The following is a 57671-nucleotide window of genomic DNA, read 5'->3' as shown; positions in this document are numbered from 1 at the left end:
CGGTATTCTCGACGACGGCGCGAGGCAGGATATGCGTGCGGCACATGCGCTCGATGCATTCCTGCATGTGCGGGTTGTCGCTGGCGAGCAGGCGCTGACCGGTCTCGACGAGGAAGTCGATGATCTCGGCCAGCGGCACATTGAGGAGCGGCGGCACTTCGGTGCGCGGCGGCACCGCGCGATCGAACGGAATGCGCGGCGTGGCGAACGTGACGCCGAGGTCGCGCGACGTCTGGATCACGTCGGTCCCGTGCAGCACTTCGCCGCGCAGGAAGAACGGGGCGGAGACGAGGTCTTCGCTGACCTCAGGCTGTGCGATCTCGTTCATGCCACACCTCGCACATAAGCGTCGACCGTGCCTGCGCAGCCGATCTTGTCGTCGCCTTCCAGATCCGCATAACGGGCGATGTCGTCGCGGATCGACGGGCCGTGGTTCCCGCAGGCGCAAGGGGAATGGTCCAGCGAAATCCTGTCGCCGGTGATGACGCCGCCCCAGCGTCCGTCGAGCGAGAGGTCGAAGAACGCCGCGCGCCCTTCCTGTTCGCCGCCCGCATGGGGAAGCGCCTCGTCACCCGACTTGTCGAGCAGCACCGGCACGATCCACGGCGGCACGTGATAGCGCCCGCCCTCTCGGCACTTCGGCATGCCGGAGTTCAGTTCCTGCATCGAATAGTTCTGGAAATGCCGGTCGGCCGGGATGTTGAACGTCTCGAACACATAGTCCTGATAGTCCGCCGGAAGCTGCGCGCGCTTGAGCCCCCCGCCGACGTAGATCGAGTTGTCCGGATTGAAGTCCTCACGCCCGTAGCCCGCGTCGCGCACGGCCTTGGCGACCTGCCACAGCCCGTTCCACAGCCCCGAAAGCTGGAGCTTGCGGTGGCGGTTCTCGATGATGAACTGCGCCGTCGCGGGCACCGCATCGGCGACCAGCCGCGCGCGCTCGGCCGATGTTTCCTCGAAGGCGGCGATCTCGTCCGGACGGGCGGTGCCCTCGGCAATCTTCTTGCGCATGACCACCATCGCCGTCAGCGAACCGACCGTGATCGGCGGCACCGGATAGGCCCAGCGCGGCCACTCGGGATTGGCGAAAGCCTCGTACTGCGCCTGCGCGATCGCCGCGTTCTTGGGCACCGTCGCCACGGGCGCGCAGCCGACGATCAGCCGGTCCTGCGCCGGCACGACGCCCGAACCCCAGGCGAAGACGTTGACCGTGTCGATCCGTGACCAGTCCATGTCCTTCTGCGAGGCGATCAGCATCGCCGACTTGCCGGTGGTGCCGCTGGAGCAGGAGATGAAGTGCCCCTGCTCCGCCAGCCGCGCGATCCAGTCGTCGATCCCGGCGATCCCGTCCGTCGCGATGCCCTCGAGCGGATGGGCCGAGACCGTGCCGAGCCACTTGGTCAGCCGATCCCAGCGCTCGTCCATCAGGTAGCTTTCCGGATAGGACTTGTAGGCGGTGTGCGGAAACAGCACCGGCACCACGTCCTCGATCCGCGCGATGCTGTCGATCCCGGCGTCGCGGGCGCGCAGGCCGAGCAGCCTGATCCGATCGCGGCGCTCCTGAAACCGCTCGTCCAGCGCGGCGACCTGGGTTTCGCGCAAGTCGCCCGCGGAGAACGCGAAGCGCTCCGGGTCAGCGACCAGCGCAGTGAGTTTGTCCGCAGCAATGCCCATGCTTCCCTTACTCCTCTCCCTTGCCGCCGCGACGGACTGGACAGTCCATCGCGACTCGATTAATAACACCTTATGCGTTTCATTATTCACGAGCCTCTTGGCGACGCAAGCCAAATCGGGTCCATGGGGATCATGCTCGAAGACACGCACCCTGCGCTCCCCAAGGCGGGCCGGCCCACGCGCGAACAGGCGCAGGCCCGGCAGGTCGCCCTGCTCGACACCGCGCTCGAACACTTTCTCGACAAAGGATACGAAAGCGCCACGATCGAGGGGATCGCCGCCGACGTGAACATGACCAAGCGGACGGTCTATGCGAAGTACCCGGACAAGGCCGCGCTGTTCCGCGCCGCCGTCCGCCACGGCACCGAGGCCCGCGCGGTCGGTGCCGAGGTCATCGCCGCCACGCGCAGGGACACGCTGGAGGATACGCTCATTGCCATCGCGATGCTGCGGATCGGACTGGTGGGAGAACCTGCGGGTGCGAAGCTGCAACGGCTCATCAATACCGAGAGCTACCGCTTCCCGGACATCTTCCAGACCTATTACGACATCGCCGCGCTGCCGACCGTGCGGTTCCTCGCGCAGATCCTCGAGGAAGAGACCGAGGCAGGCCGCCTCGCCATCGGCGACGCGATGCTTGCGGCCAACGTGTTCATGAGCATGGTCGTCAGCGGCCCGGTGCGCTTCATTCTCTCGGGCAATATGCTGACCGCACAGGACATCGACCGGCGCGTGCGCTTCGCGGTCGATCTGTTCCTCAAGGGGGCGGAGCCGCGCTAGACAGGAAACACCGCGACCCGCGAACATCGGGCGCGGCAGGGGAGAATGCCGAAATGTCCGATAATTCCGCGAAGCCGCAGCCCGTCGTAGTGATCACCGGCGCCAGTTCCGGCATCGGCAAGGCCAGTGCGGCCGAGTTCGCCCGCATGGGCTGGCACGTCATCGCGACCGGGCGCGATCCGGCGCGCTGCGACGCGGCCGAGGCGCAGCTGCGCGCCTTCGGCAAGGTCGATTTCCTGCGCGGAGACTTCGCCGAAATGGCCGACGTGCGGCGCGTCGCACGTGAGATCGCGGCCCTGACCGACAAGGTCCACGTCCTCGTCAACAATGCAGGCGGCATCCGCGACGGGCTCTACGTGTCCTCCGAGGGACTGGAGGCGACTTTCGCCGCCAACCACCTCGCGCCGTTCCTGCTGACGCGCGAACTGCTGCCCCTGCTGGAGCGCGCGGGGCAGGACAGCCCTCCCGGCACGGTGCGCGTGATCGCCGTCTCATCGCTCGCGCATGAGCAGGCGAAAGCGATGCGCTGGGACGACCTGATGATGCTGGACGACTTCGCCACCGGTCCCGCCTATTGCCAGGCCAAGCTTGCCAATCTGCTGTTCACCCGCGAACTGGCCAACCGCCTCGCCGACAAGGGCATCACCGCGCAGGCCATGCATCCGGGCAAGGTCGGCTCGAATTTCTGGAGCCACGGCGAAGCCTCGCTGCAGGCCTATGGCAAGGGACAGGATCTCGTCTCGCCCGAGCAGTCGGCGCGCACGATCGTCTGGCTCGCCACCGCGCCCGAGGCGGGCGTGAACGGCGGGCGCTATTTCCACGACCTTGCCGAGATCGCCGCCGCCCCGCAGGCGCTCGACGACGCGGCGGCCGCGCGGTTGTGGCAGGAGAGCGAGCGCATTCTCGCCGATCTCTGAGGAAGTGCCCCGTGCCCGATCCTTGATGGAGCAGGTCACGGGGCGACGTCTGCGACCCGCATGGGCTACCGCTCAGGGCGCGGAGGAAGGGAGAGGACTCCGCGCCCCTGGCCGCGATGCGCGGGCGACCATTTGCGGCTGATAAAGGGTATATAGCAGGCAAACGATTGCAAATTGTTCTTTAGGCCTAGAGGAATTTGCGTAGCGGTTGGTCGATACCCTAAAAACCACGGCGCCCGCGCTTGACCCCGTGGCGCCGCGCGCCGCAAGGAGGCGGCGACATACTCGACACGGGAACCCGCCCTGATGACTCCGATCGACCGCCCCCGCCGCAGCGCGCTCTACCTGCCCGCCTCGAATGCCAAGGCTCTCGCCAAGGCGCGCACCCTGCCCTGCGACGTGGTGATCCTCGACCTCGAGGACGCGGTCGCGCCCGAGGCCAAGGAAGAGGCCCGCGCCGCCGCCGTCGCCGCGATCGCGCAAGGCGGCTTCGGCCACCGCGAAGTCGCGATCCGCGTCAACGGGCTCGATACCGAATGGGGCGCGGCGGACCTTGCGGCCGTCGCCGGGTCGAAGGCCGACGCGGTGCTGGTGCCCAAGGTCAACGGCCCGCAGGACATCGACCGGCTGCAGGATGCGCTGAGCGGCGCTCCCGAGGCCATGCAACTCTGGGCGATGATAGAGACTTGCGCGAGCGTCTTCGCACTGGAGCCGATCGCGGCGAAGGCCCGTTCGACGCGGCTGTCGCTTTGGATCATGGGCCTCAACGATCTCGCCAAGGAGATGCGCGCGCAGTCCGTGCCCGAGCGCACGCCGTTCCTGCCGTTCCTGTCGATGGCGGTCGCGGCCGCGCGGGCGCACGGCGTCACCGTGCTCGACGGCGTCTGCAACGAATTCCGCGATTTAGGTGTGTTCGAGGCGGAGGCGCGGCAGGGGCTGCTGTTCGGCTTCGACGGCAAGAGCCTGATCCATCCCGCGCAGATCGAGCCCTGCAATACGGTGTTCTCACCGAGCGAGGCGGACCTCGGCTGGGCAGCGTCGGTGATCGCGGCGTTCGCGCTGCCGGAGAACAAAGGCAAGGGCGCGATCAAGGTCGATGGCAAGATGACCGAACTGCTGCATCTGGAGCAGGCCCGGCGGCTGGTCGCGGTGGCGGAGCAGATCGCAGCCTCGGTTTGAGGCCACGATCATTCTCATTGGGTCGTCATTCCCGCGCAGGCGGGAACCCATCTCCTGACGGCGCCTGTTGCAGCTCCATCAGATGGGTCCCCGCTTTCGCGGGGATGACGAAGAATGTTTAAGGCTGGCACGTCGAAAGAACCGGAGTGGAGACCGACTGCTACTCGCTCTTGGCCCCGGCTTTCCCGATCACCCCAGGCTCATTCGCGATCACCCTCAAAACCGCCGCCCAGGCATCGACGTTCTGCTGAAGCGCCGCAGGATCGACCTTGTCGAGCGTATCGTCCGGCGTGTGGTGCAAATCAAAGTAGTGCATCCCGTCCTGCCCGAGATCGATCACCGCCAAATCCTGTGCCTTGATGATCGCGGCGACGTCGGCCCCGCCCTCGGTCTCGCCCTCATGCGGGACCACGCCCATCGGCCAGAGCGCCGCCTTCACCTTGTCCACCAGCGGCTTGTTTTCAGGTGCAGTGTTGAACTTCGCCGCCCAGACCTTGTCCGCGCCGAAGTCGCTCTCCATCGCGACGGCGTGAGGCTCCGACCCGTGCATGCGCGCATAGGCCGCGCCGCCGCCGCCTCCGACGCCCATTTCCTCGTTGCCGGACCACAGCACGCGGATGGTGCGCAAAGCCTGCCCGCCCTGCTGCGCGGCAAGCGCCGCCGCCGTCACGATTGCACAGCCCGAAGCATCATCGATCGCGCCGGTGCCAAGGTCCCAGCTGTCGAGGTGACAGGCGATGACGATGATCGGCAGCGAGGGATCGCGCCCCGGCAGGTCGGCGATGACGTTGCCCGATGGCGCGTCAGGGAATGGCTTGCCCTCCAGCGTCAGGTCGATGGCCATCGGCTTGCCCCCCGCCGCAGCCCTTGCGGCAGTGCGGGCGATCAAGTCGGCGTCGGGGTTCGACACCGCCCCTGCCGGGATCGGCTGCACATCCTTGGCGAAGATGGTGACGCCGGTATGCGGGTTGCGGTGGCTGTCGGTGCCCGCCGAGCGGATCACCACGCCCGCCGCGCCCTTGCGCGAGGCAATCGTCGGCCCCTGACGGCGCACATTGCCGTAAGGGCCATAGCCCGAACCATCCTGCGCCGCGCGCATCGCGTGGTCGATGAAGGCCACCTTGCCCTTGAGCGATCCCTCGGGCGCCGCTTCCAGCGCGTCGAGCGTCGGGAAGTAGACCAGCGGCGCCTTCAGCCCGCCCTTGGGCGTCGGAACCGAGAAACCGAGCGCGGTGATCGCCAGCGGCTGCGCGTAAGGCGCAGTCAGCTTCGCGCTCTCGGGACCGCGCTTCCAGGCGAGGGTCTTGAACTCCTCCACCCGCACGTTCTGGAAGCCGAGCGCCTTGAGCTTGGCCGAACCCCAGTCGCGTGCGCGCGCCTCGGCCTCGGAGCCGGCCATGCGCGGGCCGATCTCGGTGGTCAGGCCCTCGACGATGTCCCAGGCGACGCCTGAGCCCTGCTGGGGAGTTGCGAAAGCCGGGACGGCAGCGGACAGCGCGGCGGCAAGAAGCCCCGCGCGAAGGACTGGGAGGGTGCTCATGTGCGCAAGTGCTAACCGAGCGATCCGTCGCTGCCAAGCGTCGTCCCGGCCTTGAGCCGGGACCGGTGGCTGCCTTTAGACATGCCCTATCGTCGGGGCTCGGCGCGAAATGGGCTATTCTCGGCCAACGGTCCCGGAGCAAGTCCGGGACGACGAAGAGTTGCCATGTGGATAAGCAGTGCCGCGTCTTGTCGCCGCCGGTATGAGCGAACACAACCGCGCCATGCTCGCCGCCCTCACCCGTCTTCAGGCCCTCGCCGTGATCGCCCTCTTCGTGGTGCTCGCACTGGCGACGCTGACGATCGGCGCCTCGCAGTCCGGTGAGGCGATCAGCGGCGACGGGCGCTATTCCGACGTGCAGCTTTATCACGACATCGGCAACGCAGTGGCCGGGGGCGAGGGCTACTACCATGCCGCCACCCGCCTCCAGCGCGCGCACGGCTTTCCGACCAGCCCCTTCGTGACGGTGCGCCTGCCGACGCTGGCGTGGATCGAGGCAGCGCTGGGCTGGCGCACGGTGCATGTCCTCCTCTGCGTGCTGCTTGCCGTCACCGCCGCCGCATGGTTTACGATGCTGCGGCCGCTGGTGAGTGGACGCGAGCGGATGCTGGCCATGCTGCTCGTTCTGGTCGGCGGCGCGATGGTCGCGAGCCCCGGGCTTTCGGTGTCGCATGAATTGTGGGCGGGCGTGCTCGTGGCGCTGGCCATGGCACTGCGGGTCAAGGGCCTGACGGCTCCCGCCTTCCCGACCGCCGCCTTCCTTGCCGCCGCATCGGCGCTGGCGATCCGCGAACTGGCGCTGCCCTTCGTGCTGCTCGCGGCATTCTGGGCTTGGCGGAGCGGCCGATACCGGGAACTGGCCGCGTGGGCTGCGCTGATTGCAGGCTATGCCGTGGTATTGCTTCTGCACCGGCAGGCGGTCGTGCCGCTCTCGCTTCCCGGCGATGCGCTGTCACAAGGCTGGGACGGCCTTCGCGGCCCCGGAGCGGTGCTGCAGGACATCGCCGACGTGACGCTGCTGCACCTGATCCCGGCTCCGTTCAGCTATCTCGCCGTGCTGCTCTGCTTGCTCGGGTTTTTGGGAGCGCCGCCGCCGCTGGCCCGCTTCGCGCTGCCGTGGCTCGCGACGATCGCGCTGCTGCTGGCGGTCTTCGCAAGGCCGGTGAACTTCTACTGGGCGATCCTGAGCGTGCCGACCGTCATGGCCGGACTGGCCTTCCTGCCGCGGACGCTGCGTGACTTGATCAGAGCGGCATCGTCATCCCGGACGTGATCCAGGACCGCTGGCCCTGACCAGCCCACGTTGCTTCGCGCGCCTTGAACGATGGTTCATGCCTGAAGACCGCCACCGGTCCCGGAGCAAGTCCGGGACGACGCGTGTACTTTGCCTCACCCTTGGCAATGTGCCCTCACCCCTGTAGTAGCGGCCCCAACTGTTTTCCAGACTTCGAATTCCATCCAGAGGAACCGCATGGCCGCCCAATACGCCTATGTCATGAAGGGCATGACCAAGACCTTCCCCGGTGCCCAGAAGCCGGTGCTCAGCGACATCTCGCTGCAGTTCTACCAGGGCGCCAAGATCGGCATCGTCGGCCCGAACGGCGCCGGTAAGTCCACCCTGATCAAGATCATGGCCGGCATCGACACCGACTTCACCGGCGAAGCCTGGCCTGGTGAGAACATCACCGTCGGCTATCTCGAGCAGGAGCCGGAACTCGATCCGACCAAGACCGTCCTCGAAAACGTCAAGGACGGCGCGCGCGAGACCGCCGATCTGGTCGACCGCTTTAACGAGATTTCCAACATCATGGGCGATCCGCCGGAGGACGTCGATTTCGACGCGCTCATGGAGGAAATGGGCGACCTGCAGGGCAAGATCGACGCGGTCGACGGCTGGACGCTCGACAACCAGCTCGAAATCGCGATGGAGGCCCTCCGCTGCCCGCCGAGCGACTGGCCGGTGAACAGCCTGTCGGGCGGTGAAAAGCGCCGCGTCGCGCTGACCCGCCTGCTGATCCAGAAGCCCTCGATCCTGCTGCTCGACGAACCGACCAACCACCTCGACGCCGAATCCGTCGAATGGCTGGAAAACCACCTGAAGGAATACGCGGGCGCGGTCCTGATGATCACCCACGATCGCTACTTCCTCGACAACGTTGTGAACTGGATCCTCGAACTCGATCGCGGCAAGTACTTCCCCTATGAGGGCAACTACTCGACCTACCTCGAGAAGAAGTCCAAGCGCATGGAGCAGGAGGACCGCGAGGAATCCGGCCGCGCCAAGGCGCTCAAGGAAGAACTCGAGTGGATCCGGCAGACCCCGGCCGCGCGCCAGACCAAGTCCAAAGCGCGTATCCGCAAGTTCGAGCAGTTGCAGGAAGCGCAGTCGGGCCGCCGTCCCGGCAAGGCCCAGATCGTCATCCAGGTGCCCGAGCGCCTCGGCGGCAAGGTCATCGAGGTCAACAACATCTCGAAGGCCTACGGCGACAAGCTATTGTTCGAGAACCTGTCGTTCATCCTGCCGCCGGGCGGCATCGTCGGCGTCATCGGCCCGAACGGCGCGGGCAAGTCCACGCTGTTCAAGCTGATCACCGGCAAGGAAACGCCGGACGAAGGCACCATCGAGATGGGCTCGACCGTCCACCTCGGCTTCGTCGACCAGAGCCGCGACCACCTCGACCCCAAGAAGAACGTCTGGGAGGAAATCTCCGACGGGCTCGACTACATGAAGGTCAACGGTCACGACACCTCGACCCGCGCCTACGTGGGTGCGTTCAACTTCAAGGGCGCCGACCAGCAGAAGAACGTCGGCAAGCTGTCGGGTGGTGAGCGCAACCGCGTCCACATGGCCAAGATGCTCAAGGAGGGTGGCAACGTCCTCTTGCTCGACGAACCGACCAACGACCTCGACGTGGAAACGCTGGGCGCGCTGGAAGAGGCGATCGAGAACTTCGCGGGCTGCGCCGTGGTCATCAGCCACGACCGCTTCTTCCTCGACCGTCTCGCAACCCACATCCTCGCATTCGAGGGCAACAGCCACGTCGAATGGTTCGAGGGCAACTTCGCCGCTTACGAAGAGGACAAGCGCCGCCGTCTGGGTGATGCCGCCGACCGTCCGACCGCGCTGGCGTATAAAAAGCTGACGCGCTGATTTGCGCTGTTTCGAAAGCCGCCATCCGGCGGCTTTCGGTACGGCACCGGCCCAGACAAAGCCGTTGCTCGGGAAACCGGGCGGCGGCTTTTTTTGTCGCTGCAACATTACGAAACTTAACGGTGAGCAACGCCGCCATTCACCATTGCGACAGCGCTGATCCGGTACACCCCGTTCAACGATGAGCCGCGCTTCGCCGTCCGGCACTTCGGTTTGGAGACCGGAACAATGGCAACGATAAACAGAAAAGCAGGTGTACTGATCGCCGCCGCCACCATGGCGCTCGCGATCACAGGCATGTCGAGCCCGAGCTTTGCCCAGGACCAGGGCCGTGATCGCGGCAACAACGCCCGTGCAGAGCGTCCCCAGTCCCGGCCGCAGCCCCAGCAGCAGCAGCGCCTGAACGGCCGCAGCGAGATCGGGCCGCAGCTTCGCCAGATGCGCGAGCAGCAGCGCCAGCCTCAGGCTCAGCCTCAGACACGCCCCGCCCCGCAGCAGCAAGTGCGCGGCGACGACCGCCCCAACTGGCAAGGCTCGCGCCCTGCGCAGGGTCAGCAGCAGGGCCAGCAACAGGGACGTCCGGGCTGGCAGGGCAACGACCAGCGCCCTGGCGGCGATCGCGGCGCCGGACAGGCGATCCGCCGCGACGATAATCAGAACCGGGATCGCGGCAACGGGTGGCAGGCCGGCAACGACCGCCGAGGCGACGACAACCGCGACCGCAACAATGCATGGCGCGCGGACAACAACCGCCGAGACGACAACAACGGTTGGCGAGGCAACGACCGTCGCGGAGACAACAATAACGGCTGGCGCGGTAATGATCGCCGCGGAGACAACAATAACGGCTGGCGAGGCAACGACCGGGGCGATCGCTATCAGGCGTGGAACCGCAACGACTGGCGCCGTGACAACCGCTACGACTGGCAGCGCTATCGCGATCGCAATCGCAACACATACCGCATGGGCCGGTATTATGCGCCCTACGACGGCTATTCCTATCGCCGCGTGAGCATCGGCTTCTCGCTCGGCTCGATGTTCTACGGCAACCGGTACTGGATCAACGATCCTTACGCCTATCGCCTGCCGCCGGTCTATGGCCCCTATCGCTGGGTCCGCTACTACGACGACGTTATGCTGGTGGACATCTATAGCGGCGAAGTGGTGGACGTGATCTACGACTTCTTCTGGTAAGCCGCAAAAACGTGAAGCAAGACAAGCTCCCGGATGTAAAACTCCGGGAGTTTTCTTATGTCCTACGACGATCCGGCAGACTGATACTTCACACGGGCGATTGAACTCCCGGCGAATGCGGATAGTCTGCCTGTCATGACAACGCCCGCCCATCCCGACTGCAAGGCTCTTGCCCGTATCGGCGCGGCAGTGCGGGAACGGCTGGCAGCCGAGCCCGGCATCCGTCGTTTCCCGGAAGAACGCGCGGAAATCTACGCCATCGACGGCTTTCTCGCGGCGCCGACTTGCGCGCGCCTGATGACGCTGATCGACGGTGTCGCCTGCCCGTCCAGCTTGGTCGATGGAACGTCCTGGCCGGATTACCGCACCAGCTATTCGGGCGACATCGACGAAGCCGACGAATGCGTCCGCATTCTCGAAGCGCGCCTCTCGGCGGTAACCGGCATATCGCCCATGTGCGGAGAAGCGGCGCAGGGCCAGCGCTACCTTTGCGGGCAATACTTCAACGAACATTGCGACTGGTTCGATACGGCCGCCGGTTACTGGCGCGACGAACGGCGCTGCGGCGGACAGCGCAGCTGGACCGCCATGGTCTATCTCAACACGGTAGACGAAGGCGGCATGACCGATTTCACCCGCGTCGCGCTCAGCATTCCGCCTTGCGCCGGTACGCTGCTCTTGTGGAACAATGCCCTGCCCGACGGTTCGCCAAATCCATGGACCATGCATGCGGCACGGCCGGTGGTGCGCGGCGTCAAATACGTCGTCACCAAATGGTTCCGCACACGGGCATGGCAATGATGTCTTGACATTTATAACCAAATAGGTTATATGGCCCAGCATCCGATCCGGCGATGATCACGCTGGAGAGGTGTATCGGGTCGGCGTCGTGGGCCGGGATGCGGTTTCAGCCGTAGCTACGCAACCCACGCGTCCGTTCGAAGACCCGGACTGTCTCTGCGCTACCGGAAACGCCGTCCATACGTTCCTGCGACATACGGCAGGGCATGGGAGGGCCATCCCGGATAGCCTTCGGCCGATAACGATGCGAACCCTAACGACGGCCACATGGGACTTTCCGATGGAATACAGGTCGAGCCGGGCTGCACCGTGAGTTACCCGGCCGCTCGCCAGAGCTTCACGGAAAACAAAACCCCGCGTCCCTGCTTGGACGCTCCCGACGCCGACCCGATGTTCACTTCGGTTGCGTTGATTTCCCCGGCGTAATGGCCCGCACTCGCCAGCGGGTGTTTTTGCGTGCGCTGACTGCACGCACACCCCCGTCATCCCAGCGAAAGCTGGGACCGCTGGCCTGTTACGGCCAACTAGCGTCCGGACGCCCTGCCGAGGGTTGGGCTTTGCGCGGCCAGCGGTCCCAGCTTTCGCTGGGATGACGACGTTGGGTATGCCGACGTTGGGGATGGTGACACGCGCGCATCCTTCCCACGGGGGCAGGATTCAGGTGTCTTCGCCGCTCCGCGCACAATCCCGATTGTCGAGGTACGCGAACAGATGATCCATCCGCTTGTGCAACCGGATGATCTCCAACTGCGTGCGCAAGTTGACTTCGTAGTCATGCCGCGCCGCGATGCGATCCTTGTCGGAGGCGCGGTTCTGGCTCATCATGATGACCGGCGCCTGAATCGCCGCCAGCATCGAGAGCATCAGGTTGAGGAAGATATACGGGTAGGCATCGAAGGGGTGCAGCCCGAATGCCTCCAGAATGCGGCTGTTCACCAGCATCCATCCAAACAGGATCACACCGAACGCGATGATGAAGCCCCAGGACCCTCCGACGGCCGCAACGCGATCCGCCAGCCGGTCGCCGAAGCTGGCGTGGAGCGCCGCTTCCTCCTGCGCATCCAGCCCCATCACCTGACCAGAGGCGATGCGCTGCAGCACCCGTCGTTCCTCGGCATCGACATCGTTCAGAGTGCGTCCGAGCAGTTCCTCGCAGAGCTGTTCGGGCGTCAGGTCGGTCCGGTGCATCGCGTCTCCGTCAGGTCAGGCAGCAAGCGCCTCGGCAATCAGCAGCCTCGTTTCGGGAACGCCGTAAAGGGCGATAAAGCTCCCCATCCGCGGCCCCTGCGGCGATCCGAGCAGCGTTTCATACAGCGCCTTGAACCAGTCGCGCAGGTTTTCGAAGCCGTAAGCCTCGTTCTTGCCGATCTCGTACACGATGTTCTGCAGGTCTTCGGCCGAGGCCCCGTCCAGCGAAGCCAACTGCGTATCGAGGTCCTTCAGTGCCGCCGCCTCGTTCTCCGTCGGCGCACGGCGATGAAGGGTCGGCGCGATGAAGTCGCGATTGGTGGCGAGCGCGGCGCGGACCATCTCTGCAAGGTCCGGATGCGCTTCGGGGCTGGCCTCGGCCACATAGTTGCCGAGGTAGGACCACACCTGCTCCGCCGTCGCGTCCGCGCCGAGCACGCCGACGAGGTTGAGCAGCAGCGAGAACGTCACCGGCACGGTGTCGCCCGCACCTTCACCACCGCCATTGGCGCGCAGCAGGTGCCAGGTCGGATTGCCCAACTGCTTGTCGAGCGCCTGCCCGGCGAGGTTGCCACGGAACTGCCAGTATTCGTCGACCGCCTTGGGGATCACGCCGGCGTGGAGCTGCTTGGCGCTCTTGGGCTCGCGGAACAGGTAGAAGCCGAGCGACTCCTCGGTGCCGTAGGTCAGCCACTGGTCGATGGTCAGGCCATTGCCCTTGGACTTCGAGATCTTCTCGCCGTTCTCGTCGAGGAACAGTTCGTAGATCAGCCCCTCGGGCTTACGCCCGCCGAGAACCTGCACGATCTTGCCCGACTGGGTGACCGAGTCGGTCAGGTCCTTGCCGCACATCTCGTAGTCGACACCCAGCGCAAACCAGCGCATCGCCCAGTCGACCTTCCACTGCAGCTTGGCCTTGCCGCCGAACGCCGACTGCTCGACGACGGTGCCGTCCTCGTCGGTGAAGCGGATCAGGCCGGTCTTAGCGTCGACGACCTCGACCGGCACCTGCAACACCACGCCCGTGGTGGGCGAGACCGGCAGCACGGGCGAATAGGTCCGGCGGCGCTCCTCGCGCAGCGTCGGCAGCATGACATCGAGGATCGCCTGGTTGCATTCGAGCACCCGCGCCAGCGCGGCGTCGAACGCGCCCGAATTGTAGCGGTCACTGGCCGAGACGAACTCGTAGTCGAAGCCGAAGCGGTCGAGGAATTCGCGCAGCATCGCATTGTTGTGATGCGCGAAGCTCTCGTGCGTGCCGAACGGATCGGAGATGCGGCTGAGCGGCTTGCCGAGGTTGGCGGCGAGTACGTCAGCATTCGGAATGTTGTCCGGAACCTTGCGCAGCCCGTCCATATCGTCGGAGAACGCGACAAGCCGCGTCGGCGCGCCGCCGGTCAGCGCCTCGTAAGCGCGGCGGACGAGCGTGGTGCGCAGGACTTCCTGGAAGGTGCCGATATGCGGCAGGCCCGAGGGACCATAGCCGGTCTCGAACAGCACCGGCGCGCCGTCCGGTTTGCCCTGCGGGAACCGCTTGAGCAGCTTCTGGGCCTCCTGGAAGGGCCAGGCCTTGGACACACGTGCGGCTTCGATCAGGGCATTTTCAGTCATGGCCCGCGCTCTAAGGCGAAATGCGCGATTATCGCAAGGGTTCAGTCGATGGCTCACGTACTCCAGCACCAAAACACGCCGTCATCCCAGCGAAGGCTGGGACCGCTAGCCGCGTAAAGCCCAACCCCTCGGCCGGGCGCCCTGACGATAGTTGGCAATAACAGGCTAACGGTCCCAGCCTTCGCTGGGATGACGGCGTATGAGGAGGAGCGTTCAGCCCCTCCTTGCACGCTCAGTCCCGCCACGCCCAATCATAGACCAACGCGTCCTCGCGGAACGCGAACCGGTCGATGTGACGGGCGACCACGTCGGTCAGGCCCTGCACCGCGTCGCGGTCCTCGCCGGTGATGGTGATGGCGATGCCTTCCGCATCGGCGTCCATCACGGTGACGGCATTGGGGAACGTCACCGTTCCCTTATCGCCGTCCACTGCGGTTTCCAGCTTGTGGCTCCAGTGCTTGCAGAGCTGGCGAACGTACTTGCCGCCATTCGGTGTCTTCACGGTCGCGGCGATGGTGCTCACTTCTCGATCCTTTCGATCTTGCGGGTGGCCTCGTCGATGACATCCGCGATCTGCAGGATGAAATCACGATCAGCCCCTTCGGTCGAGAGCCGGTCGAACACCGCCGTCTTGAGCGCGTGGAACGCCCGGCGCACCGGCGCCGGATCGACCCGGTCGCGTTGTGCGGCAAGCGCCCCGAGGCGGCCCTTGAGTTCGGCGAACTTCTCCGCATCGGCCTCGGCCTTGGCGCGACCTTCGGCGGTGGCCTCGAAAGCCTTGCGGGCGCTGTCGCCGGAGACCGGGGCGATCAGGCCGGTCTCTTCCATGTAGATCAGCGCGGGGTAGACCACGCCCGGGCTCGGCGCATAGTCGCCGCCCGAAAGCGCCTCGATCTCGCGGATCAGTTCATAGCCGTGGCGCGGCGCCTCGACGATCAGGGCGAGCAGCAGGGTCTGCAGTTCGGCCTGGTCGAACAGCCGCTTGCGACGACCGCCGCCGCGCGGACCGTCAGGACCACCGCGTCCGCCGCGACCTTCAAAGCCGCCACCGAAGCCGCCGGGAAAGCCCTTCCCGAACCCGCCACCAAGCGGTCCACGGGCCAGCCCGTACAGGCCGTGCCTGCCGCCGTGGCGGCCAAGCATCGCGCGCAAGTCTTCGGCGCCTTCGGCCATCGCTGCCATCATGTCCTCGCGCCCGAAGCGGCGCTCTCCACCGTGACGGCCGCGTCCGCGACCGTGGTTGCAATCTGAGTTTCTCATCATTCGTTCCATATGTTTCATGATGGTCTTAAGATATATCTTGAGTGAAATCAAACAAGAGGGAAATTTGTATCGAGCCGTAATTTTTTCCGTGGAGCGCGAGAGCCCGGCGTTTCCAATTCCGCCCCCCGTGCCTAATGAGAGGCCATGGCCGCCCTGCCCCTCCCTGCCCTCCACGCCAGTCATGGCGGCTGCTGGCTGCGCGAGAAGGATCTGACGGGCCTCGGCACCCGCCCTCTTTCCAAGGGCGAGGCGGTGATGGCCGCCGCCGACACGCCGCTGCTGATCCTCAACGCGCCCCTGCTGGCGACACGGCTGGGCTATCCGGACCTCTCGGGGCTGGACCTGCTGGAGCTTTACGCCTTCGTCCATCCGGCGCGCTTCGTGGTGCCGACGCCCAAGGGCCTTGCCCATGCCCTCGGCCTCGCCGAGCCGGAGGGTGATTCCGATGTGCCGCGCCTGCTGCAGGAAGCGGCCGGCGCCCTGCTCGACATGTGCGAGAACGGCGCATGGTCGGAACGCGAGGGCGCGTGGACCTCGCTGCAGTCGCTGGTGCGCATGCGCTGGCCCTGGGCCACGCTGCTGACCGGCCGCATCCGCAAGCCCGAACGCGCCGAACGCTGGCTGTTCACCCGCCTGCCCGAATGGGAGGAAACCCCCGAAGTCCCCCAGCCTCGACAAGTCGTGCTGGAGGACGAGGAAGTCCTGCAGCGCCTCGCCAGCCTCACCGGCAGCGCCGCCGAGCAGCGCCCCGGCCAGCGTGCCTATGCGGTGGAGACCGCCCACGCCTTCGCCCCGCGCGAACGGTCCGGCCGCCCGCACGTCCTGCTGGCGCAGGCGGGCACCGGCATCGGCAAGACGCTGGGCTATCTCGCCCCCACTTCGCTGTGGACCGAGAAGGCGGGCGGCACCGTCTGGGTCTCCACCTATACCAAGGCGCTGCAGCGCCAGCTGCGCGCGGAAAGCCGCCGCGCCTGGCCCGAGCGACGCGCCGACGGCACCCGTCCGGTCGTAGTGCGCAAGGGCCGCGAGAACTACCTCTGCCTGCTGAACCTCGAAGATGCGCTGCAGGGTGGCTTCAACGGGCGCGCGGCGATCCTCGCGCAACTGGTGGCGCGCTGGGCGGCGTACTCGCAGGACGGCGACATGATCGGCGGCGACCTGCCCGGCTGGCTCGGCACCCTGTTCCGCCAGCGCGGCATCGCGGCGCTGACCGACCGACGCGGCGAATGCGTCTACGCCGGGTGCCCGCATTACCGGAAGTGCTTCATCGAGCGTGCGACCCGCGCCAGTGTCGGCGCCGATCTCGTGATCGGCAATCACGCCCTCGTCATGGTCAATGCCGCGCGCGGCCGCGATCCGGCTTCCCGCCCGACCCGCGTGGTGTTCGACGAAGGCCATCACGTTTTCGACGCCGCCGACTCCACGTTCGCCGCCGCACTCACTGGCGCCGAGGCGATCGAACTGCGCCGCTGGGTGATCGGCCCGGAGAAAGCCTCCAAGGGCCGCCGCCGGGGCCTCTCCGCCCGCCTCGCCGACGTCGCCAGCTACGACGAGGCAGGCGCCAAGGCCATCGCCGCCGCGCGCGAGGCCGCAGAGGCACTTCCCGGTGACGGCTGGATGGGCCGCATCGCCGAGAACGCCGCGAGCGGGCCGCTGGAAGAACTGCTCGCGGCGGTGCGCGCCACGGTTTATGCGCGTGACGAAAGCGGCGGGCAGGAAGCGGGCTATGGCCTCGAAACCGAAGCGGCCAGCCTCGAAGGTTCGTTCGTTGAGATCGCGCAAGGCGCCCGCGCGGCGCTGGCGGAACTGCGCCAACCGCTGATCCGCCTCGGCATGCGTCTCGAAGCGCTGCTGGAGGAGCCGCCCGACTGGCTCGACGGACCGGGGCGCGCCCGCATCGAAGGCGCACGCCACTCGCTGACATGGCGCGTCGATACGCTGGGCGCGTGGGAATCGCTGCTCGACCGCATGGGCGGCCCGGCCGATCCCGAATACGTCGACTGGCTCGCCGTCGATCGATCGGAAGCGCGCGAGTTCGACATCGGCATCCACCGCCGCTGGCTCGATCCGATGAAGCCGTTCGCGCAAGTCGTGCTCGAACCGGCGCACGGCGTCGTCATGACCTCGGCCACGCTGCGCGACGGCGAGGACTGGGCCAAGGCCATCGCCCGCTCCGGCGCGACGAACATCGAGGTGATGCCGCGCCTGTCGATCCACCAGAGCCCGTTCGACTACGCGACGCAGGCCGAAGTGCTGATCGTCACCGACGTGCTAAAGGGCGACATTCCCGCCCTCTCCGCCGCGTTCGGCCGCCTGATCGAAACCTCGCGCGGGGGCGTGCTCGGCCTGTTCACCGCGATCCGGCGGCTGCGCGCGGTCTATGGCCGCATCGCCGACCGGCTCGCGCGCGGAGGCCTCCCGCTCTACGCGCAGCACGTCGATCCGATCGATACCGGCACGCTGGTCGACATCTTCCGCGACGATCCCGCCGCCTCGCTGCTGGGCACCGATGCCTTGCGCGACGGGGTGGACGTTCAGGGCGATTCCCTGCGCCTCGTCGTGATGGAGCAAGTGCCCTGGCCGCGCCCGACGATCCTGCACCGTGCCCGGCGTCTGGCGGGCGGCGGCAGCGCCTACGACGACACGCTGATCCGCGCCAAGCTGGCTCAGGCGTTCGGCCGCCTCATCCGCAGCCGCGAGGACCGGGGGCACTTCGTCGTGCTCTCGCCCGCGTTCCCCTCGCGCCTGCTCTCCGCCTTCCCGGCAGGCACACCGATCCGCCGGGTTACGCTGGAGGAGGCTTTACAGCGCGTGGCCGGTCATGCTCAAGGAGCCGCAGCGGACCGGGCGGAAGACTCGCAGTCGCTATCCTGATCCGCTGTTGTAGAGTTGGCCCCATGAAAATCCTCGGCATCTTCCGTCACGCCAAATCGGACTGGACCGATGCCCGTCTGCGCGACTTCGACCGCCCGCTCAACAAGCGCGGGCGGGTCGGGGCGGGTGTCATGGGCAAGCACATCCTCGAACACGGTGTAGGCTGGCGCTACATCCTCGCCTCGCCCGCCGTGCGCGTCACGCAGACGATCGAGCTTGCCGGTGAAGCGGCCGGAGAGACGCCGCCCGTCACCTGGGACCGGCGCATCTACCTCGCCAGTTCGGCAGCGTTGATCGATGTGCTGAAAGATCAGGAAACGGACCCGCGCTCGATCCTGCTGGTCGGGCATAATCCGGGGCTGGAGGATCTGATCTTCGACCTCGTGCCGGATGATGGCTCCAGTCCGTTGCGCGATGTGGTTGAGGACAAGTTCCCCACCGCTGCCTATGCGGTGGTGGAACTGGACATAGAGCACTGGTCTGACTTGCGCGAAGGCTGCGGTCGGCTGACGCATCTGGTGCGCCCGCGCGACCTCGATCCCTCGCTCGGGCCGAGCCTGACCGAGTAACACCGCGCCAGGGCATACAAGCACCCGTCATCCCAGCGAAAGCTGGGACCGCTGGCAGTGCTTGAGGCGAAACCTATCGTCGAAGTGCCCTGACGCTGGCTCACGCCTAAAGATTTTCCAGCGGTCCCAGCCTTCGCTGGGATGACGGGCGTTTTGCTGGGAACGGGGAGAGCATTGCCCTCCCCCCGAAATCACCCCTGCACCGTCTCCGTAATTCCCGCCAGGTGCAGCTTGTGCGCGAGATACCGCTCGGCATCGAGCGCGGCCATGCAGCCCACGCCCGCAGCGGTGATCGCCTGACGGTAGACATGGTCCGACACGTCGCCCGCCGCGAAGACGCCGGGAATGGCGGTCTTGGGGGTGCCCGGCTCGACGATCAGATAGCCGGTGTCGTCCATCGCCAGCTTGCCCTTGAACAGCTCGGTCGCGGGCGCGTGGCCGATCGCGACGAAGGCGCCGTCGGCCAGCAGCTCGCTCTGCTCGCCGGTCTCGGTGTCGATCAGCGCTAGAGCGCGCAGGGCGCCGTTCTCACCCGCGAGGAAGCGGTCGACCTTCTTGTTCCAGACCGTCGTGATCTTGGGGTGCGCGAAGAGGCGATCCTGCAGGATCTTCTCCGAACGCAGCGAATCGCGGCGGTGCACCAGCACCACCTCGGTCGCGTGGTTGGTGAGGTAGAGCGCTTCCTCAACCGCGGTGTTGCCGCCGCCGATCACGACCACCTTCTTGCCGCGATAGAAGAACCCATCGCAGGTCGCGCAGGCCGAGACGCCCTTGCCCGAAAGTTCCTGCTCGCCGGGGACGCCCAGCCACTTGGCCTGCGCGCCGGTGGCGATGACGAGGGTGTCGCCTTCGTAGATATCGCCGCCGTCACCGGTCGCGATGAAGGTGTCGCCCGAAAGATCGACGTTGGTGATCGTGTCCCACATCATGCGGGTGCCGACGTGGACCGCCTGCGCTTCCATCTCCTGCATCAGCCAGGGGCCCTGGATGACCTCGCGGAAGCCGGGGTAGTTCTCGACGTCGGTGGTGATGGTCAGCTGGCCGCCGGGCTGCAGGCCCTGCACCACGATCGGCTCCATCCCCGCGCGCGCGCCGTAGATGGCGGCGGAAAGTCCGGCCGGGCCGGAACCGATGATGAGCATGCGGGTCTTGTGCGTGGTCGCCATTTCGTAACTCTCGCGTGAAATCCTTGGCCCGCGAGATAGGGCCTTGCGCCTCGCTCGCCAAGCGCTGCGGCGGAAAAGCATTACTTTCATCCCCGCAAATTCGCCCTTGGATTGACCTGTGCGGCGCGCGTCCCCATCCAACGAGGATGAAGAACCAGCTCGGCCCCACCTCGAACCGTTTCGTCTCGCAGCGCCTGCGCCTGCACTATGTCGATTGGGGCAATTCCGATGCCCCGCCGCTGATCCTGCAGCATGGCGGGCGCGACCACTGCCGCAGCTGGGACTGGGTGGCCGAGGAACTGCGCCGCGACTGGCACGTCATCTGTCCGGACCTGCGCGGCCACGGATGCGCGCGTGTCACCATCCCAAACGCCGGCATCATGGACGCCTTCGTCTACGACTTCGCGCAGCTGGTGCATACCCTCGGGCACGAGCAGGTGACGATCGTAGCGCACTCTCTGGGCGGCAACATCGCGACGCGCTTCACCGGGCTGTTCCCCGAGAAAGTGGCGAAGTTCGTCAACATCGAGGGCCTCGGCCCGCCGCCGGCCAAGCATCGCGCGCAGGAGAGCGAGGGCGCGGGGCCGCGCCTGCGCAAGTGGGTGGAAGACAAGCGCAAGGCCTCGGCTCGCACGGTACGCAAGTACGCCTCCCTGCGCGACGCCTACCAGCGCATGAAGGAGGAAAACGGCTTCCTCACCGACGAACAGGCCCGCCATCTCACCATCCATGGCGCCACCCGCAACGAGGACGGCACCTGGAGCTGGAAGTTCGACAATTACCTGAACGTCTGGACCGCCTCGGACCTGCCCACCGATCACATCGTCGAACTGTGGCGGGCGATAACCTGTCCCACGCTGATGCTGTGGGGCAAGGACAGCTTCGCCGCCAGCCCGGCAGGCGACGGACGGATGGAGTTCTTCCCGAGCGCGCGGCTGATCGAGTACGAGAACGCCGGGCACTGGCTCCACCACGACCAGTTCGACCGGTTCATGGGCGATGTGCAGGCGTTTCTGGCATAAGTTACTCCCCCCGTGGGAAGGATGCACGCGCGTCGCCATCCCCAACGTCGGATCCCCAACGTCGTCATCCCAGCGAAGGCTGGGACCGCTGGCCGCGCAAAGCCCAACCCTCGACAGGGCGTTTGAACGATAGTTGGCCGTAACAGGCCAGCGGTCCCAGCTTTCGCTGGGATGACGAGGTTGGGCGTGCAGTTAGCGCACGCGGAAATACCCGCTGGCGAGTGCGGGCCATTACGCCGGGGAAATCAACGCATCCGAAGTGAACATCGGGTCGGCGTCGGGAGCGTCCAAGCAGGGACGCGGGGTTTTGTTTTCCGTGAAGCTCTGGCGAGCGGCCGGGTAACTCACGGTGCAGCCCGGCTCGACCTGTATTCCATCGGAAAGTCCCATGTGGCCGTCGTTAGGGTTCGCATCGTTATCGGCCGAAGGCTATCCGGGATGGCCCTCCCATGTCCTGCCGTGTGTCGCAGGAACGTATGGACGGCGTTTCCGGTAGCGCAGAGACAGTCCGGGTCTTCGATGGACGCGTGGTTTGCGCGATCGCGGCTGAAACCGCATCCCGGCCCACGACGCCGACCCGATACACCGAAGCAATGTGATCTGCACCGCTCCGGATGCTGGGGCATATAACCCATTTGGTTGCCAATGTCAAGTCTCAACAAGAGCCGCAAGCATTCGTTCCCGCTTTACGGCATCCACGCCCAGCGCCTGTTCCAGATAGGCATCGAACGTGCCGTATCGTTCCTCGACCGCTTGCCACGCGGCTTCCAGATAGTCGGGCTCGACGCCCATCAGCACCTGCAGCACGGCATCGTCGAGTTGGCCGGTGATCGCCCGGATCGCCTCCGCACCCGAGGCGATGCGCGCCTTGACGTTTCCGGCACTGTTGGTGAGCAGATAGTCCGCCATGATGTCATCGCGGTGGATACCCAGCGCAGCGTGCAGCATCGCGACCGCAATCCCGGTGCGATCCTTGCCCGCCATGCAATTGACCAGGCTGGGTCCCCGCCCCCGCGCCAGTTCGTCGAACCAGTCCCGTATCATCGCCTGCAGTTCAGGCCGGAAGCAGATGCCCCCGTAATTGCGCGTCAGGCTCTCGCGCGTGGACTGCGCGGTACGCTGCCGGGTCGTCTTCGCCGCGGCCAGATGCGGGGCGTGGCGCAAGTCCGGATCGTTGGCGAAGAACACTCGCGCGGCGAATGTCTGGGGGCGGCGGCAGGGATGCACACTCCGTTCCCTGGACGTCCGCAAGTCGAAGACGCTCGTGAGCCCAAGCGCGGCGATATGCTCGAGGTCTGTATCGCTTGCACCGTGATGCTGGCCGGATCGCCACACCACCGCGCACTTCATCTTCCCGCCCGCAGCAACCGCATAGCCGCCCGCATCGCGGAAATTGTGCACCCCTTCAAGGAGCAGGATACGATCGTTCAAGCGACCCACCGAGCCTCCAGCCATTGCCGAACAATAGCCGTGTTCAGTATCTCTTCTCACACGATCGGGACAGGCTTTTCAGGAACGCCGGGGCGACGATCACCGCTTGCCGACATGCACAAGGCGCGTGCTGCGCAGATGACCTCGGACGCGGACGTGAGCTTGCGGCGGTAGGTAAAACAGTCCGGAGCCGCGCCATCGGACGCGGCACGAACGGTCAGGCCAGAAGGAAGTACCCAAGCGCGGCCCAGCAGGCCATGCAAAGCAGGATCGCGATCGTCAGGCCGCGCCCGTCATGCTCCTCACCACGGTCCATGCGCTCTGCGGCGTAGACCATGCCCGCCGACAGGCGCGTGGAGAAATCGCGTCCGCTATCAGGGATACGTTCGAAACGGAGAATATTGTCGTCAGCGACCTTCATAACGCATCCTCAAATGGTCGAGGCGGTTGTCACGCGTGGTTCCCGCGCCATGGCCGCCCGGATCAATCCCGAAAGGGTGCGCCTGTTGACGTCACTCCGATTTCTTTGCTGGGACAAGTTCTACCAGAATCCGTCGCTTTGTTCCAGAATATCCCGAATGCCTCACATCATTTTAATCCCCAATGCGGCAGCGATATTATACTCATAACGAAGGTAATTTTCGTACCGATTGGTGAAATATCCGCACTAAGAAGGTGGAGGGCGTTATTGCGGTGCAAAACGATCGCAAGCCCCGGAAATGCGGTCCAACTGCAATCGTTGCGCAAGTCCGGGATACCGGTTTCGCCGCAGGGCAGCAGCAACAGAACGCGGCTGCGGCGAATCTCGCGGACCGCACGGAGAACGACGACGCGACCGTCGCCCCTGCGCCGGTTTTCCGTCCGGCTGTTCCGCCGCCGCGCCGAGGTGATTCGGGCGGCGCGACGGATCATCGGCGGTTAAGCTCTCCGCCATCTTGCTGCCGACGCAAGCGCGGCCTAGGAACGGGGCCATGACCGCTCACCCGCGCCTGAAGATCAAGATCCAGATCCATTCCGGCGACGAGATCGCGATGGGACCGGGAAAGGCCGACCTTCTCGATGCAATCCGCGAACACGGATCGATCTCCGCCGCAGGGCGCGCGATGGCGATGAGCTACCGCCGGGCGTGGCTTCTGGTCGATGTCATGAACCGCTGCTGGGATGCCCCGCTGGTCCAGACCGCCCCCGGCCGCGCGGCGACGAGCGGCGCGCGGCTGACCGAACTCGGAGAGGCGGTGCTCGCCCACTACCGCGCCTTGCAGGATGGCATCGCGCACGCCGCGCGCGGTCCCGACTACGACGCGCTCGCCGCACGCCTGCTGCCCGAGCCGCGCGCCTCGCAGAAGGATTGAACGGCGCCTTACCGCGCCCGGCTTGCAATCGACCACACGCGATATACTGTCGAATACAATACGCCTTCCCGGAGATTTGTGATGCGCAAGTTCGTGGCCCTGCTGCTGGCGGTCCTGGCCGTCCTGTACGGAGCCGCCGCTCCCGTTAGCGCGGCTTCGGGCGGACAACCGCCGCTGGTGCTGGCCGCGGCGAGCCTGCAGGAATCGATGAACGCCGCCGCCGACGCCTGGGCGCGCAAGGGGCATCCGCGCCCGCGCATCTCGTTCGCCGCGTCCTCCGCGCTTGCCCGCCAGATCGCCTCGGGCGCTCCGGCGGACCTGTTCGTCTCCGCCGACGAGCCGTGGATGGACGACGTGCAGGGCAAGGGACTGGTGCGCAAGGGCACGCGCGTCTCATTCCTGCGCAACGACCTCGTGCTGATCGCCCCGCGCGCCAGCACTATCCGCCTGCGGATCGGGCGCGGCATGCCGCTGGCCAGGGCGCTCGGCAACGGGCGGCTGGCGATCGCCGACCCTGCGGGCGTTCCGGCGGGCATCTACGGCAAGCAGGCGCTGACCCGGCTGGGCGTGTGGCCCTCGGTTCAGGACCGGCTCGCCCCGGGGGACAGTGTGCGCGGCGCGCTCGCTCTGGTGAGCCGGGGCGCCGCGCCGCTCGGCATCGTCTACGCGACGGACGCCCGCGCCGATCCCGGCGTGCGCGTGGTCGGCACCTTCCCGCCCGCGAGCCACGACCCGATCAGCTACCCGGTCGCCACCCTTTCCTCCTCCCGCAACCCGGAAGGCGAGGGATTCCGCCGCTACCTGATCTCGGCCGAGGGCAAGGCGCTGTTCCGCCGCTTCGGCTTCGGGACGAAGTAAGCCACAGGTGAACCCGCTTTCACCGGCCGAATGGGAGATACTGGTTCTCTCGCTCAAGGTCGGCGGTGTCGCCATAGCGGCGGCGCTGCCGGTGTCCTTCGCGCTCGCCTGGGTGCTGGCGCGCTGGCGCTTTCCGGGCAAGGTGCTGGTCGATGCGATGGTCCATCTGCCGCTGGTGCTGCCGCCGGTCGTGACCGGCTGGCTGCTGCTGCTGGCCTTCAGCCCGAACGCCCTGCTCGGCGGCTTCCTAGAGCGCACGCTCGGCCTGACCTTCCTGTTCCGCTGGACCGGCGCGGCGCTGGCCGCCGCCGTGATGGCGCTGCCGCTGATGGTGCGCGCGATGCGCCTCTCGCTGGAAGCGGTCGACCGCCGACTGGAGAGCGCCGCGCGCACGCTCGGCGCGGGGCCGTGGCGCACCTTCGTCACCGTCACCCTGCCTCTCAGCGCCAATGGGGTGCTGGCGGCGCTGGTGCTCGGCTTCGCGCGCTCGGTCGGGGAGTTCGGCGCGACCATCACCTTCGCCTCCAACATCCCGGGCGAGACGCAGACCCTGCCGCTGGCGATCTACAGCGCGCTGCAGGTGCCCGGCTCCGACCTGCAGGTGGCGCGTCTCGCGGGACTTTCGGTCGCGCTGTCGGTCGCGGCATTGGTGCTGTCCGAATGGCTCGCCCGGCGCAGCGGGCAGGAGCGGGGTCGCCATGTCGTTTGACGTCGCCCTCACCCTGAAACGCGGCGAGCGGCGGATGGACTATGCCTTCGTCGCCGGAGCGGGCCTGACGGCGCTGTTCGGCCCCTCCGGTGCAGGCAAGACCAGCCTGCTCGACGCCGTCGCGGGCCTGCTGCGCCCGGCGGAGGGACGCATCGCGGTCGCCGGAGCCACTCTGTTCGACAGCGCCGCGCGCATCGACCTCCGGCCCGAGAAGCGGCGCTGCGGATACGTCTTCCAGGACCTGCGCCTGTTCCCCCACCGCTCGGTCCGCCGCAACCTCGAGTTCGGCCGCCGGGAGGGCTCGACGCTCGACTGGGATCATACGCTCGACCTGCTCGGCATCGCCGGATTGCTCGACCGCATGCCCGCGACGCTGTCCGGCGGCGAGGCCCAGCGTGTCGCAATCGGGCGCGCGCTGCTGTCCGCGCCCGAATTCCTGCTCATGGACGAGCCACTCGCATCGGTCGACGTGGCGCGGCGCGAGGATATCCTGCGCCTGATCGAGCGCATTCGCGACGAACTGCGCCTGCCGATCCTCTACGTCAGCCACGACCGCGCGGAAGTGGAGCGGCTCGCGCAGACGATCGTGCCGGTTGCCGGTCCGGGGATTGACGCGGCCTGAGCGCACCGCAAGTCTGGTAACGGGACTTGTCAGTTCTCTCGCGCCGGGCGTCCGCGTATGGGCGTCGCGCGGAAAAACGGAGGGAATCAATGCGCATTCTGGTGGTGGGACCGACGGGCCGGACAGGCAGTCATGTGATCGACGCACTGCGCGGCCGCGATCCCGACGCCGATATCCGGGGCCTGTGCCGCTATCCACAGGAGCCTGCGCGCGCGATCGAAACGGTCCCCGGCAATCTCGACACCGGCAGCGCCAAGGCACGCGCCATCGAGACTGTTCCCGGCAACCTCGATACCGGCACCAGCAGGAAGCGCGCCATCGAGACGGTCCCGGGAAATCTCGATACGGGAAGCGCCAGGGCACGCGCCATCGAAACCGTTCCCGGCAACCTCGACACCGGCAGCGGCAAGAAGAAGCGCGCGGTGGAACTGGTTGTCGACCCGCTCGAAGGCAGCATCGCCATGTCGCGCGCGATCGAGACGGTGCCCGGCAATCTCGACACCGGCACGCGCCGCGCCCATTCCATCACCTGCCTGACCGGCGATCTCGAAAACCCTGCCGACCGTGCGCGGGCGGTCGAGGGCATCGACGTCGTCATCCACTACGCCCCCGCCTTCCACCCGCGCGAAGCGGCGATGGGCACCGGGATGATCGACGCGGCGGTGGCGGCGGGCGTCTCGCGCTTCATCTACGTCTCGGCGCTGCATGCGCAAGTCACCAGCGTGCCCGGTCATGCCGCCAAGCTGGCGGTCGAGGCATACCTCGCGGAATCCGGCCTCCAATGGACGGTGCTGCGCCCGCAGACCTACATGCAGAACATCGATGTCGCCGCCGTGCTGGAAGCCGGTGCGCTGGACCTGCCCTTTGCGCTCACGACGCGGCAGGGCTATCTCGACATGGCCGATCTGGCGGATGTGGTCGCCAAGGTCGCGAGCGAGGACGGCCATGCCCTCGCGACTTACGATCTGGCAAGCGACGAGGCGCTGAGCACGGCGGAGATCGCAGCCCTCGTCACCACAGTGAGCGGACGATCGGTGACTGCTGGGGAACTCCCCGTCGCACAGCTCGTCGCCGGACTGGAAGCGGCAGGCCCTGCCTTTGCTTACGTCGCCGATGCGGTCACGCGCCTCAACGCCTGGCAGGCCCGCAGTGGCGGCCGGGGCAACCCCGGCGCGCTGCGCTGGCTGCTCGGCCGCGAACCTGCGAGCTTCGAGGACTACGTGCGCCGCAGTCTGACCGAATAGATCAGCCTGCGCCGATCAGTTCGCGGCCGATGAGCATGCGGCGGATTTCGTTCGTGCCTGCGCCGATGTCGAGCAACTTGGCATCGCGCAGGTAGCGTTCGACCGGCCAGTCCTTGGTATAGCCTGCGCCGCCCAGTGCCTGCACCGCCTCGCCCGAGACGCGGAAGGCGTTCTCGCTCGCCAGCAGGATCGCGCCCGCTGCGTCGAAGCGCGTGGTCTGCCCGGCATCGCAGGCGCGCGCCACGGCATAGACGTAGGCGCGCGCGGACTGCAGCGCGACGTACATGTCCGCGACCTTGGCCTGCATCAGCTGGAACGCGCCGATCGGCTTGCCGAACTGCCTGCGCTCGCGAAGGTAGGGAATGACGGTGTCGAGGCATGCCTGCATGATGCCAAGTTGAAGGCCCGCCAGCACCACCCGCTCATAGTCGAGCCCGCTCATCAGCACGCCGACGCCGCCGTGCAGCGGCCCCATGACGTTCTCTTCCGGCACCAGGCAGTCGTCGAACACCAGCTCGCACGTGGGCGAACCGCGCATGCCCATCTTGTCGATCTTCTGGCCGATGGAGAAGCCCGGCATGCCCTTCTCGATCAGGAAGGCGGTGATGCCTTTGGAGCCCTCGCCGGTCTTGGCATAGACGACCAGGGTATCGGCATAAGTGCCGTTGGTGATCCAGAACTTGGTGCCGTTGAGGCGGAAGCCTCCAGTAACCGCATCGGCGCGCAGTTTCATGCCGACGACGTCGGACCCGGCGCCCACCTCGGACATGGCGAGGCTGCCGATGTGCTCGCCCGAGATCAGCTTCGGCAGATACTTCGCCTTCTGTTCCTCGGTGCCCCAACGGCGGATCTGGTTGACGCACAAGTTCGAATGCGCGCCGTAGGACAGCCCGACCGAGGCCGATGCGCGGCTGACCTCCTCCACCGCGATGACGTGTTCGAGATAGCCCAGGCCGATGCCGCCCCACTCCTCCTCGACCGTCAGGCCATGGAGGCCCAGCGCGCCCATCTCGGGCCAGAGATCGCGGGGGAACCAGTCTTCGGCGTCCACTTTCGCGGCGATGGGGGCGATCCGCTCGTCAGCGAAGCGCGAAACGCTTTCGCGGATCATCTGCGCGCTTTCGCCCAGAGCGAAGTCGAAATCGGGGGTGGCGCGCATGGGTTCCTCTCCTCTGGCTGCCTGATCTTTGACAACGCTCCTAGAGCAATATCGATGCAGCGCGAAGACGGAATATTACGAGAACCCGCGCAATTATGTCTCCGCACCAATTCTCAGCGAGGCGAGCGCCGCGACCAGCAGAGTGCCCGCTGCGAAGGCCATCGTCCAGATCGGCTCGCCGGGAAAGAAGGCCTTCATGATCGAGCCCATCACCGTCGCGACCAGCAGTTGCGGCAGCACCACGAAGACGTTGAACAGGCCCATGTAGATGCCGAGCTTCGACTGCGGCAGGCTGCTCGCGAGGATGGCGTAAGGCATCGCGAGGATCGAGGCCCAGGCGATGCCGATGCCGATCTCGCACGCGATCAGGGCCTTGGGATCGCGCAGCAGCAGGAACCCGGCAAAGCCCAGCGCTCCCGCCACGAGGCACAGCGCATGCGTCCGCGCCTTGCCCAGCCGGGCCGAAAGCATCGGCAGCAGCGCCAGCGCGGCGATAGCCGCCACGCCGTTGTAGACCGAGAACAACACGCCGACCCAGTTGCCCGCTTCCTGATAGGCAGCACTCGCGGGGTCGGCCGATCCGAAGTGGTACTGCGCCACTACCGGCGTCGTGTTGATCCACATGATGAACAGCGCCGACCAGCTGAAGAACTGCACGAAGGCGAGCCGCTTCATCAGCGGCGGCATTCCCGCGAAGTCACCGACGATCCCTGCCAGCATCGAAGCACTGCGGCCCGAGCGCGCAAGGCCGATAGCGGCCATGATGGCGATGCCGTAGCCTGCGAGGAGCGCGGCGAGGAGATAGACTTCCTTCTCCAGAGCCCATGCCTTGACGAGCGCCGCAACGACAGCACCGGCGACGATCCACGGCAACCCGTTCCAGATCGGGCGCCCGGCGAGTGCAGCAGCACTGGCGCCCTCCGCCTCCTGCGCATCCCCGAACGCCGCTTGCTCCTCGGGCGAGTATTCGCGCGTCGTCAGCACCGTCCAGAGCACGGCAGCCAGCAGCGCCAGTCCCCCTGCCCAGAAGCTGTAGCGTACCGTATCGGGAATCTCGCCGAGCGCCGCCGCGTTGGAGACGCCGAAGTGCTCCAGCGCATAAGGAAACAGCGACCCCACCACCGCGCCCGCGCCGATAAAGGCGGTCTGCACGGCATAGCCCGCCGTGTGCTGATCCTTGCGCAGCATATCGCCCACGAAGGCGCGGAAGGGCTCCATCGAGACGTTGAGGCTGGCGTCGAGCATCCACAGCAGCAGCGCCGCCATCAGCAGGCCCGACGAGGATCCGGCGCTCTCCGGCATCGCCAGCAGCGCGATCGTCGCCAGCACCGCGCCCGCCAGGAAATAGGGACGGCGACGACCGAGGCGCCCCAGCCACGTCCGGTCTGACATGTGACCGACGATGGGCTGGACCAGCAGGCCGGTCAGCGGCGCGGCGACCCAGAGCGCGGGGAGATCATCGATCCCCGAGCCCAGCGACTGGAAGACGCGGCTCATGTTGGCGTTCTGCAGCGCGAAGCCGATCTGGATGCCGAAGAACCCGAAGCTGATGTTCCACAGCCCCGCCCAGCCCTGCCGGGGTTTCTCCGAAGCCATGTCCGTCATCGCATCCCTTCCCTAAGCTCGCGGACTTGACGCCGCGCAGTCCGCCCGCCTTGCACGATGCGCCGGATGCGACAACATGCATACGAATGCCTAGCCGGTCATGCCCAAGCTGATCCGGATGAAACCGGCACCCGTTCCTTCCCGCTCAGGCTGAGCTTGTCGAAGCCCCCTCGACAAGGCACCTGCCTAACTACGCTACCCCGCCGTGCTTCGCCGCACCACCAGACGCGCCGGCAGCGTGCGCGAGGGCGCCGCGCGGTCCGCGATCTGGTCGGCCAGCGTCTCGACCAGAATTTCTCCGGCGCGCCTGAGGTCCTGCATCATCGTGGTCAGCGGCGGGTTGGTCATGCTGGCAGCGGGAAGGTCGTCGAAGCCCATCACCGCCACGTCGCCGGGGATCGACAGGCCCGCCTCGCCCAGCGCGCGCATGGCGCCGATGGCGATGAGGTCGCTGGCCGCGAAGACGGCGTCGAAAATCACCCCTTCGCCAATCACCTCGCGCATCGCCGCATGGCCCATGTCCTCGAGGTTTACCACGTCGCGTTGCAAGCGCGGGTCCACCGTCACCCCCGCCTCGCCGAGCGCCTCGCACAGCCCCCGGTAACGATCGGCAAACTCGGGATAATGCTCATCCGCCTGCCCGAGAAAGACGATGCGCCGACGGCCAAGGCCGAGCAGATGCTCCCCAGCCAGCCGCCCCGCGCCGAGGTTGTCGGAACCGACCGTCGCCCCGATATTGACCTCGTCCACGCTGCCCCAGCGCACGAAGTGCGTGCCCTGCCCGACCAGTTGGCGCAGACGGCTCTCGTAAAGCGTATAGTCCCCGTAGCCGAGCAGGATCAGGCCGTCGGCGCGGTGGCTGTCCTGATAGCGCACGTGCCAGTCGTCCTCCAGCTTCTGGAACGAGATCAGCAGGTCCAGCCCCCGGCTGGCGCACTCGCGCGTGATCGCGCCGAGCATGGCGAGGAAGAACGGGTTGATCTTGGAATCGTCGGGCGACTGTTCCTCGAAGAACAGCAGCGCGATCGTGTTCGAACGCTGCGACCGCAGCGACGAGGCGTTCTTGTCCACCGAGTAGTTCAACTCGCGCGCGATCGCCTCGATCCGCTCGCGCGTAGCGGCGCTGACCGACTTGCTCCCCCGCAGCGCGCGGCTGACGGTGGGCTGCGAGACACCGGCGCGATAGGCGATGTCGAAGCTGGTCGGGCGGTTGGTCGGCTTGCGTCCCATGGTCTCCTCCACCCGATGCTGCGCCGCAACAATGCCACAGTACCAGGTAGCTAACTTCATATAATCACGTAATTACGCGGTATCCTGATCGTTGCACGGAAGACACGCCGCGTTTCCCTCCGGCATCTACGTATACGTATGCCATATTATGCGCAACGTAGGACCGCCTTAAGCAGAGGGGGTCGAATGGAGTCGCGGCAGAAATGCACGGGCTCATCAGGAGGAGATGCCGGGCGCCAGGTGTGCTGTCCCGGCCAGAACAGGGGAGGACACTTCATGTCGCTTCGTAACGAGTTTTCGGCCGCGGGCACTTCGTCCCGCATGGCCATCGCCGCCGCCATGATCGCGGCTGCCCTTCCTGCCGCAGCGTGGGCGCAGGACGCCGCCCCGGCGGAGGACAACGCCAGCGCCGACACCATCGTCGTCACCGGCTACCGCGCATCGCTGCTCAACGCGATCAACCAGAAGCGCAACGCCGAGCAGATCGTCGAGAGCGTCTCGGCCGAAGACATCGGCAAGCTGCCTGACGCCTCGATCGCGGAATCGATCGCCCGCCTGCCAGGCCTGACCTCGCAGCGCGTCAACGGCCGCTCGAACTCGATCGCCATCCGCGGCTTCGCGCCGGACTTCTCGACCACGCTGCTGAACGGCCGCGAGCAGACCTCGACCGGCGACAACCGCGCGGTCGAATACGATCAGTATCCGTCCGAAGTCGTCAGCGCCGTCAACGTCTACAAGACGCCGATGGCCAGCCTCGTCGGCCAGGGCCTGTCGGGCACCGTCGACATGCGCACGATCCGTCCGCTCGACACCGGCAAGCGCGTCATCTCGGTCGGCGCGCGCGGCACTTATGCCGATCTCGGCAAGCTGAACGCGGGCTCCAAGGACAAGGGCTACCGCCTCAACGCCACGTACGTGGACCAGTTCGCCGATGACACCATCGGCATCGCGCTGGGCGCCAGCTATCTGAACGAGCCTTATCAGGTCCAGGAATTCAACTCCTGGGGCTATGCCGACACGCCCGAAGGCGACAAGGTCATCGGCGGCTCCAAGTCCTACGTGACCTCGACCACGCTCAAGCGCCTCGGCCTCAACGGCACGCTGCAGTGGAAGCCGACGCCGAACCTGACGATGACGCTCGACGGGTTCTACTCGAACTTCAAGGACAACCAGGTCAAGCGCGGCATCGAACTGCCGCTGTACTACGACCCCGACACTGCCTCGCTCGCCAATGCGACGGTGACGGACGGCATGGTCACCTCGGGCACCTTCAACGGCGTCAAGAGCGTGGTGCGCAACGACCTGTTCCAGCGCCACGCGAAGCTCTATTCGTTCGGCTGGAACACCAAGTGGGAAGGCGACGACGGCTGGAAGGCGTTCTTCGACGTCAGCTATTCCAAGACCGACCGCAGCGAACTGACCATCGAGACACTGGCCGGGACCGGCCGCAACACGATCGGCGCGCTCGACAGCATCGGCTTCACCATGACCGACAAGGGCGCGGTGTTCTCGCCCAGCCTCAACTACGGCGACTACAACCTGATCCTGCTGACCGGCCCGCAGGGCTGGGGCGGCGATCAGACCGCCGTGGACGGCACCAAGATCCTCAACGGGCAGGACGGCTACTACAACAATCGCCACATCAAGGATGAGTTGTGGCAGTACCGGGTCGAGGTCGAGCACGAGTTCGAGAGCGGCCTGCTCCACTCGTTCCAGGTCGGCTGGAACTACACCAACCGCTCCAAGACGCTGGTTCCGGAAGAGTATTTCCTCGGCCTGAAGGCCAATACCGATGGCCTCACCAGCGTCACCATCCCCGAGGAATACCGCCTCAAGGGCGAGACGCAGCTCAGCTACCTCGGCCTCGGTCCGGTCGTCAGCTACGATCCGGCAGCGCTGGTGCGAGACGGCATCTATAACCTTGTCGCGAACCCCTACGGCGACGTCATCGTCAAGAGCTACGCCATCCGCGAGCGCCTGATGACCGGCTATATCCAGGGGAACCTCGATGCCGACATCGGCTCGGCGCACCTGACCGGCAACTTCGGCGTGCAGGCGCAGTGGACCGACCAGAACTCGGTCGGCGCCGGTGCCATCCTGCTGCAGCCGCCGGTGAACCCGAACGGCTCGCCCAACATCGGCGCCCGCGTCCGCAAGGTCAGCACCGACTATCTCGACGTGCTGCCCAGCCTCAACCTCTCGCTGCGCTTCCCGAGCGACACCGTGATCCGCTTCGCCGCCGCGCGCGAGATCATCCGCCCGCGCCTCGACGACATGCGCGCCTCGGAGAAGTTCGACTACACGATCACCGGCAACGTGGCCCAGGTCACCGGCGAGTCCGGCAACCCATACCTGCGTCCCTGGCGCGCCAATGCGCTCGACCTGACGTTCGAGCAGTACTTCGGCGGCAAGGGCGTGATCGCGGCGCAGTTCTTCTGGAAGGACCTGAAGAGCTACATCTACAACCAGCAGTCCACCGTGCCCACCGACAGCCTCGCGCTGCAGGACCCGGGCGCAGGCGTGGTGCTGTCGCCGACCGCGCAGTACACGATCCCGGTCAACGGCAAGGGCGGCAAGCTCTACGGCGTCGAAATCGCCACCACCCTGCCGTTCGAGACCATCATTCCGGCACTCGAAGGCTTCGGCGTGACCGGCTCGGTCGCCTATACCAAGAGCAAGATCCAGGCGACGCCGGACTCGCCCTCGGGCGATCTGCCGGGCTATTCGAAGTGGGTCGCCAACGGCACCGCCTACTTCGAGAAGTGGGGCTTCAACGCACGCGGTTCGGTGCGCTACCGTTCGACGTTCCTGGGTGAAGTCTCCGGCTTCGCCGCCAACCGCGTACGCCGCCGCGCGGCTGCGGAAACGATCGTGGACGCGCAGATCGGCTACGACTTCCAGGCCGGTAGCGCGCTGGAGGGCCTGTCGCTCTACGTGCAGGGGCAGAACCTGACCAATGCGCCGTTCATCACGACCAACCCGGGCGATAGCCGCGAGGTCATCGACTACCAGACGTACGGCCGCCGTTTCCTGGCCGGTTTCACGTATAAGTTCTAACTCCCCCGGCGCCGCGATGGAACCCTCCTCCTCCTCAACGGCGCCACACCGGCGGAACCGTCGAAGTTATCCCTCCCTTCGACGGTTCCGCCTACCCTTCCCCGACGGCCATCCGGAGATCGCCTGTGATGAACCGCCTGATACCTTCTCTCTCGGCCCTCGCGCTGGCCCTCTCCAGCGGCGGCGCGTTCGCCGGGACGGTCGAGGACATGCGCGCCCGCACGCCCGAGCAGGAAGTGATCTATTTCGTCCTGCCCGACCGTTTCGAGAACGGTGACACCGCCAACGACGAAGGCGGTCTTGGGAGCGGCCTCAAAGGCGGCAAGCTGCAGACCGGCTTCGACCCCACCGACAAGGCGTTCTACCACGGCGGCGACCTCAAGGGCCTGACCGCGCGGCTGGATTACATCCAGGGCCTCGGCGCCAGCGCACTGTGGGTCGGGCCGATCTTCAAGAACAAGCCGGTGCAAGGCCCCAAGGGCAACGAGAGCGCGGGATACCACGGCTACTGGATCACCGATTTCACGGCTGTCGATCCGCACTTCGGCACCAACGAGGACTTCAAGGCGCTCGTCGAGGCCGCGCATGCCCGGGGCATGAAGGTCTACATGGACATCATCGTCAACCACACGGCGGACGTGATCCAGTACAAGGAAGGGGTCTCGCAGGGGTATCCCTATCGTTCCAAGGCGGACTATCCGTTCTCGACCCGGGGCGGCGTGAAGGGTCCGGCGATCAACCCCGGTTTCCTTGGAGAAACGGTGCAAACGCCTGAGAACTGGGCGAAACTGACCGATCCCTCGTTCGCCTACACCCCCGTCGTGCCCAAGGCGGAGAAGGACGTCAAAGTCCCCGCCTGGCTCAACGATCCGATCTACTACCACAACCGCGGCAACACCGACTGGAAGGGCGAGAGCGCGCAGTACGGCGACTTCGTCGGCCTCGACGACCTCGCCACCGAGAACCCGCGCGTGGTCGATGGGATGATCGAGATCTACGGCAGCTGGATCGACCGCTTCGGCATCGACGGCTTCCGCATCGACACCGCGCGCCATGTAAACGCGGAGCTGTGGCAGAAGTTCGTGCCCGCCATGCTGGAGCGCGCGAAGGCAAAGGGAATCAACAACTTCCATATTTTCGGCGAAGTCGCGACGGGCGATTACGACCCTGCCCTCCTCGCCTCATGGACGCGCAATGCGGGCCTGCCGGGCGTGCTCGACTTCGCGTTCATGCGGGCGGTCGACGATGCTGCCGGCGGCGCCAAGGATGGTGGCACCGAGACGCTGGCGCGCCTCTTCGACGACGATGCCCTCTATGCGGGCGGCAAGGCGGGCGCGCTGCAGCTGCCGACGTTCCTGGGCAACCACGATGCCGGGCGCCTGCCGATGTTCCTCAAGCTGGGTAAACCGCTTGCGAGCAACGACGAACTGCTGAAGCGCTCGATGCTGGCCCATGCCATGCTGCTGACGCTGCGCGGTGTGCCGACGATCTACTACGGCGACGAACAAGGTTTCATCGGCCATGGCGGAGACCAGTGGTCGCGGCAGGATATGTTTGCTTCCAAGGACTTGCGCCTGACGGACGAACCGCTGCTGGGCACGACCCGCGCCCCGAATGCCGAGCATTTCGACCCGACGCACCCGCTCTACAAGCTGATCGCGCAGCTCGCGACCTTGCGCCGCCAGACTCCGGCGCTGACGGGCGGCATGACCAAGGTTCTCACCGCGTCCGACAAGCCGGGGCTGTTTGCGGTCTCCCGCTTCGATCCGGCTACCGGGAATGAGGTCGTGCTGGCCTTCAACACCTCCACCGAGGCGGTCGAAGGCAACCTCGCGGTTGAGCCGAAATCGGCGCAATTCCAGACGCTTGCGGGCTCCGCATGCCCTATGAAGGCGACCGCTCCGGGATCGGTTTCGATCGCCATGCCACCGCTCGGTTTCGCCGTCTGCGCGGCCCGGCCCTGAGCGGCACACGGGCGGCACCCAACGGCACCCTAACGACACCTAGACGTACCAGAGAACGCCATGACGAACCCAGAAACCTCCTCCAAGGCGCCATGGTGGCGCGGCGCGGCGATCTACCAGATCTATCCGCGCAGCTTCGCCGATTCCAACGGCGACGGCATCGGCGACCTGCCCGGCATCACCTCGCGCCTCGACCATGTCGCCCGGCTCGGCGTCGAGGCGATCTGGATCTCGCCGTTCTACCAGTCGCCGATGGCCGACTTCGGCTACGACATTTCCGACTACTGCGCGGTCGACCCGATGTTCGGCACGCTGGAGGATTTCGACGCGCTGATCGCGAAGGCGAAGGCGCTTGGCCTGAAGGTCATCGTCGATCAGGTCTATGCCCACACCTCGGACCAGCACCCGTGGTTTGCCGAGAGCCGGTCCAGCCGCGGCAATGCGCGGTCGGACTGGTACGTCTGGGCCGATCCCAAGGTGGACGGTTCGCCGCCCAACAACTGGCAGTCGGTGTTCGGCGGCCCGGCGTGGCGCTGGGATGCGCGGCGCGGGCAGTATTACATGCATAATTTCCTGGCCGAGCAGCCGCAGCTCAATTGCCATAACCCCGAGGTACAGGACGCGCTGCTGGCGGTGGCGAAGTTCTGGCTGGACCGGGGCGTCGCGGGCTTCCGCATCGATGCGCTCAACCACTCGATGCACGACCCGATGCTGCGCAACAATCCGCCCGCGCCGGACGACGGGAAGGTGCGCACGCGGCCCTACGATTTTCAGCTGCAGGTCTACAATCAGTCGCACCCGGACATCCTCAAGTTCATCGAGCGGCTGCAGGCGCTGATCTCCTCCTATCCCGATACCTATTCGCTGGCCGAAGTCGGCGGATCGCGGGCGATGGAAGAGAAGCGCACCTTCACGCAAGGCCCTGCCCGTCTGGACAGCGCCTACGGTTTCGATCTGCTCTATGCCGACGCGCTGCGTCCCGCGCACATCGCCGAAGTGCTGCAGTTCTGGCCCGACGAACCCGACGCCGGATGGCCGAGCTGGGCCTTCGAGAACCACGACGCCCCGCGCGCCCTGTCCCGCTGGTGCGCACCTGACCAGATCGACGCCTTCGCGCGGATGAAGATGCTGACGCTCCTGTCGATCCGGGGCAATCCGATCCTGTTCCAGGGTGAGGAACTCGGCCTGCTGCAGGACGAGATCCCGTTCGAGATGCTGCAGGATCCGGAGGCAATCGCCAACTGGCCGCTCACCCTCTCACGCGACGGCGTGCGCACGCCGCTGCCGTGGATGGCGCAGAGCGAGCATGGCGGCTTCACCTCCTCCGCACCATGGCTGCCGCTGAGCGAGCAGAACCTGTCGCGCGCGGTCGACCGGCAAGAGACGGACCCGGCTTCGCTGCTCAACCTGACGCGGCATCTGCTGCAGCTTCGCGCCGCCGATCCGGCGCTGCGCCGGGGCTCCGGCGAAGTGCTGCTCGCCGACGACACGCGCCTCGTGCTGCGCCGAGAACTTGAAGGGCACCGTGTGCTGGTCGTCGTCAACATGAGCGATGCGCCTGCAGCATGGCCTGCAGCAATTCCGACCGGCGGCCGCGTTCTGGCCGCTGTGAATAACGCCGAATGCGCCCTCACCTTGGGCACGCTCCCCGCATGCGGCGCCTTGTGGATCATCGAAGGAGAAACGGCATGAAGCCGCTCGCCCTGCTGGCTAGTGCCGGCATCGTCATCGCCGCCCCTGCCATGGCGCAGGAAACCAAGCCGCAAGTCACCGCTCAATCGCCCGACGGCTCGATCGTGCTGACGGTCACCATCGACAACGACAGCCGCCCGATGTGGTCGCTCACCCGCAAGGGCAAGCTGCTGATCGCGCCGAGCAAGCTGGGCTTCATCCTGACGGATGGCCTCAACATGACGCGCGGCTTCGCCATCGAGAGCAGCGATACCGCGAAGGGCGACGACACCTGGGAACAGCCCTGGGGTGAGCGCCGCTTCGTCAAGGACACGTACAATCAGGTCACCGTCCGCTTCAAGCAGGGCAAGACCTACGGGACGCGGCTGATGAACGTCACCTTCCGCCTCTTCGACAACGGCGTGGGCTTCCGCTACGAGATCCCCGAACAGCCCGGCCTCAAGACGATGAAGATCGCCGACGAGACGACTGAGTTCGACATCGTCCCCAAGGGCACTGCATGGTGGATCCCCGGCGGCGAGTGGAACCGCTATGAGCAGGTCTACCAGAAGACCCCGATCGACGCCGTCTCTACCGCACACACGCCGATCACCATGAAGCTGGAGGACGGCACCCATCTGTCGTTCCACGAAGCGGCGCTGGTCGACTATGCCGGTTACTGGTTCAAGCGCGCGACCGGGCAGACCTTCCGCACAACCCTTTCGCCCTCCTCGCGGGGCCCGCGCGTGGTGCGCGATCTGCCCTTCGCGACGCCGTGGCGCACGGTGCGCATCGCGGATGACGCCGAAGGTCTGGTCGACAACGATCTGGAGCTGAACCTCAACGAGCCCAACAAGCTGGGCGATGTCAGCTGGGTGAAGCCGGGCCGCTACATCGGCATCTGGTGGGGCATGATCCGCAACGACTGGACCTGGGCGGAAGGCCCGAAGCACGGCGCCACCACCGAGCGGACCAAGCAGTACATCGACTATGCCGCGAAGCACAAGTTCCGCGGCGTGCTGGTCGAGGGCTGGAACAAGGGCTGGAACGGCGACTGGTTCGGCCACGGCGACGAATTCAGCTTCACGCAGGCGACGCCCGATTTCGACATCGAAGCGGTGACGAAGTACGCCGCGAAGAAGGGCGTCAAGCTGATCGGTCACCACGAGACCGGCGGCAACATCGCCAATTACGAAGCGAACATGGACGCCGGTTTCGCGCTCTACCAGAAGCTGGGCGTGGACACGGTGAAGACCGGCTACGTCGCCGACCATGGCGGCGTGATCGCGAACACCGACTATCCCGGCGGCCCGGTCGGCCCGGTCCGCATGGAGTGGCACGACGGCCAGCGGCAGGTCGAGCACCACCTCGCCGTCGTCGAGGATGCCGCGAAGCACCACATAGCCATCGACGCGCATGAACCGGTCAAGGACACGGGCCTTCGCCGCACGTACCCCAACTGGGTCTCGCGCGAAGGGGCGCGCGGCATGGAGTATAACGCCTGGGGCAAGTTCGCCAACGGCCCGGACCATGAGCCTACGCTGGTCTATACCCGCATGCTGTCCGGCCCGATGGACTTCACGCCCGGCGTTCTGAGCCTCGAAGGCGCGAACGGTCCCCTCGCCTCGACGCTGGCGAAGCAGCTGGGGCTGTACCTCGCGATCTACTCGCCGATCCAGATGGCAGCAGACTTCATCGAGCAACTCGACAAGTACCCGCGCGAGATGAACTTCATCGAGAGCGTGCCGACCGACTGGGCCGAGAGCCACCTGATCGCGGGCGAAGTAGGCGACTATGCGATCTTCGCACGCAAGGACCGCGCTTCGCCGAGGTGGTTCGTCGGCGGCGTGAACGATGCGACGGCGCGCACGGTGACGCTGAAGTTCGACTTCCTCGATGCGGGCAAGAGCTACAAGGCCAGCGTCTGGAAGGACGGCGAAGGCGCGACGTATGAAACCGAAGCGCGCCACAACATCGCCTACGACACGCGCACGGTGAAGAAGGGCGATACCATGGACGTGTGGCTGGCCCCCGGCGGCGGCACCGCGATCCGGCTGGAGCCGCGCTGACGATCCGCACGAAGGCCCCGTCGTCCCGGACTTGATCCGGGACCGGTGGCTGTCTTTAGGCGCGGTTCATCGACCGGGCACCCTGCGCGCAAGTGGGTCCCGGCGCGGCCACCGGTCCCGGATCAAGTCCGGGACGACGATTTGACGGGGCCGAACTCAACTGCAGCTGGCCTTCGTGGTCGTCGTCGCGTCGGAGATGCCGTCGCCCGAGCTGGCGCCAAGGCTGCGATCGTCGCGGATGATGTAGGCGGCCTCGCGGCGGAAGTTGGGCTGGCCGACGAACCAGGTGCCGAACAGCGGCTGGTAGGTGTAGTTCACCTCCACATACATCACCGCCGAACCCGACACCGCCGTGATCGTCGGATTGCCCATGCCCGCCAGCGTGGTGCCGGTCAGGCCGGCCTTGGCGACGCCGTATTGCGACTTCACCTTGAGGCTGCCCTGGCAGCGCTGCCAGTGGATGTACTGGCGCTTGGTCGCAGTGTCGTATTCGAGGCTGGAGAGGATGATCCGCCCGTTGGCGGCGAAGTTGAAGTACGACCCCTGCACCAGCGCTCCCGACATCACCGAAGCGACGTCCGCTTCCTTGACGGTGGGGGTCACCGCGCTGTTGTCGGTCTGGCCGAGGCGCGAGGCGTTATCGGCCACCGAGCTGGCGATCTGGGCGATCTGCATGTTGATCATCGCCATCCATGCCAATTCGGTTCCGTAGAAACCCATTGTGACGATGATCGGCAGGATCAGCGCGAACTCCATGAAAGAGACACCGCGCTGATCGCGGCGCAGCCTTCCGGCAAGACCCGCAGCAAGGCGCGCGATCATGGGCAGCTCCCCGCATCCGAGCCATACTTGGCCTGTAGCTCGTAAGGCTGGTTCTTGCGCACCGTGCTCGCGGTCAGCGTGCGCTGGCTCGTCGAATTGGGCATGAACGGCACGATGAACACGGGCGTATAGGTCACCGTCGCGGTGTAGAGCACGACGTCGTTGCCGCCACCGTTGTCGCTGTTCCCCACATCCGCGTCCCATCTGCCGTTGCGGTTCTCGTCGGTGTAGGTTTCGCCGTTGTCGCACTTGCCGTTGGTGTTCTTGTCGTTCCAGGCCTCGGCGCGTTTTATGTCGGCGAAGTCGTAGTAGCTGGAGCGCTTGAAGGCGACCGTCGCGCCCGGCGCTACGCGCTGGACCATCGCGGTGACGTAGGCGTCGGCCTTGGTGTTGTCGGCGATCTCCAGTCCGTCCTGACGCGAGGCCTCTTCCACCGCGCCGTGCAGGATCGCGGTGAGATAGGCGCGGTGCGCCATGTCGTAGATGCCGATGAGCAGCAGCAGGAGCACCGGCGCGGCGACGGCGAACTCGATCACCGCCGAGCCGCGCTCGCCCGCCCGGAGGCGACGGAGCAGCGGCGCCGTCACTGCACGACCCTCAACTCGCCGACCTGCTTGGCGATCTCCTGGAACGCGGTGTTCAGTTCGGACGAGCTGTTCGCGGTGTACGAACTGTCGTCGGATGCGCAGGTCGTCAGATCGCTGCTCAGGCTGGACGTGAACGCCACGACCCAGACGCGGATACCCTTGGCCTTGATCGCCTCGCACGTCGCAAGGAAGCGCTGGGTGTGGCGGGCGGTGTCGTTGGTCGTACCGTCGGTGGTGACGCGGCGGTCCCAGTACTCGATGCCCCAGGCCTGGGCGATGTACTGGTTGGGCTCCATCTGGCCGTCGGTCATGAAGATGACGTGGCGCGAAACCTTGCCGCCGTTGGACGGTTCGTCGCTGTTGAGGGTCGACCACATGCCCTGCTGCGACATCAGGCGCCCGCCCCAGATCATCCCGACGTCGAGGTACGTGCCCCCGATCGCCACGAGCGAGTCCGCGTAGGAATTGAACGCGCTCTGCGTCATCGTCGCCAGCAGCTTTGCCTGCGCCGGGCAATACGTTCCCGCATCACCGCCGTTGTTGGTGGTCGCGGTGGTGTAGTAGCCGCTGTCCGACCAGCGGCGGTAGGACACCTCCGGCCAGAGCGGACGCCACTTGGTCTTGTCGTCCGACGTCGGCGCCGTGTCGAGGTCGAGATCGAGCGCGGCCTTGGGCGAGATGCCCGTGCTGGTCGAGTAGCTGAAGGTGGCCTGCGCCACGGTGTCGCGTTCCTGGATGCAACCGCCCCAGGTCGAGGACACGTTCGCGCCGTTGGTTCCGGTAGGCGTGGCGACCGAGTTGAACTTCTTGAAGCTGCTCGTGTCGTACGTAACCTGATGGTAGCGCATCGTGTAGGGACGGGTCAGCCAGCGCCAATAGACGTAGTATGGCGAGTTTCTATCGGAACGAATACACGAGTATTCCTTCTTCACTTGCGATCGTGCCTGCCCGGACCCCTGCTCGCTGAACGCCGTATCTGCGGGCTTGGCATTATTGCAGTCGTTCTGCGAACTGTAGCTCGTCGTCGGAATAACGGCAGTCCATGTGCCGCTGTAATCGCTGCCGCCCGAATCGTCGGGCTCGTAGGCGCGCGACTGGTAGGGATAGCTGTCGACGATATAGCTGCTGTTGACCGCCGTAAGCAGCCTGCCGACGTTCACCGTCGAACTGAACGGCACGAAGCCGTAGCGCACGCGCGCATTGCTGTTCGCGGTGGCGTTGTAGATCGTCGTGTAGAAATTCTTCATCGCCGCGCGCAATGCCTGGATGCGCGTCTGCGAGCCCGAAAGCGTGTAGTCCATCGAACCGGTGGTATCGAGCACCATCATCACGTCCGCGTTGCCGACGCCCATCGAGCTTCCGCAGTTTACCCGGATGTCGAAGCTGTCCTTGCCGAAGATGCGCATCAGCAAGGTGTCGAGCACGGTCGTCGCGGTCGCGGTGACGGTCTGGCCGTCGTCGGTGGAAGTCACGGTGAACACCGTGGAGCGCGTGCCCTGCTGCGCGTCGTTGAAGTTGGTGTTGAAATACGCCGTCGCGGCCGCCTTCGAGGCGGTGTCGAAACCAGCCGTCGTCACCGTGCGCCGCCCCGCCAGCACCGCCGCGTCGCAGGCAGACTGGATTTGTTCACGCACGAGGTAATCGCGGCTCAGATCAACCGCCGAGCCCACCACGACCGCCGCCACGAGCATGCCGATCGCTGCGATCGGAAGGATGTTGCCGCCGGAATCGCGCAGGACACCGTTCAGCACTTCGCGAACGGCCTTGGCGGGATAGAGACATGCTTGACGCATCGTAAACCAGGCTCGCTCTTGGAATTGCCCCGATAATCTCCTGCCGATACCAGCAATGTCTTAAGGAAGTTTTGGCGAGCGCGCGGCTTTGCGTCCGGCCGCAGTCCGCGGCGAAAATATTTCGGTCCGTCGGGAACCGGGGAACGCCGTTAACGTTATCCGACCTGATCCGGGGACCGTGCGTGATGGGGGAGCGGTCCGGCTGCAGCGGTTTTTTACCCCCGCGAGACGAGTGAATGGCAACCGCCCGCGGACTGGATTCCACCAAGTTTCTCTACATCCTGCTACCCATCGTCATCGGCCTGACCTTCATCGCCGATACCCGTTTCCCGCTGGGCACCTCGATCTGGGTCATCTATTTGCTGCCTACGGTGCTGGCTTATCTCGCGCCGCATCGGCTGGCGCCCCTTGCCGTGGCCGCCGCGACGACCGTGCTGATCGTGATCGGCTACCAACTCGCGCCCGAAGGCGTGGCCAAGGAAATCGCGCTCATCAACCGCACCCTGGGCACGATCACCAACCTGACGCTGGCCGGCATCGGCGCCGCGTTCATCAGCTACCGCAATTCCACCCGCGCCCTGCAGGCCCTGCGTGAAGGCGAGGCCAGGCTGGCGCGGGAGACCACCGGAAACCTCTCCCTCGACGACCTCTCGCACCGCGTGATCAGCTTCCTCGTCGACCGTTTCGGCGCGGCGGCGGGGATCGTCTACGTCAATGACGAAGGCGCCTTTCGCCGCGTCGCCAGTTACGGCGTACCCAAAGGTGCCGGGGTTCCCGACCAGCTCGCGCCCGACGACGGCCTGCTTGCCGAAGTGATCCGCGACGGGCGCACCCGTACGATCGCGAAGGCCCCTGCCGGCTATCTCTCGTTCGGGACCGCGCTCGGGCAATCGCCGCTGGACCGTCTGGTACTCGGCGCGGCCGCGATCGACGGCAAGGTCAATGCCGTCATCGAACTCGGCTTCCTTGACACGCCCGAGGCCCGCCCCGAAGACGCGCCCCGCTTCCTCGACACGATTTCCGGCGCGGTCGGCCTCTCGCTGCGCTCCGCCAAATACCGCGCGCGGCTGGAGCACCTGCTCTCCGAAACCCAGCAGCAGGCCGAGGAACTCGCCAACCAGAGCGAGGAACTGCGCGCCACCAACGACGAACTGGAAGCGCAGGCCAAGGCCCTGCAGAATTCCCAGACCGAACTAGAAGCCCAGCAGGCCGAGCTGGAACGCTCCAACGCCCAGCTGGAGGAACAGGCGACCTCGCTCGAAGCCCAGCGCGACGAGCTGACCCGCGCCCAGACGATGCTGCGCGGACAGACCGAGGATCTGGAACAGGCGAGCCGCTACAAGAGCGAATTCCTCGCCAACATGAGCCATGAGCTGCGCACGCCGCTCAACTCGCTGCTGATCATGGCGCGCCTGCTGGCCGACAATCGCGGCGGCAACCTCTCGTCCGAGCAGGTCCGCTTTGCCGAGACGATCGAGACGTCCGGCAACGACCTGCTCGCGCTGATCAACGACGTGCTCGACATTTCCAAGATCGAGGCGGGCAAGCTGGAGCTGGAACCGCGCACGGTCCCGGTCGCCGCGATCCTCGCCAAGCTGCGCGATACGTTCGCCCCCGCCGCCGCCAAACGCGGCCTCGAACTACGCATCGCCGACGTGGCGGGCGAAATCGAGACCGACCCTCTGCGGCTGGAGCAAGTGCTCAAGAACTTCCTGTCGAACGCGATCAAGTTCACCGAGCGCGGCCATGTCGCCGTCGAGGTCGGCCGCGCCGCCGGCAACGTCGCCTTCACCGTGCGGGACACCGGCACCGGCATCCCCGCCGACAAGCAGGGCGCGATCTTCGAGGCGTTCCGTCAAGCCGACGGCGGCATCGCCCGCAAGTACGGCGGCACCGGCCTCGGCCTCTCGATCTCGCGCGAGTTGTCGCAGTTGCTCGGCGGCACGATCTCGCTGGAGAGCGAGCCCGGCAAGGGCAGCGCCTTCACCATCACCCTGCCCGAGCACTTCGACGCCGAAGCCGCGCCCGAACAGGTCCGCCGCCCCTCGCCCACACCGCTTGCCACGTCGCCGACGCCCGCGCCGACGGCCCCGCGCCGCCTCGCCGCTATCGCCGACGACCGTGAAACCCTCAGCGGCGATTCGCGCGTGATCCTCATCGTCGAGGACGATCCGGCTTTCGCGGGTATCCTCGCCGATCTCGCGCACGAAGTCGGCTTCTCGTGCCTGATCGCGGGGACCGCCGACGAAGGCGCCCTGCTCGCGCGTCAGTATCTGCCGCAGGCGGTGATCCTCGACATGCACCTGCCCGACCATACCGGCCTCTCGGTGCTCGACCGCATCAAGCGCGACGCCCGCACCCGACATATCCCGGTCCATATCGTCTCGGCCGACCATGACGACCATGCGGCGCTCGCCAGCGGCGCGGTCGGCTACCTGTTCAAGCCGGTCAGCCGCGACACCCTGGTCGACATGCTCGAAGGGCTGGAGGCGCGCATGGCCCAGCGCCTGCGCCGCGTGCTGGTGGTCGAGGACGACGCCCAGCAGGCCGAGGCGATCCACCTCCTGCTCGCCTCGCGCGATGTCGAGACGGTGGAGGTCCACTCCGCCGCCGAATGCCTGGGCAGCCTCGGCACCGAGACGTTCGACTGCATGGTGCTCGACCTCAACCTGCCCGACATGTCGGGGCTGGACCTGCTCGAACGCCTTTCGCACGACGAGAGCGTCGGCTTCCCGCCGGTGATCGTCTACACCGGCCGCGACCTCTCGCCCGAAGAGGAGATGCGGCTGCGGCGCTATTCCAAGTCGATCATCGTCAAGGGCGCCAAGAGCCCCGAGCGCCTGCTCGACGAAGTGACGCTGTTCCTCCACCAGGTCGTCTCCGAACTGCCACAGGAAAAGCAGCAGCTGCTCGCCCGCTCGCTGGGCCGCGACCAGGCGCTGGAAGGCCGCCAGATTCTGGTTGTCGAGGACGACATCCGCAACGTCTACGCGCTCACTTCGGTGCTGGAGCCGCACGGCGTCGGGGTACGCATCGCCCGCAACGGGATCGAGGCGCTGAACGAACTCGCCCGCAGCGTCGACAGCGACGGGGCGCCGGTCGATCTCGTGCTGATGGACGTGATGATGCCCGAGATGGACGGGCTGACCTGCATGAAAGAGATCCGCAAGGACCCGCAGTGGTCGCGCCTGCCGATCATCGCGCTCACCGCCAAGGCCATGGAGCGCGACCACCGCGAATGCATCGACGCGGGCGCCAACGACTACCTCTCCAAGCCGCTCGACATCGACAAGCTGCTCAGCCTCGTGCGCGTATGGATGCCGCGATGATCGGGCGAGAGAGATGATGGTCATCCGCTCCGGCGACAGCCTGAACGACATCGAACTGGACCTCATCGTCGAGGCCATCTGGCGGCGCTACCAGTACGATTTCCGCGATTATTCGCGCGCCTCGCTGCTGCGCCGCCTCGAACGCGCGCAAGCCCATTTCGGCGTGGCGCACCTCTCCGGTCTGCTCGACGTGATCCTCCACGATTCCGCCAGCCTGCCGGTGCTGATCGGCTTCCTGACCATCCAGGTCAGCGACATGTTCCGCGACCCCGAATATTTCCGAATGATCCGCGAGACGGTGATCCCCCACCTCGCCACATGGCCGACGATCAAGGTGTGGATCGCGGGCTGCGCCAACGGCGAGGAGTTCTACTCCCTCGCCATCCTGTTCCGCGAGGCGGGGCTGGAGGATCGCACGATGTTCTATTGCACCGACATCAGCCGCCCCGCGCTGGCCAAGGCCGAGGCAGGCATCTTCGATATCGAGCGCATTGCCGGCTTCTCGCGCAATTACCGCGAGGCGGGCGGCAAGGGTTCGCTTTCGGACTACTACACCGCCAACAGCAACGTCGCCCGCTTCGATCCGGCGCTGCGCCGCCGCGCGGTCTTCGCCGACCACAATCTCGCCAGCGACGCGGTGTTCTCCGAGGTCCAGCTGGTGTCGAGCCGCAACGTGCTGATCTATTTCGACCGCGCCCTGCAGGACCGCGCGCTCGGCCTCTTCGCCCAGTCGCTGCCGCCCGGCGGCTTCCTCGGCCTCGGCTCCAAGGAGACCGTCGCGTTCTCGGCGGAGACCGAGTGCTTTTCAGACTTCGCCCCGGCCGAGAAAATCTGGCGGCGCACCACGCACCATGTGCAGGAGGCCGCCTTTGCCGAATGAACCCTTGCGCATCCTTGCGGTGGACGACGTCCGCGAGAACCTGATCGCGCTGGAAGCCGCGCTCGACCAACCCGGCGTCGAACTCGTCACCGCATCCTCCGGGTTCGAGGCGCTGGAACTGCTGCTCAGGCAGGACTTCGCGCTGGCCCTGCTCGACGTGCAGATGCCCGAGATGGACGGCTTCGAACTGGCCGAACTCATGCGCGGGACCGAGCGGACGCGCGGCGTGCCGATCATCTTCCTCACCGCCGTCGCCACGGACGAGCGGCGCAAGTTCCGCGGCTTCGAGACCGGCGCGGTCGATTACCTGCTCAAGCCCATCGACATCACCGTACTCAATTCGAAGGTCACGGTGTTCGTCGAGCTGGCCCGCCAGCGCCGCGAGATCGCATTCCAGCGCGATGAACTCGGCGCCGCGCTGGGCCGTCTGCGCGCGCATGGCGACAATTCGCCAATGGCGGTGCTGGAGATCGACTCCAGCCTGCGCATCGTCGGTTGGTACAAGGGCGCCGAACGCACGATGGGCTACACGGCAGCCGACATGCTCGGCGTGCCCCTTTCGGAAGCGCCGTTCCTGCCGCCGAACGGCGGGCGCGAGGCGTTCCTCAAGGGCATGGGCGAACTGCTCGAAGGCGGCGACCGCCGCGCCATGCAGGAGCACCGCTACCGCCGCGCTGACGGGGTGCTGCGCGAAGGCGAATGGTACTGTTCCTCGCTCGCGGGCACTGGCCTGCGCCCGGGCAGCGTGATGATCGAGATGCTCGACATCACCGAACGCCGCCGCGCCGAGGACACCCAGCGCCTGCTCATCGGCGAACTCAACCACCGGGTGAAGAACACGCTGGCAACGGTGCAGGCGATCGCCTCGCAGGGGTTCCGCCATGCCCGCTCGCACCGGGAGTTCCAGGACGCCTTCACCGGCCGCCTGCAGGCACTGGCGCGCGCACACTCGATGCTCAGCGCGACCACGTGGGAGAGCGCGAGCCTGCGCCGCCTCATCGCCGACCACGTCGCCATCGGTGCGCTCAGCGAGGATAGGCTGCTGCTCGACGGCCCCGACGCCGACCTGCCACCCGAACTGGCGCTGCGCTTCTCGCTGGTGTTCCACGAACTCGCCACCAATGCGCACAAGTACGGGGCGTTCTCCAATGCGGTCGGCACCGTGCGCCTCGCCTGGACCGTCACCAGCCACGTGCTGGCGATGGAATGGAGCGAACACGGCGGCCCGCCAGTCTCTCCCCCTGAGCGGCGCGGCTTCGGCTCGACCCTGATCGAGCACAGCATGGTTTCCGACGGCGCGCGCATCGTCTCCGAGTTCGCGCCCGAAGGCGTGCGTTGGTCGATGGTGCTGCCCCTAGTTGCAGGCGCGGGCGTCGCCGAACCCGCCCCGCAGCCCGTCCCGCCACCACCCGTCGCAAACGCGCCCGCCTCCCTGCCGCCGATGCGCATCCTCGTCGTCGAGGACGAGCCGCTGGTCGCGATGGAACTGATCATGGAGATCGAGGACGGCGGCTGCATCGCCATCGGCCCTGCGACGTCGTGCGATCAGGCCCTCGCCATGATCCGCGAAACCGGGCCGGACCTCGCGCTTCTCGACGGCAATCTCAACGGCGAGAAGATCGACCCCGTCGCCGACGCCCTTGCCGCACGCGACACGCCCTTCGCTTTCGTCAGCGGCTACGACCGCGAGCATCTGCCGCGCGGACATGCCGACCGGCCGATGCTCAACAAGCCCTTCGTCGTCGCCGACGTGCGGGCGATGCTGCTGCAGCTGGCCGAAAGCGCGAAGGCGCCTATCCCCCAGAAACTCGCGGAGTGACGCAGGCACGGCAGGGCGCTATCGCCGAACCATGTCAAACGTACCGTCCGTCCTGTTCGTCTGCCTCGGCAACATCTGCCGCTCCCCCCTCGCCGAAGCCGCGCTGCGTCATGAGGCCGAGCGTGCCGGGCTGGAGGTGATCGCCGATTCGGCCGGCACCGGGTCATGGCATGTCGGCAAGGGACCGGACCCGCGCTCCTGCGCCGAGGCCGCGCGCCACGGCATCGACATCCACTCCTACCGCGCGCGGCAGGTAAAGGCGCAGGACTTCCGCCGTTTCGACCGCATCGTCGCGCTCGACGCCTCCAACCTCGCCGACTTGCGCCGCCTCGCGCCCTCGGATGGCGAGGCGCGCCTGTCGCTGCTGCTCGACCACGTGCCGGGGCTGGAGGGGCAGGACGTGGCCGATCCGTACTACGGCGGGCCGGAAGGGTTCGAGTCGACGTGGGAGCAGGTCAGCGCAGCGGCACGGGCGCTGGTGGCAGAGTTGAAGGCGCGATAGGCCCACCCCGCTGCGACTAAGGCCTGCGGCCTAAGTCTCGCTGCCCCTCCCGCAAGCGGGCCGGGGAAAACCGTTTCAGCCCTCCCGCTTGCGGGAGGGCTGGGAGGCTTGGTCCGAGGGACCTAGCCGGACGGGGTGGGCCCGACGGCAAGCCACTACCCCTGCTCCCGCATCCAGTACTGCATCGGCTTCGGACGATCGCCCTCATCCCGGTGGTCCTTCCACGCCAGTTCGGTGACCAGTCCCTCGACCGGCACATACCCGCGCCTGCGCCAGAACCCGTCGAGCGGCACGTATCCCTCCGGAAGGTCCGGATGATCGAGAGGCCGCACAACCGCCGCGAACGTCGTCGCCTTCGCACCGCACCGCCGCGCCTGCGCCTCGCGATGGTCGAAGAAGGCATGGCCGATCCCCTGCCCGCGATATTCCGGCAGCAGCACGGATTCGCCGAAGTAGAACAGCCCCGCCACGTCCAGCCCGCGCGACTCGAAAGGCCCGCGAAACTCCGCCTTCTGCACCGCCATGGGAGAGGCCGTCGCCATACCCACGACCCGGGCTCCATCGCGCGCCGCCACCAGCACGGCATCGGTCGCCTCGGCAAATTCGCGCAGGTAGCTTTCCTCGTAAGCCTCCGCGCCGTCGTAGAGGTAGGGCCATTCGGCGAAGACCGCGATCCGCAGCCGCGCAAGATCGCCGACGGCCGCCAGCATCTGCGCCCCCGTCAGCACCTGGATAGTCACGCTCATCCGCACAATTCCTCGCTCATCTTCGCCCCGGAGGCCCCTGCCGCGCGGGCAGTTTGCTTTTACACCGGCTTCCATTATATGCCCGCTCGAATGCCCCGGCCTTCCCGAAGCGCCGGGGCTTGCTCTTTCGCACGTTTTGCAAGGACCCAAGCGCATGTCCCGTCGCCGCCAGATCTACGAAGGCAAGGCCAAGATCCTTTACGAAGGCCCCGAGCCCGGCACGCTGATCCAGTACTTCAAGGACGATGCGACCGCGTTCAATGCCCAGAAGAAGGGCACTATCCAGGGCAAGGGCGTCATCAACAATCGCATCAGCGAGTATGTGTTCACGCGCCTGAACCACATCGGCGTGCCCAACCACTTCATCCGCCGCCTCAACATGCGCGAGCAGCTGGTCCGCCAGGTCGAGATCATCCCGATCGAGGTCGTGGTGCGCAACGTGGCCGCCGGTTCCATCTCCAAGCGCCTCGGCATCCCCGAGGGCGAGATGCTGCCGCACACGCTGATCGAGTACTACTACAAGGACGACGCGCTGGGCGACCCGCTGATCGCCGAGGAACATATCGCCTGCTTCGGCTGGGCCAACCATGACGAGATGCAGGACATCGCCGCCATGGCGATCCGCGTGAACGACTTCATGGCGGGCATGTTCGCGGCGATCAACATCCGCCTCGTCGACTTCAAGCTCGAATTCGGGCGCATCTGGGACGGCGACTTCAGCCGCGTGATCCTCGCCGACGAGATCAGCCCCGACGGCTGCCGCCTGTGGGACATGACCACCGGCGAGAAGCTCGACAAGGACCGCTTCCGCCGCGACCTCGGCGGCGAGGAAGAGGCCTACCAGGAAGTCGCCCGCCGCCTCGGCCTGCTGCAGGACGACAACGGCCCGAGCGAAGTGCTGGACCTCACCAAGCACCGCAAGCTGCGCGGCAAGTAAGCCTCGCAAGGCGTTGAATTGAAAGGGCGGTGTTCCGGTGGGAGCGCCGCCTTTTTTATTCTGCAATCCTCCCTGTCGCGCAGCGATGGGGAGGTGGCAGTCGCGTCAGCGACTGACGGAGGGGGCCTTCCAAACCCCTCCACCACCGCCTGCGGCGGCGGTCCCCCTCCCCATCGCTGCGCGACAGGGAGGAACGTACTTGCCTTCGCCTTCCGGCCTTGGCACTCCTCAAGGCGATGAGAGTTTCCCTGATCGCGCTCCTTGTCGCACTGGCTCCCATGCCACTGGCTGCAAAGGACAAACCCGCCCAAGAGGCTGTCTGGGCCTTCGACCGCAGCGACATCCCGGTCGATCCCGATTTCCGCTTCGGCCGCCTCGCCAACGGCATGCGCTACATCGTCCGCCACAACGCGACGCCCGCCGGAACCGCGATCGTGCGCATGGACGTCGAGGCGGGATCGCTCGACGAATCCCCTGCCGAACAGGGCTTCGCGCATTTCCTCGAACACATGGCCTTCAACGGCTCGCAGCGCGTGCCCGAGGGCCAGATGGTGCCGCTGCTGGAGCGCGAGGGGCTGGCCTTCGGCGCCGACACCAATGCCTCGACCAGCTTCGACCGCACGCTCTACAAGCTGGACCTGCCGCGCAATGACCCGGCGCTGATCGACACCGCGCTGATGCTGATGCGCGAGACCGCCAGCAACCTCACCATCTCGCAGGAGGCGGTGAACCGCGAGCGCGGCGTCGTGCTGGCGGAAATGCGCGACCGCAATTCCTGGGCCTTGCGCAACGCCATCGACACGACGCGGTTCTTCTACCCCAAGTCGCTCTACGCCCAGCGCTTCCCCATCGGCACCGTCGAAACCCTGAACGCCGCCGACGCCGCATCCCTGCGCGCCTTCTACGAGCGCGAATATGTCCCCGCCCACGTCACCCTCGTCGTGGTCGGCGATTTCGACGTCGCTACGGTGGAGGCCGGCATCGTGCGCCATTTCAACGACTGGACCGCAAGGCCCGCCGAGCCCCAGCCCTTCCCCGGCCCGGTCAAGGCGAAGGACAAGGCGCGCACCGGCGTCTATCTCGACCCGGCCTTGTCCGAGCGCGTCACCGTCCAGCGCAACGGGACTTATCAGGACGAACCCGACTCGATCGCCGAGCGCCGCGAGACACTGCTGCGCTCGATCGGCTACGACATCGTCAACCGCCGCCTCCAGCGCCTCGCCCGCAGCGCCGAGCCGCCGTTTCGGGGCGCGGGCTTCGGCACCGGCGACGTGTTCAAGGCGGCGCGCTCGACCCGCATCATCATCGACACCGTGGACGGCAAGTGGCGCGCCGGGCTGGAGGCAGCCGGAATCGAATACCGCCGCGCCCTCGCCTACGGCTTCTCGGCGGCCGAAGTCGCCGAACAGGTGGCGCAAGTGCGCACCGGCATCGTCAATGCCGCAGCCTCGGCCTCGACGCGCAGCAATGCGATGCTGACGGCGCTGGCGCTCTCGCTGGTCGATGACGAGATGGTGCCTTCCACCCCGCAGTCGGGGCTGGAACGCTTCGAGCGCTTCGCCCCGCAGATCACCCCCGACGCCGTGCTCGCCGCACTCAAGCGCGAGGCGTTGACGCTCAACGCGCCGCTGATCCGCTTCCAGGGCCGCAAGGCGCCCGAAGGCGGCGAAACCGCGCTGCGCGATGCCTGGCGCGAGGTCATGCGCGCGAAAATCGACAAGGAAACCGGCGCCGACACCGCGCAGTTCGCGTACACCGATTTCGGCCCGGCAGGGCAGGTCGTGTCGGACACCCGGCGCGAAGACCTCGGCATCCGCGAGGTGCGGTTCGCCAACGGGGTCATGCTGAACTTGCGCAAGACCGATCTGGAGAAGGACCGCGTGCGCGTGAGCCTCGCCATAGACGGCGGCGACCGGCTGAACACGCGCGAGAACCCGCATGCGACGCAGTTGGTGCCCAATCTCGACGATGGCGGCCTCGGCAAGCACAGCCGCGATTCGCTCGACACGATTCTCGCCGGGCGCAGCGTCGGGCTCGGGTTGTCGAGCGCGGCGGCGAGCTTCGATTCGCGGGTGACGACGACCCCGCGCGACCTCGAAATCCAGCTGCAGCTGCTAGCCGCGCTGGTCACCGACCCCGGTTACCGGCCCGAAGGCGAAGTGCGCTATCGGCAGGCGATCAACAACTACTTCGCGCAGCTCGATGCGACCCCGGCCTCCGCGCTCGCGGCCCGCATCGGCGGCATCCTCAGCGACGACGACCCGCGTTTCAGCCTCGGCAACGTCGAGGATTATCGCCACTTGTCCTATGCCAAGCTGAAGACCGACGTGAGCGATCGGCTGGCCCGGGGCGCGATCGAGATCGGCCTTGTCGGCGATATCGACGAAGACGCCGCGATCGCGCTGGTCGCCCGCACGTTCGGCGCCCTACCCGCGCGCGAGACGGTCTTCCACGGCGAGACCGGCCAGCCCCCGCGCCTCTTCGCGAAGGATCGCTCGGCGCGGATCGTGCGGCATACCGGCCCGGCCGATCAGGCGCTGCTGCGCATCACCTGGCCCACGCGCGACGATGCCGATCCGGTCGAGGCGCTGGAACTCGAACTGCTGGAGCGCGTCATGCGCGTCGAGCTGACCGACCAGCTGCGCGAGGCGCTGGGGAAGGCCTACTCGCCCTCGGCATCGAGCCAGCTTTCGCATGAGTGGAAAGGCTATGGCACCTTCTCGGTCAACGCCTCGGTGGACGTCGCCGAAGTGCCCGCGACACGCGCGGCGATCCGGCAGGTGCTGGACGATCTGCGCAAGGCCCCGGTCAGCACCGACATCCTGCTGCGCGCGCGGCAGCCTATGATCGAGGGCCTCGCCAACGCGCTCAAGAGCAATGCCGGGTGGATGGCGCTGGTGGACCACGCTCAGTCCGAGCCCGATCGGATCGAGCGTTTCCAAAATGCGCGCGAACGGCTGCTGGCGCTTACCCCGGCGGACGTGCAGGCGATGGCGCAGCGCTACCTTGCGCCAGAGGCCGGGCTGGAGGTGCTGGCGCTGCCGAAGGATGTGACGGAGCCGAAGTAAGCCCCCACACACCTCGTCATTGCGAGCGTAGCGAAGCAATCCAGGGCTGTCTTGAGCCGCCCTGGATTGCTTCGCTACGCTCGCAATGACGGACGGAGGGGCTACCGCGCATGGTTGGTTCGCGTGGGTTGCCCAGTCCGCTCCGCCCAATCGACGATCAGATCATCATACAGCTTCTGATCGATCAGGTCGTACTTCTCCGGGAAGTTACGGAAAGCATCCATCGCGCTGGCGACCGAGCCGGTCTCCATCAGCTCGCGCGCCATCTTGAGGTGGTTCACCGCCGCCGAGACCCAGCCCCACCCGGTCGAAAGCGTGAAGCGCGTGTCCGGCAAATTGAACCCGAGCGTGCAGACCGGGATCGGCATATGCGGGATGACTTCGGCCTGCTGTTCCGGCGGCGCGCTAGCGAAGACCACCGCATCAGCGCCCGCCTCGGCATAAGCGTGCCCCCGCCGGATCGCTTCTTCCACCGAGCCCGAACCGCCGCCGCCATTGGCGCTGGTGTAGAGTTCATCGCAGCGCGCGATGATCACCAGGCCCGAATCGCCCCGCGCCTTCACCCCGGCCTCGATCCGGCACTGCATTTCCTCGATCGAGCACAAGCCGTTGACGTGCTTGGAATGCTTGGGGTTCACCTCGTCCTCGACGTGATACCCGGCGATCCCCGCCGCAACGTACATCTTCGTGAAGCGGTATGCATCGGCCACCGTCTCGCCCAGCGTATCGGCGTCGGCGATCAGCGGAATATCCATGGCCTGCGCGATGCGGCCCGCCTGATCGATCTGCTCGATCTGGCTGAAGATGCCGTTGTCGGGCACCGCATAGTGAAATGCCGAGCAGGCATGGCCGCCCAGATACGCCGCCTTGAACCCGACCTGCTGGACGATTCGCCCGGTGAGCGCGCTGTAGGCCTCGGCGGCGACAAAATGCTCGCCGTTCTCGATCAGCGCGCGCAGCTTCTCACCCGGTGTCGGCATCGTCGGCTCTCCCTCTTTCGAACGGAGGGCTCGCACGAAGCCGCCGGGCGGGCAAGCGGGTCAGGCGGGTATCGGCCCCGCGTTGTTGCCGATCCGCTCGAGCGCGGGGACGAGTTGGTCGAAATGATCGATCACCGCCGCTGCGCCCAGTTCGCCCGGCGGCAGGTCGTTGAAACCGAAGCTGACCGCGATGCACGGCAGCCCCGCCGCCGCCGCCGCGCGGGTGTCGTACGTGGTATCGCCGACATAAGCCGCACGCCCTTCCCCGCCGCGTTCCAGCATGAGCTGCAGCAGGTCGGGACGCGGCTTGGCCCGGCCGGGGCCGAGGGTGTCGCCGCCGATCACCGTGTAGAACCGCTCCGACAGGCCGAGTTCGCCGAAGATCTTCGTGGCGAACCGCTCCAGCTTGTTGGTGACGACGGCGATCTTCACGCCGCGCGCCGCCAGTTCGTCCAGCATCGCCGCGCCGCCGGGGAACAGGCAGGTCTCGACCGCGATGTTCGCCTCATAGAAGGCGAGCAGCGCATCGTGCAGTTCCTCGAAGCGCACATCGTCCACCGCGCCGCCCGTCGCGACGAGCGCATTGGCGAGCATCTTGCGCGCGCCGCCGCCCACGAACCCGCGCACTTCCTCGCGCGGGACGGCCCGGCGGCCTTCCAGAGAAAGAGCGTGATTGACCGCGTGGCCAAGGTCACCGAGGCTGTCGAGAAGAGTTCCGTCGAGGTCGAAACCGACGATCTGAAAAGGAAAGCTGGTCATTGCACCAAGCAGTGCAGGCTCGGGATGGAAACCGCAACAATTTGCTGGCAGGAGAGCACCCATGACTTTGGCCAGTAACCCCCTCGCAATCGTCGTCCTCGCCGCCGGCAAGGGCACCCGCATGAAGAGCGACCTGCACAAGGTGCTCCATCCCGTAGCCGGCCGCCCGATGCTGGAACATTTGCTGGCGAGCGCCGCGCAGTTGGCTCCCGAGCGGCAGGTCGTGGTCGCCGGGCATGGCCGCGAGCAGTTGGAAAAGGCGCTGGGCAGCCGCGCGACGATCGCGGTGCAGGAACCGCAGCTCGGCACCGGCCACGCCGTCCAGCAGGCCGAGGGCGCGCTGGCGGGCTTCGACGGCGACGTGCTGATCCTCTACGGCGACGTGCCCTTCGTGCGCGAAGAGACGATGCGCGCGATGATCGCCCGCCTCCATGCCGAGGATGCCCCGGCAGTGGTCGTGCTCGGCTTCCAGCCCGAGGACCCGCTGCAGTACGGCCGTGTGCTCGCCCATGACGACGGGCGCATCGCGATGATGGTCGAATACAAGGACGCCACCGAGGAACAGCGCGCCTGCCGCTTGTGCAACTCGGGCCTGATGGCGGTGAAGTCGGCCGATCTGTTCGACCTGCTCGCCAAAGTCGGCAACGAGAACGCCCAGGGCGAGTATTACCTCGTCGATATCGTCAATATCGCCACGCTCGAAGGACGCGCCTGCGCGGTGATCGTAACTGACGACCCGGACGAAGTCGGCGGCATCAACAGCCGCGGCGAACTCGCCGAAGCCGAGGGCCGCTGGCAGAAGGCGCGCCGGGTTCAGGCCATGGCCGATGGCGTGACGCTGATCGCGCCGGAAACCGTGTTCTTCGCCTGGGACACGAAGCTCGGCCGCGATGTTACCGTCGAGCCCAACGTGGTGTTCGGCCCCGGTGTGAGTGTCGCCGATAACGTCGTCATTCACGCCTTCTCGCACCTCGAGGGCGCGACGCTCGAAAGCAGCGTCGCCATTGGACCTTACGCTCGCCTACGGCCCGGCGCGGTGCTCAAGGCCGGGTCCAAGATCGGCAACTTCGTCGAGATGAAGAACGCCGTGCTGGGCGAAGGCGCGAAGGCCAACCACCTGACCTACCTCGGCGACGCGGTGGTCGGTGCGGGCGCCAACATCGGCGCGGGCACGATCACCTGCAACTACGACGGCTACTTCAAGCACAAGACCGTGATCGGCGAACGCGCCTTCATCGGCTCCAACAGCGCGCTGGTGGCGCCCGTGAAGATCGGCGCCGACGCGATCGTGGCGGCGGGCAGCGCGGTCACCCGCGACGTGGCGGACGGCGAACTGCGCCTCGTTCGCGGGGAACAACTGGTCAAGCCCGGCTGGGCCGACCGCTTCCATGATGCCATGAAGAAGAAAAAGGCCGAGTTGAAAGGCTGAGCTGACGTCAAAGGACAGCGCCCGTCATCCCAGCGAAGGCTGGGACCGCTGGCCGCGTAAAGCCCAACCCACGGCTGCAAAGTGCTAACGCAACGTAGCGCCTAAAGATTTGCCAGCGGT

The 57671-nt window shown here is 66.5% G+C and carries 46 protein-coding genes (1 of these 46 only partly in view); 26 read left to right on the top strand and 20 right to left on the bottom strand.

Annotation, left to right across the window (positions count from 1 at the left end):
- Both BES08_RS03005 and BES08_RS03000 read right to left on the bottom strand, forming a co-directional pair.
- Positions 1-328: the 5' end (the start) of an acyl-CoA reductase gene (locus tag BES08_RS03005; protein ID WP_036522880.1), read on the bottom strand. 1088 nt of this gene lie to the left of the window's left edge; the window shows 328 of its 1416 coding nt (coding positions 1-328); it begins with the start codon at positions 326-328; the stop codon falls past the left edge of the window.
- Entirely contained in the window at positions 325-1674 is a 1350-nt protein-coding gene (locus BES08_RS03000; protein WP_008830981.1) for a hypothetical protein, read from the bottom strand. Before BES08_RS03000 ends, BES08_RS03005 begins: the two co-directional genes overlap by 4 nt.
- A gap of 132 nt (positions 1675-1806) precedes the next feature.
- Here BES08_RS03000 and BES08_RS02995 point away from each other — a divergent pair, with 132 nt between their 5' ends.
- The 3 genes from BES08_RS02995 to BES08_RS02985 all read left to right on the top strand — a co-directional run bounded on the left by BES08_RS02995 (position 1807) and on the right by BES08_RS02985 (position 4550).
- A complete protein-coding gene (locus BES08_RS02995; RefSeq protein WP_036523398.1) occupies positions 1807-2454 on the top strand; it encodes a TetR/AcrR family transcriptional regulator in 648 nt (215 codons plus the stop codon).
- A gap of 53 nt (positions 2455-2507) precedes the next feature.
- Positions 2508-3371: an SDR family NAD(P)-dependent oxidoreductase gene (locus BES08_RS02990; RefSeq protein WP_036522874.1), complete on the top strand. Its 864-nt coding sequence runs from the start codon at positions 2508-2510 to the stop codon at positions 3369-3371.
- Between the two features lie 306 nt (positions 3372-3677).
- Positions 3678-4550, top strand: a complete 873-nt coding sequence (locus BES08_RS02985) for an HpcH/HpaI aldolase/citrate lyase family protein (protein ID WP_036522872.1) — start codon at positions 3678-3680, stop codon at positions 4548-4550.
- Between the two features lie 160 nt (positions 4551-4710).
- Here the strand turns inward: BES08_RS02985 and BES08_RS02980 are convergent, their stop codons facing one another.
- The gene (locus tag BES08_RS02980) at positions 4711-6090 is read right to left on the bottom strand and encodes a M20/M25/M40 family metallo-hydrolase (protein WP_036522869.1); all 1380 of its coding nucleotides are present in this window, start codon (positions 6088-6090) and stop codon (positions 4711-4713) included.
- A 178-nt stretch (positions 6091-6268) separates the two neighbouring features.
- Between BES08_RS02980 and BES08_RS02975 the strand changes: the two genes are divergently transcribed.
- The 4 genes from BES08_RS02975 to BES08_RS02960 all read left to right on the top strand — a co-directional run bounded on the left by BES08_RS02975 (position 6269) and on the right by BES08_RS02960 (position 11236).
- On the top strand, positions 6269-7363 hold the full coding sequence (locus BES08_RS02975; RefSeq protein WP_231958150.1) for a hypothetical protein: 1095 nt from the start codon (positions 6269-6271) through the stop codon (positions 7361-7363).
- Positions 7364-7561: 198 nt separating this feature from the next.
- On the top strand, positions 7562-9241 hold the full coding sequence (gene ettA, locus BES08_RS02970) for an energy-dependent translational throttle protein EttA (RefSeq protein WP_008830987.1): 1680 nt from the start codon (positions 7562-7564) through the stop codon (positions 9239-9241).
- Positions 9242-9469: 228 nt separating this feature from the next.
- Positions 9470-10435, top strand: a complete 966-nt coding sequence (locus tag BES08_RS02965) for an RcnB family protein (RefSeq protein ID WP_231958149.1) — start codon at positions 9470-9472, stop codon at positions 10433-10435.
- A gap of 135 nt (positions 10436-10570) precedes the next feature.
- Positions 10571-11236 (top strand): 2OG-Fe(II) oxygenase, encoded by a 666-nt coding sequence (locus BES08_RS02960; protein WP_008830989.1) that lies wholly within the window; start codon positions 10571-10573, stop codon positions 11234-11236.
- Between the two features lie 657 nt (positions 11237-11893).
- Here BES08_RS02960 and BES08_RS02955 read toward each other — a convergent pair.
- The 4 genes from BES08_RS02955 to BES08_RS02940 all read right to left on the bottom strand — a co-directional run bounded on the left by BES08_RS02955 (position 11894) and on the right by BES08_RS02940 (position 15295).
- A complete protein-coding gene (locus BES08_RS02955) occupies positions 11894-12424 on the bottom strand; it encodes a DUF1003 domain-containing protein (protein WP_069707686.1) in 531 nt (176 codons plus the stop codon).
- Positions 12425-12439: 15 nt separating this feature from the next.
- Entirely contained in the window at positions 12440-14035 is a 1596-nt protein-coding gene (locus BES08_RS02950; RefSeq protein WP_069707685.1) for a lysine--tRNA ligase, read from the bottom strand.
- A 232-nt stretch (positions 14036-14267) separates the two neighbouring features.
- Entirely contained in the window at positions 14268-14558 is a 291-nt protein-coding gene (locus BES08_RS02945; RefSeq protein WP_008832215.1) for a DUF2218 domain-containing protein, read from the bottom strand.
- Entirely contained in the window at positions 14555-15295 is a 741-nt protein-coding gene (locus tag BES08_RS02940; protein WP_231958147.1) for a PadR family transcriptional regulator, read from the bottom strand. Before BES08_RS02940 ends, BES08_RS02945 begins: the two co-directional genes overlap by 4 nt.
- A gap of 147 nt (positions 15296-15442) precedes the next feature.
- On the opposite strand from BES08_RS02940, the gene BES08_RS02935 reads away from it, so the two are divergent.
- Both BES08_RS02935 and BES08_RS02930 read left to right on the top strand, forming a co-directional pair.
- Positions 15443-18172, top strand: a complete 2730-nt coding sequence (locus BES08_RS02935) for an ATP-dependent DNA helicase (protein ID WP_069707684.1) — start codon at positions 15443-15445, stop codon at positions 18170-18172.
- Positions 18173-18195: 23 nt separating this feature from the next.
- The gene (locus tag BES08_RS02930; RefSeq protein WP_008832212.1) at positions 18196-18741 is read left to right on the top strand and encodes a SixA phosphatase family protein; all 546 of its coding nucleotides are present in this window, start codon (positions 18196-18198) and stop codon (positions 18739-18741) included.
- A gap of 191 nt (positions 18742-18932) precedes the next feature.
- On the opposite strand, the gene trxB is transcribed toward BES08_RS02930, so the two are convergent.
- On the bottom strand, positions 18933-19907 hold the full coding sequence (trxB, locus tag BES08_RS02925) for a thioredoxin-disulfide reductase (protein ID WP_069707683.1): 975 nt from the start codon (positions 19905-19907) through the stop codon (positions 18933-18935).
- Between the two features lie 146 nt (positions 19908-20053).
- Here trxB and BES08_RS02920 point away from each other — a divergent pair, with 146 nt between their 5' ends.
- Positions 20054-20929 carry an alpha/beta fold hydrolase gene (locus BES08_RS02920; protein ID WP_069707682.1) on the top strand — a complete coding sequence of 292 codons (876 nt, stop codon included), beginning with the start codon at positions 20054-20056 and terminating at the stop codon, positions 20927-20929.
- A 648-nt stretch (positions 20930-21577) separates the two neighbouring features.
- Here the strand turns inward: BES08_RS02920 and BES08_RS02915 are convergent.
- The 3 genes from BES08_RS02915 to BES08_RS32630 all read right to left on the bottom strand — a co-directional run bounded on the left by BES08_RS02915 (position 21578) and on the right by BES08_RS32630 (position 23272).
- A complete protein-coding gene (locus BES08_RS02915) occupies positions 21578-22369 on the bottom strand; it encodes a tyrosine-protein phosphatase (protein WP_231958145.1) in 792 nt (263 codons plus the stop codon).
- Between the two features lie 208 nt (positions 22370-22577).
- Positions 22578-22781, bottom strand: coding sequence for a hypothetical protein (locus BES08_RS02910; RefSeq protein ID WP_008832158.1), 204 nt, complete (start codon positions 22779-22781; stop codon positions 22578-22580).
- A 167-nt stretch (positions 22782-22948) separates the two neighbouring features.
- The gene (locus tag BES08_RS32630; protein ID WP_156799756.1) at positions 22949-23272 is read right to left on the bottom strand and encodes a hypothetical protein; all 324 of its coding nucleotides are present in this window, start codon (positions 23270-23272) and stop codon (positions 22949-22951) included.
- A 59-nt stretch (positions 23273-23331) separates the two neighbouring features.
- On the opposite strand from BES08_RS32630, the gene BES08_RS02905 reads away from it, so the two are divergent.
- From BES08_RS02905 to BES08_RS02885, 5 genes are all read left to right on the top strand, one after another.
- Positions 23332-23712 carry a winged helix-turn-helix domain-containing protein gene (locus BES08_RS02905; protein ID WP_036522849.1) on the top strand — a complete coding sequence of 127 codons (381 nt, stop codon included), beginning with the start codon at positions 23332-23334 and terminating at the stop codon, positions 23710-23712.
- A gap of 81 nt (positions 23713-23793) precedes the next feature.
- Entirely contained in the window at positions 23794-24570 is a 777-nt protein-coding gene (gene modA, locus BES08_RS02900) for a molybdate ABC transporter substrate-binding protein (RefSeq protein WP_069707680.1), read from the top strand.
- A gap of 7 nt (positions 24571-24577) precedes the next feature.
- Positions 24578-25279 (top strand): molybdate ABC transporter permease subunit, encoded by a 702-nt coding sequence (modB, locus tag BES08_RS02895; RefSeq protein ID WP_069707679.1) that lies wholly within the window; start codon positions 24578-24580, stop codon positions 25277-25279.
- Positions 25269-25901: an ATP-binding cassette domain-containing protein gene (locus BES08_RS02890; RefSeq protein ID WP_036522841.1), complete on the top strand. Its 633-nt coding sequence runs from the start codon at positions 25269-25271 to the stop codon at positions 25899-25901. The genes modB and BES08_RS02890 overlap by 11 nt, the downstream gene beginning before the upstream one ends.
- Positions 25902-25990: 89 nt before the next feature.
- On the top strand, positions 25991-27145 hold the full coding sequence (locus BES08_RS02885) for an NmrA family NAD(P)-binding protein (RefSeq protein ID WP_069707678.1): 1155 nt from the start codon (positions 25991-25993) through the stop codon (positions 27143-27145).
- Between the two features lies 1 nt (position 27146).
- Here the strand turns inward: BES08_RS02885 and BES08_RS02880 are convergent, their stop codons facing one another.
- From BES08_RS02880 to BES08_RS02870, 3 genes are all read right to left on the bottom strand, one after another.
- Positions 27147-28304 (bottom strand): isovaleryl-CoA dehydrogenase, encoded by a 1158-nt coding sequence (locus BES08_RS02880; protein WP_069707677.1) that lies wholly within the window; start codon positions 28302-28304, stop codon positions 27147-27149.
- 93 nt (positions 28305-28397) lie between these two features.
- The gene (locus BES08_RS02875; protein WP_069707676.1) at positions 28398-29909 is read right to left on the bottom strand and encodes an MFS transporter; all 1512 of its coding nucleotides are present in this window, start codon (positions 29907-29909) and stop codon (positions 28398-28400) included.
- A gap of 195 nt (positions 29910-30104) precedes the next feature.
- Positions 30105-31139 carry a LacI family DNA-binding transcriptional regulator gene (locus tag BES08_RS02870; RefSeq protein WP_069709135.1) on the bottom strand — a complete coding sequence of 345 codons (1035 nt, stop codon included), beginning with the start codon at positions 31137-31139 and terminating at the stop codon, positions 30105-30107.
- Between the two features lie 276 nt (positions 31140-31415).
- Here BES08_RS02870 and BES08_RS02865 point away from each other — a divergent pair, with 276 nt between their 5' ends.
- The 4 genes from BES08_RS02865 (at position 31416) to BES08_RS02850 (ending at position 39900) form a co-directional block, all read left to right on the top strand.
- Positions 31416-34196 carry a TonB-dependent receptor gene (locus tag BES08_RS02865; protein ID WP_231958143.1) on the top strand — a complete coding sequence of 927 codons (2781 nt, stop codon included), beginning with the start codon at positions 31416-31418 and terminating at the stop codon, positions 34194-34196.
- A 128-nt stretch (positions 34197-34324) separates the two neighbouring features.
- Positions 34325-36160, top strand: coding sequence for an alpha-amylase family glycosyl hydrolase (locus BES08_RS02860; RefSeq protein ID WP_069707674.1), 1836 nt, complete (start codon positions 34325-34327; stop codon positions 36158-36160).
- Positions 36161-36220: 60 nt separating this feature from the next.
- On the top strand, positions 36221-37852 hold the full coding sequence (locus tag BES08_RS02855; protein ID WP_069707673.1) for an alpha-amylase family glycosyl hydrolase: 1632 nt from the start codon (positions 36221-36223) through the stop codon (positions 37850-37852).
- Positions 37849-39900: a glycoside hydrolase family 97 protein gene (locus BES08_RS02850; RefSeq protein ID WP_069707672.1), complete on the top strand. Its 2052-nt coding sequence runs from the start codon at positions 37849-37851 to the stop codon at positions 39898-39900. Before BES08_RS02855 ends, BES08_RS02850 begins: the two co-directional genes overlap by 4 nt.
- Positions 39901-40056: 156 nt before the next feature.
- On the opposite strand, the gene BES08_RS02845 is transcribed toward BES08_RS02850, so the two are convergent.
- Genes BES08_RS02845 through BES08_RS02835 form a run of 3 tightly spaced genes read right to left on the bottom strand, consistent with a single transcriptional unit; the run spans position 40057 to position 43102 of the window.
- Positions 40057-40722, bottom strand: coding sequence for a TadE/TadG family type IV pilus assembly protein (locus BES08_RS02845; RefSeq protein WP_008832171.1), 666 nt, complete (start codon positions 40720-40722; stop codon positions 40057-40059).
- Complete coding sequence (locus BES08_RS02840; RefSeq protein WP_008832172.1) at positions 40719-41309, bottom strand: TadE/TadG family type IV pilus assembly protein; 591 nt, start codon at positions 41307-41309, stop codon at positions 40719-40721. Before BES08_RS02840 ends, BES08_RS02845 begins: the two co-directional genes overlap by 4 nt.
- The gene (locus tag BES08_RS02835) at positions 41306-43102 is read right to left on the bottom strand and encodes a pilus assembly protein TadG-related protein (RefSeq protein WP_008832173.1); all 1797 of its coding nucleotides are present in this window, start codon (positions 43100-43102) and stop codon (positions 41306-41308) included. The genes BES08_RS02840 and BES08_RS02835 overlap by 4 nt, the downstream gene beginning before the upstream one ends.
- 236 nt (positions 43103-43338) lie before the next feature.
- On the opposite strand from BES08_RS02835, the gene BES08_RS02830 reads away from it, so the two are divergent.
- From BES08_RS02830 to BES08_RS02815, 4 genes are read left to right on the top strand one after another with little or no spacing between them, the layout of a single operon-like run.
- Positions 43339-46431: a response regulator gene (locus tag BES08_RS02830; RefSeq protein ID WP_069707671.1), complete on the top strand. Its 3093-nt coding sequence runs from the start codon at positions 43339-43341 to the stop codon at positions 46429-46431.
- A gap of 13 nt (positions 46432-46444) precedes the next feature.
- Entirely contained in the window at positions 46445-47311 is an 867-nt protein-coding gene (locus tag BES08_RS02825; RefSeq protein WP_069707670.1) for a CheR family methyltransferase, read from the top strand.
- On the top strand, positions 47301-49130 hold the full coding sequence (locus BES08_RS02820; protein ID WP_083274573.1) for a response regulator: 1830 nt from the start codon (positions 47301-47303) through the stop codon (positions 49128-49130). Before BES08_RS02825 ends, BES08_RS02820 begins: the two co-directional genes overlap by 11 nt.
- Positions 49131-49161: 31 nt before the next feature.
- Complete coding sequence (locus BES08_RS02815) at positions 49162-49632, top strand: low molecular weight protein-tyrosine-phosphatase (RefSeq protein WP_069707668.1); 471 nt, start codon at positions 49162-49164, stop codon at positions 49630-49632.
- A gap of 155 nt (positions 49633-49787) precedes the next feature.
- On the opposite strand, the gene BES08_RS02810 is transcribed toward BES08_RS02815, so the two are convergent.
- Entirely contained in the window at positions 49788-50378 is a 591-nt protein-coding gene (locus tag BES08_RS02810) for a GNAT family N-acetyltransferase (RefSeq protein WP_069707667.1), read from the bottom strand.
- A gap of 154 nt (positions 50379-50532) precedes the next feature.
- Between BES08_RS02810 and purC the strand changes: the two genes are divergently transcribed.
- Positions 50533-51315: a phosphoribosylaminoimidazolesuccinocarboxamide synthase gene (purC, locus tag BES08_RS02805; RefSeq protein ID WP_008832179.1), complete on the top strand. Its 783-nt coding sequence runs from the start codon at positions 50533-50535 to the stop codon at positions 51313-51315.
- A 236-nt stretch (positions 51316-51551) separates the two neighbouring features.
- Positions 51552-54383, top strand: a complete 2832-nt coding sequence (locus BES08_RS02800; RefSeq protein WP_069707666.1) for a M16 family metallopeptidase — start codon at positions 51552-51554, stop codon at positions 54381-54383.
- A 101-nt stretch (positions 54384-54484) separates the two neighbouring features.
- Here the strand turns inward: BES08_RS02800 and BES08_RS02795 are convergent, their stop codons facing one another.
- Both BES08_RS02795 and BES08_RS02790 read right to left on the bottom strand, forming a co-directional pair.
- Positions 54485-55363, bottom strand: coding sequence for an isocitrate lyase/PEP mutase family protein (locus tag BES08_RS02795; RefSeq protein ID WP_069707665.1), 879 nt, complete (start codon positions 55361-55363; stop codon positions 54485-54487).
- Between the two features lie 60 nt (positions 55364-55423).
- Positions 55424-56122: an HAD-IA family hydrolase gene (locus tag BES08_RS02790; protein ID WP_069707664.1), complete on the bottom strand. Its 699-nt coding sequence runs from the start codon at positions 56120-56122 to the stop codon at positions 55424-55426.
- Positions 56123-56183: 61 nt separating this feature from the next.
- On the opposite strand from BES08_RS02790, the gene glmU reads away from it, so the two are divergent.
- Positions 56184-57551, top strand: coding sequence for a bifunctional UDP-N-acetylglucosamine diphosphorylase/glucosamine-1-phosphate N-acetyltransferase GlmU (gene glmU, locus BES08_RS02785; protein WP_069707663.1), 1368 nt, complete (start codon positions 56184-56186; stop codon positions 57549-57551).
- The last annotated feature ends 120 nt before the right edge of the window (positions 57552-57671 follow it).

It is taken from the genome of Novosphingobium resinovorum (assembly GCF_001742225.1).
Taxonomy (GTDB): Bacteria; Pseudomonadota; Alphaproteobacteria; order Sphingomonadales; family Sphingomonadaceae; genus Novosphingobium; species Novosphingobium resinovorum_A.
The sequence above is the reverse complement of the archived record's forward strand: the minus strand, read 5'-3'. Positions and strand labels throughout refer to the sequence as shown.

Bases quoted from the DNA above. Each gene is read 5' to 3' on its own strand.
- BES08_RS03000 (WP_008830981.1), bottom strand. From the start codon at position 1,674: ATGGGCATTGCTGCGGACAAACTCACTGCGCTGGTCGCTGACCCGGAG.
- BES08_RS02995 (WP_036523398.1), top strand. From the start codon at position 1,807: ATGCTCGAAGACACGCACCCTGCGCTCCCCAAGGCGGGCCGGCCCACG.
- BES08_RS02990 (WP_036522874.1), top strand. From the start codon at position 2,508: ATGTCCGATAATTCCGCGAAGCCGCAGCCCGTCGTAGTGATCACCGGC.
- BES08_RS02985 (WP_036522872.1), top strand. From the start codon at position 3,678: ATGACTCCGATCGACCGCCCCCGCCGCAGCGCGCTCTACCTGCCCGCC.
- BES08_RS02980 (WP_036522869.1), bottom strand. From the start codon at position 6,090: ATGAGCACCCTCCCAGTCCTTCGCGCGGGGCTTCTTGCCGCCGCGCTG.
- ettA (WP_008830987.1), top strand. From the start codon at position 7,562: ATGGCCGCCCAATACGCCTATGTCATGAAGGGCATGACCAAGACCTTC.
- BES08_RS02965 (WP_231958149.1), top strand. From the start codon at position 9,470: ATGGCAACGATAAACAGAAAAGCAGGTGTACTGATCGCCGCCGCCACC.
- BES08_RS02960 (WP_008830989.1), top strand. From the start codon at position 10,571: ATGACAACGCCCGCCCATCCCGACTGCAAGGCTCTTGCCCGTATCGGC.
- BES08_RS02955 (WP_069707686.1), bottom strand. From the start codon at position 12,424: ATGCACCGGACCGACCTGACGCCCGAACAGCTCTGCGAGGAACTGCTC.
- BES08_RS02950 (WP_069707685.1), bottom strand. From the start codon at position 14,035: ATGACTGAAAATGCCCTGATCGAAGCCGCACGTGTGTCCAAGGCCTGG.
- BES08_RS02940 (WP_231958147.1), bottom strand. From the start codon at position 15,295: ATGAGAAACTCAGATTGCAACCACGGTCGCGGACGCGGCCGTCACGGT.
- BES08_RS02935 (WP_069707684.1), top strand. From the start codon at position 15,443: ATGGCCGCCCTGCCCCTCCCTGCCCTCCACGCCAGTCATGGCGGCTGC.
- BES08_RS02930 (WP_008832212.1), top strand. From the start codon at position 18,196: ATGAAAATCCTCGGCATCTTCCGTCACGCCAAATCGGACTGGACCGAT.
- trxB (WP_069707683.1), bottom strand. From the start codon at position 19,907: ATGGCGACCACGCACAAGACCCGCATGCTCATCATCGGTTCCGGCCCG.
- BES08_RS02920 (WP_069707682.1), top strand. From the start codon at position 20,054: ATGAAGAACCAGCTCGGCCCCACCTCGAACCGTTTCGTCTCGCAGCGC.
- BES08_RS02910 (WP_008832158.1), bottom strand. From the start codon at position 22,781: ATGAAGGTCGCTGACGACAATATTCTCCGTTTCGAACGTATCCCTGAT.
- BES08_RS32630 (WP_156799756.1), bottom strand. From the start codon at position 23,272: ATGATCCGTCGCGCCGCCCGAATCACCTCGGCGCGGCGGCGGAACAGC.
- BES08_RS02905 (WP_036522849.1), top strand. From the start codon at position 23,332: ATGACCGCTCACCCGCGCCTGAAGATCAAGATCCAGATCCATTCCGGC.
- modA (WP_069707680.1), top strand. From the start codon at position 23,794: ATGCGCAAGTTCGTGGCCCTGCTGCTGGCGGTCCTGGCCGTCCTGTAC.
- BES08_RS02890 (WP_036522841.1), top strand. From the start codon at position 25,269: ATGTCGTTTGACGTCGCCCTCACCCTGAAACGCGGCGAGCGGCGGATG.
- BES08_RS02885 (WP_069707678.1), top strand. From the start codon at position 25,991: ATGCGCATTCTGGTGGTGGGACCGACGGGCCGGACAGGCAGTCATGTG.
- BES08_RS02880 (WP_069707677.1), bottom strand. From the start codon at position 28,304: ATGCGCGCCACCCCCGATTTCGACTTCGCTCTGGGCGAAAGCGCGCAG.
- BES08_RS02875 (WP_069707676.1), bottom strand. From the start codon at position 29,909: ATGACGGACATGGCTTCGGAGAAACCCCGGCAGGGCTGGGCGGGGCTG.
- BES08_RS02870 (WP_069709135.1), bottom strand. From the start codon at position 31,139: ATGGGACGCAAGCCGACCAACCGCCCGACCAGCTTCGACATCGCCTAT.
- BES08_RS02865 (WP_231958143.1), top strand. From the start codon at position 31,416: ATGTCGCTTCGTAACGAGTTTTCGGCCGCGGGCACTTCGTCCCGCATG.
- BES08_RS02860 (WP_069707674.1), top strand. From the start codon at position 34,325: ATGAACCGCCTGATACCTTCTCTCTCGGCCCTCGCGCTGGCCCTCTCC.
- BES08_RS02855 (WP_069707673.1), top strand. From the start codon at position 36,221: ATGACGAACCCAGAAACCTCCTCCAAGGCGCCATGGTGGCGCGGCGCG.
- BES08_RS02850 (WP_069707672.1), top strand. From the start codon at position 37,849: ATGAAGCCGCTCGCCCTGCTGGCTAGTGCCGGCATCGTCATCGCCGCC.
- BES08_RS02845 (WP_008832171.1), bottom strand. From the start codon at position 40,722: ATGATCGCGCGCCTTGCTGCGGGTCTTGCCGGAAGGCTGCGCCGCGAT.
- BES08_RS02835 (WP_008832173.1), bottom strand. From the start codon at position 43,102: ATGCGTCAAGCATGTCTCTATCCCGCCAAGGCCGTTCGCGAAGTGCTG.
- BES08_RS02830 (WP_069707671.1), top strand. From the start codon at position 43,339: ATGGCAACCGCCCGCGGACTGGATTCCACCAAGTTTCTCTACATCCTG.
- BES08_RS02825 (WP_069707670.1), top strand. From the start codon at position 46,445: ATGATGGTCATCCGCTCCGGCGACAGCCTGAACGACATCGAACTGGAC.
- BES08_RS02815 (WP_069707668.1), top strand. From the start codon at position 49,162: ATGTCAAACGTACCGTCCGTCCTGTTCGTCTGCCTCGGCAACATCTGC.
- BES08_RS02810 (WP_069707667.1), bottom strand. From the start codon at position 50,378: ATGAGCGTGACTATCCAGGTGCTGACGGGGGCGCAGATGCTGGCGGCC.
- purC (WP_008832179.1), top strand. From the start codon at position 50,533: ATGTCCCGTCGCCGCCAGATCTACGAAGGCAAGGCCAAGATCCTTTAC.
- BES08_RS02800 (WP_069707666.1), top strand. From the start codon at position 51,552: ATGAGAGTTTCCCTGATCGCGCTCCTTGTCGCACTGGCTCCCATGCCA.
- BES08_RS02795 (WP_069707665.1), bottom strand. From the start codon at position 55,363: ATGCCGACACCGGGTGAGAAGCTGCGCGCGCTGATCGAGAACGGCGAG.
- BES08_RS02790 (WP_069707664.1), bottom strand. From the start codon at position 56,122: ATGACCAGCTTTCCTTTTCAGATCGTCGGTTTCGACCTCGACGGAACT.
- glmU (WP_069707663.1), top strand. From the start codon at position 56,184: ATGACTTTGGCCAGTAACCCCCTCGCAATCGTCGTCCTCGCCGCCGGC.